Source organism: Cellulosimicrobium sp. AB352, from assembly GCF_049538415.1.
GTDB lineage: Bacteria > Actinomycetota > Actinomycetes > Actinomycetales > Cellulomonadaceae > Cellulosimicrobium > Cellulosimicrobium funkei.
On record NZ_JBMVFX010000016.1, the window covers coordinates 56,822 to 107,235 of the forward strand.

General features: G+C 75.1%; 47 protein-coding genes and 1 pseudogene (1 of these 48 cut by a window edge). 24 read left to right on the forward strand and 24 right to left on the reverse strand.

What is annotated here, in order from left to right; translation table 11 throughout:
* The 5 genes from ACPCUX_RS12685 to ACPCUX_RS12705 form a co-directional block, all read right to left on the reverse strand.
* A protein-coding gene (locus ACPCUX_RS12685) for an STAS domain-containing protein (protein ID WP_021483854.1) crosses the window boundary here: on the reverse strand, nucleotides 1–6 show its start. The gene continues 369 nt to the left of window position 1, outside the view; the window shows 6 of its 375 coding nt (coding positions 1–6); the start codon lies at nucleotides 4–6; its stop codon lies off the left edge, out of view.
* Nucleotides 7–343: 337 nt separating this feature from the next.
* Entirely contained in the window at nucleotides 344–877 is a 534-nt protein-coding gene (locus ACPCUX_RS12690; protein WP_034650291.1) for an aminoacyl-tRNA deacylase, read from the reverse strand.
* Nucleotides 878–937: 60 nt separating this feature from the next.
* Nucleotides 938–1,471, reverse strand: a complete 534-nt coding sequence (locus ACPCUX_RS12695; protein WP_255438033.1) for a DUF2087 domain-containing protein — start codon at nucleotides 1,469–1,471, stop codon at nucleotides 938–940.
* 126 nt (nucleotides 1,472–1,597) lie between these two features.
* The gene (locus ACPCUX_RS12700; RefSeq protein WP_423388894.1) at nucleotides 1,598–3,337 is read right to left on the reverse strand and encodes an ABC-F family ATP-binding cassette domain-containing protein; all 1,740 of its coding nucleotides are present in this window, start codon (nucleotides 3,335–3,337) and stop codon (nucleotides 1,598–1,600) included.
* Nucleotides 3,338–3,557: 220 nt separating this feature from the next.
* Entirely contained in the window at nucleotides 3,558–5,621 is a 2,064-nt protein-coding gene (locus ACPCUX_RS12705) for a D-alanyl-D-alanine carboxypeptidase family protein (protein ID WP_423388895.1), read from the reverse strand.
* A gap of 197 nt (nucleotides 5,622–5,818) precedes the next feature.
* On the opposite strand from ACPCUX_RS12705, the gene ACPCUX_RS12710 reads away from it, so the two are divergent.
* Complete coding sequence (locus ACPCUX_RS12710) at nucleotides 5,819–6,337, forward strand: hypothetical protein (RefSeq protein WP_423388896.1); 519 nt, start codon at nucleotides 5,819–5,821, stop codon at nucleotides 6,335–6,337.
* Nucleotides 6,338–6,512: 175 nt separating this feature from the next.
* A complete protein-coding gene (locus ACPCUX_RS12715) occupies nucleotides 6,513–7,085 on the forward strand; it encodes a hypothetical protein (RefSeq protein WP_021482147.1) in 573 nt (190 codons plus the stop codon).
* Nucleotides 7,086–7,328: 243 nt separating this feature from the next.
* Here the strand turns inward: ACPCUX_RS12715 and ACPCUX_RS12720 are convergent, their stop codons facing one another.
* Nucleotides 7,329–8,138 (reverse strand): tetratricopeptide repeat protein, encoded by an 810-nt coding sequence (locus ACPCUX_RS12720; protein WP_423388897.1) that lies wholly within the window; start codon nucleotides 8,136–8,138, stop codon nucleotides 7,329–7,331.
* Between the two features lie 198 nt (nucleotides 8,139–8,336).
* On the opposite strand from ACPCUX_RS12720, the gene ACPCUX_RS12725 reads away from it, so the two are divergent.
* A complete protein-coding gene (locus ACPCUX_RS12725) occupies nucleotides 8,337–9,512 on the forward strand; it encodes a GAF domain-containing sensor histidine kinase (protein WP_322785372.1) in 1,176 nt (391 codons plus the stop codon).
* Between the two features lie 21 nt (nucleotides 9,513–9,533).
* Here ACPCUX_RS12725 and ACPCUX_RS12730 read toward each other — a convergent pair whose 3' ends face one another.
* The 3 genes from ACPCUX_RS12730 to ACPCUX_RS12740 all read right to left on the reverse strand — a co-directional run bounded on the left by ACPCUX_RS12730 (nucleotide 9,534) and on the right by ACPCUX_RS12740 (nucleotide 11,422).
* Nucleotides 9,534–10,046 (reverse strand): GNAT family N-acetyltransferase, encoded by a 513-nt coding sequence (locus ACPCUX_RS12730; protein ID WP_061267929.1) that lies wholly within the window; start codon nucleotides 10,044–10,046, stop codon nucleotides 9,534–9,536.
* A gap of 28 nt (nucleotides 10,047–10,074) precedes the next feature.
* The gene (locus ACPCUX_RS12735; protein WP_415297436.1) at nucleotides 10,075–10,548 is read right to left on the reverse strand and encodes a pyridoxamine 5'-phosphate oxidase family protein; all 474 of its coding nucleotides are present in this window, start codon (nucleotides 10,546–10,548) and stop codon (nucleotides 10,075–10,077) included.
* Nucleotides 10,549–10,693: 145 nt separating this feature from the next.
* Nucleotides 10,694–11,422, reverse strand: coding sequence for a response regulator transcription factor (locus ACPCUX_RS12740; RefSeq protein WP_194226515.1), 729 nt, complete (start codon nucleotides 11,420–11,422; stop codon nucleotides 10,694–10,696).
* A gap of 212 nt (nucleotides 11,423–11,634) precedes the next feature.
* Between ACPCUX_RS12740 and ACPCUX_RS12745 the strand changes: the two genes are divergently transcribed.
* Entirely contained in the window at nucleotides 11,635–12,534 is a 900-nt protein-coding gene (locus ACPCUX_RS12745) for a universal stress protein (RefSeq protein ID WP_170982150.1), read from the forward strand.
* 51 nt (nucleotides 12,535–12,585) lie between these two features.
* Nucleotides 12,586–13,596 carry an arginase family protein gene (locus ACPCUX_RS12750; protein ID WP_423388898.1) on the forward strand — a complete coding sequence of 337 codons (1,011 nt, stop codon included), beginning with the start codon at nucleotides 12,586–12,588 and terminating at the stop codon, nucleotides 13,594–13,596.
* A gap of 117 nt (nucleotides 13,597–13,713) precedes the next feature.
* Here the strand turns inward: ACPCUX_RS12750 and hutI are convergent, their stop codons facing one another.
* The 6 genes and pseudogenes from hutI to ACPCUX_RS12780 form a co-directional block, all read right to left on the reverse strand.
* A complete protein-coding gene (gene hutI, locus ACPCUX_RS12755; RefSeq protein ID WP_423388899.1) occupies nucleotides 13,714–15,009 on the reverse strand; it encodes an imidazolonepropionase in 1,296 nt (431 codons plus the stop codon).
* On the reverse strand, nucleotides 15,006–16,712 hold the full coding sequence (locus ACPCUX_RS12760; RefSeq protein ID WP_423388900.1) for a urocanate hydratase: 1,707 nt from the start codon (nucleotides 16,710–16,712) through the stop codon (nucleotides 15,006–15,008). Before ACPCUX_RS12760 ends, hutI begins: the two co-directional genes overlap by 4 nt.
* Nucleotides 16,713–16,743: 31 nt before the next feature.
* A complete protein-coding gene (hutH, locus tag ACPCUX_RS12765) occupies nucleotides 16,744–18,357 on the reverse strand; it encodes a histidine ammonia-lyase (RefSeq protein ID WP_423388901.1) in 1,614 nt (537 codons plus the stop codon).
* A 278-nt stretch (nucleotides 18,358–18,635) separates the two neighbouring features.
* A complete protein-coding gene (locus ACPCUX_RS12770; RefSeq protein ID WP_423388902.1) occupies nucleotides 18,636–21,020 on the reverse strand; it encodes an ATP-binding cassette domain-containing protein in 2,385 nt (794 codons plus the stop codon).
* A 238-nt stretch (nucleotides 21,021–21,258) separates the two neighbouring features.
* Nucleotides 21,259–21,669, reverse strand: coding sequence for a VOC family protein (locus tag ACPCUX_RS12775; protein ID WP_031316030.1), 411 nt, complete (start codon nucleotides 21,667–21,669; stop codon nucleotides 21,259–21,261).
* Nucleotides 21,670–21,901: 232 nt separating this feature from the next.
* Nucleotides 21,902–22,288 (reverse strand): annotated as a pseudogene (locus tag ACPCUX_RS12780) (helix-turn-helix transcriptional regulator); the annotation flags it as partial.
* Between ACPCUX_RS12780 and ACPCUX_RS12785 the strand changes: the two are divergent.
* The 8 genes from ACPCUX_RS12785 to ACPCUX_RS12820 all read left to right on the forward strand — a co-directional run bounded on the left by ACPCUX_RS12785 (nucleotide 22,287) and on the right by ACPCUX_RS12820 (nucleotide 30,032).
* Nucleotides 22,287–23,105, forward strand: coding sequence for an IclR family transcriptional regulator (locus tag ACPCUX_RS12785; protein WP_423388903.1), 819 nt, complete (start codon nucleotides 22,287–22,289; stop codon nucleotides 23,103–23,105). The pseudogene ACPCUX_RS12780 and the gene ACPCUX_RS12785 sit on opposite strands and share 2 nt — an antisense overlap.
* Nucleotides 23,106–23,309: 204 nt before the next feature.
* On the forward strand, nucleotides 23,310–24,278 hold the full coding sequence (locus ACPCUX_RS12790; protein WP_423388904.1) for a metal ABC transporter substrate-binding protein: 969 nt from the start codon (nucleotides 23,310–23,312) through the stop codon (nucleotides 24,276–24,278).
* Nucleotides 24,275–25,039, forward strand: a complete 765-nt coding sequence (locus ACPCUX_RS12795) for a metal ABC transporter ATP-binding protein (RefSeq protein WP_021482568.1) — start codon at nucleotides 24,275–24,277, stop codon at nucleotides 25,037–25,039. The genes ACPCUX_RS12790 and ACPCUX_RS12795 overlap by 4 nt, the downstream gene beginning before the upstream one ends.
* Nucleotides 25,036–25,908: a metal ABC transporter permease gene (locus tag ACPCUX_RS12800; RefSeq protein WP_061267940.1), complete on the forward strand. Its 873-nt coding sequence runs from the start codon at nucleotides 25,036–25,038 to the stop codon at nucleotides 25,906–25,908. The genes ACPCUX_RS12795 and ACPCUX_RS12800 overlap by 4 nt, the downstream gene beginning before the upstream one ends.
* Before the next feature lie 134 nt (nucleotides 25,909–26,042).
* A complete protein-coding gene (locus ACPCUX_RS12805; protein WP_043658772.1) occupies nucleotides 26,043–26,543 on the forward strand; it encodes a hypothetical protein in 501 nt (166 codons plus the stop codon).
* A 75-nt stretch (nucleotides 26,544–26,618) separates the two neighbouring features.
* The gene (locus ACPCUX_RS12810) at nucleotides 26,619–28,277 is read left to right on the forward strand and encodes a bifunctional phosphatase PAP2/diacylglycerol kinase family protein (protein WP_423388905.1); all 1,659 of its coding nucleotides are present in this window, start codon (nucleotides 26,619–26,621) and stop codon (nucleotides 28,275–28,277) included.
* A gap of 170 nt (nucleotides 28,278–28,447) precedes the next feature.
* The gene (locus ACPCUX_RS12815; RefSeq protein ID WP_085387084.1) at nucleotides 28,448–28,747 is read left to right on the forward strand and encodes a hypothetical protein; all 300 of its coding nucleotides are present in this window, start codon (nucleotides 28,448–28,450) and stop codon (nucleotides 28,745–28,747) included.
* A gap of 193 nt (nucleotides 28,748–28,940) precedes the next feature.
* The gene (locus tag ACPCUX_RS12820; protein ID WP_114553215.1) at nucleotides 28,941–30,032 is read left to right on the forward strand and encodes an LLM class flavin-dependent oxidoreductase; all 1,092 of its coding nucleotides are present in this window, start codon (nucleotides 28,941–28,943) and stop codon (nucleotides 30,030–30,032) included.
* A gap of 205 nt (nucleotides 30,033–30,237) precedes the next feature.
* Here ACPCUX_RS12820 and ACPCUX_RS12825 read toward each other — a convergent pair whose 3' ends face one another.
* The gene (locus ACPCUX_RS12825; RefSeq protein ID WP_423388906.1) at nucleotides 30,238–31,293 is read right to left on the reverse strand and encodes an NAD-dependent epimerase/dehydratase family protein; all 1,056 of its coding nucleotides are present in this window, start codon (nucleotides 31,291–31,293) and stop codon (nucleotides 30,238–30,240) included.
* 146 nt (nucleotides 31,294–31,439) lie between these two features.
* Here ACPCUX_RS12825 and ACPCUX_RS12830 point away from each other — a divergent pair, with 146 nt between their 5' ends.
* Together ACPCUX_RS12830 and ACPCUX_RS12835 are read left to right on the forward strand one after the other, a co-directional pair.
* On the forward strand, nucleotides 31,440–31,694 hold the full coding sequence (locus ACPCUX_RS12830) for a type II toxin-antitoxin system Phd/YefM family antitoxin (RefSeq protein ID WP_034651325.1): 255 nt from the start codon (nucleotides 31,440–31,442) through the stop codon (nucleotides 31,692–31,694).
* Nucleotides 31,691–32,083: a type II toxin-antitoxin system VapC family toxin gene (locus tag ACPCUX_RS12835; RefSeq protein ID WP_423388907.1), complete on the forward strand. Its 393-nt coding sequence runs from the start codon at nucleotides 31,691–31,693 to the stop codon at nucleotides 32,081–32,083. The genes ACPCUX_RS12830 and ACPCUX_RS12835 overlap by 4 nt, the downstream gene beginning before the upstream one ends.
* A gap of 23 nt (nucleotides 32,084–32,106) precedes the next feature.
* Here the strand turns inward: ACPCUX_RS12835 and ACPCUX_RS12840 are convergent, their stop codons facing one another.
* Both ACPCUX_RS12840 and ACPCUX_RS12845 read right to left on the reverse strand, forming a co-directional pair.
* Nucleotides 32,107–32,970: a siderophore-interacting protein gene (locus ACPCUX_RS12840; RefSeq protein WP_423388908.1), complete on the reverse strand. Its 864-nt coding sequence runs from the start codon at nucleotides 32,968–32,970 to the stop codon at nucleotides 32,107–32,109.
* Nucleotides 32,971–33,075: 105 nt separating this feature from the next.
* Nucleotides 33,076–34,215, reverse strand: coding sequence for an epoxide hydrolase family protein (locus tag ACPCUX_RS12845; RefSeq protein ID WP_423388909.1), 1,140 nt, complete (start codon nucleotides 34,213–34,215; stop codon nucleotides 33,076–33,078).
* Between the two features lie 140 nt (nucleotides 34,216–34,355).
* On the opposite strand from ACPCUX_RS12845, the gene ACPCUX_RS12850 reads away from it, so the two are divergent.
* Complete coding sequence (locus ACPCUX_RS12850) at nucleotides 34,356–35,306, forward strand: helix-turn-helix transcriptional regulator (protein WP_423388910.1); 951 nt, start codon at nucleotides 34,356–34,358, stop codon at nucleotides 35,304–35,306.
* 29 nt (nucleotides 35,307–35,335) lie between these two features.
* Here ACPCUX_RS12850 and ACPCUX_RS12855 read toward each other — a convergent pair whose 3' ends face one another.
* The gene (locus tag ACPCUX_RS12855) at nucleotides 35,336–35,764 is read right to left on the reverse strand and encodes a type II toxin-antitoxin system VapC family toxin (protein WP_114553057.1); all 429 of its coding nucleotides are present in this window, start codon (nucleotides 35,762–35,764) and stop codon (nucleotides 35,336–35,338) included.
* Nucleotides 35,761–36,048 (reverse strand): FitA-like ribbon-helix-helix domain-containing protein, encoded by a 288-nt coding sequence (locus tag ACPCUX_RS12860; protein WP_423388911.1) that lies wholly within the window; start codon nucleotides 36,046–36,048, stop codon nucleotides 35,761–35,763. Before ACPCUX_RS12860 ends, ACPCUX_RS12855 begins: the two co-directional genes overlap by 4 nt.
* Nucleotides 36,049–36,363: 315 nt before the next feature.
* Between ACPCUX_RS12860 and hrpA the strand changes: the two genes are divergently transcribed.
* From hrpA to ACPCUX_RS12885, 5 genes are all read left to right on the forward strand, one after another.
* Nucleotides 36,364–41,028 (forward strand): ATP-dependent RNA helicase HrpA, encoded by a 4,665-nt coding sequence (gene hrpA / locus ACPCUX_RS12865; RefSeq protein WP_423388912.1) that lies wholly within the window; start codon nucleotides 36,364–36,366, stop codon nucleotides 41,026–41,028.
* Between the two features lie 226 nt (nucleotides 41,029–41,254).
* The gene (locus ACPCUX_RS12870; protein ID WP_051028239.1) at nucleotides 41,255–41,545 is read left to right on the forward strand and encodes a hypothetical protein; all 291 of its coding nucleotides are present in this window, start codon (nucleotides 41,255–41,257) and stop codon (nucleotides 41,543–41,545) included.
* The gene (locus ACPCUX_RS12875; protein WP_423388913.1) at nucleotides 41,542–42,237 is read left to right on the forward strand and encodes an ABC transporter ATP-binding protein; all 696 of its coding nucleotides are present in this window, start codon (nucleotides 41,542–41,544) and stop codon (nucleotides 42,235–42,237) included. Before ACPCUX_RS12870 ends, ACPCUX_RS12875 begins: the two co-directional genes overlap by 4 nt.
* Nucleotides 42,238–43,511: 1,274 nt before the next feature.
* On the forward strand, nucleotides 43,512–44,537 hold the full coding sequence (locus ACPCUX_RS12880; RefSeq protein ID WP_137280951.1) for a hypothetical protein: 1,026 nt from the start codon (nucleotides 43,512–43,514) through the stop codon (nucleotides 44,535–44,537).
* An 11-nt stretch (nucleotides 44,538–44,548) separates the two neighbouring features.
* Nucleotides 44,549–44,650, forward strand: coding sequence for a DUF3418 domain-containing protein (locus ACPCUX_RS12885; RefSeq protein ID WP_114553055.1), 102 nt, complete (start codon nucleotides 44,549–44,551; stop codon nucleotides 44,648–44,650).
* A 46-nt stretch (nucleotides 44,651–44,696) separates the two neighbouring features.
* Here the strand turns inward: ACPCUX_RS12885 and ACPCUX_RS12890 are convergent, their stop codons facing one another.
* Both ACPCUX_RS12890 and ACPCUX_RS12895 read right to left on the reverse strand, forming a co-directional pair.
* Complete coding sequence (locus ACPCUX_RS12890; protein ID WP_423388914.1) at nucleotides 44,697–45,173, reverse strand: hypothetical protein; 477 nt, start codon at nucleotides 45,171–45,173, stop codon at nucleotides 44,697–44,699.
* A 92-nt stretch (nucleotides 45,174–45,265) separates the two neighbouring features.
* Entirely contained in the window at nucleotides 45,266–46,114 is an 849-nt protein-coding gene (locus ACPCUX_RS12895) for an endo alpha-1,4 polygalactosaminidase (protein ID WP_423388915.1), read from the reverse strand.
* Nucleotides 46,115–46,396: 282 nt separating this feature from the next.
* On the opposite strand from ACPCUX_RS12895, the gene ACPCUX_RS12900 reads away from it, so the two are divergent.
* The 3 genes from ACPCUX_RS12900 (at nucleotide 46,397) to ACPCUX_RS12910 (ending at nucleotide 48,594) form a co-directional block, all read left to right on the forward strand.
* Nucleotides 46,397–47,602 (forward strand): beta-ketoacyl-[acyl-carrier-protein] synthase family protein, encoded by a 1,206-nt coding sequence (locus ACPCUX_RS12900; protein ID WP_423388916.1) that lies wholly within the window; start codon nucleotides 46,397–46,399, stop codon nucleotides 47,600–47,602.
* A 101-nt stretch (nucleotides 47,603–47,703) separates the two neighbouring features.
* On the forward strand, nucleotides 47,704–48,282 hold the full coding sequence (locus tag ACPCUX_RS12905; RefSeq protein WP_423388917.1) for an O-acetyl-ADP-ribose deacetylase: 579 nt from the start codon (nucleotides 47,704–47,706) through the stop codon (nucleotides 48,280–48,282).
* A gap of 93 nt (nucleotides 48,283–48,375) precedes the next feature.
* Complete coding sequence (locus tag ACPCUX_RS12910; protein WP_211932630.1) at nucleotides 48,376–48,594, forward strand: PspC domain-containing protein; 219 nt, start codon at nucleotides 48,376–48,378, stop codon at nucleotides 48,592–48,594.
* Between the two features lie 64 nt (nucleotides 48,595–48,658).
* Here the strand turns inward: ACPCUX_RS12910 and ACPCUX_RS12915 are convergent, their stop codons facing one another.
* Nucleotides 48,659–49,507 (reverse strand): ABC transporter permease, encoded by an 849-nt coding sequence (locus tag ACPCUX_RS12915; protein ID WP_423388918.1) that lies wholly within the window; start codon nucleotides 49,505–49,507, stop codon nucleotides 48,659–48,661.
* The coding region (locus ACPCUX_RS12920) for an ATP-binding cassette domain-containing protein (protein WP_423388919.1) at nucleotides 49,504–50,414 on the reverse strand (911 nt) is incomplete at its 5' end. The genes ACPCUX_RS12920 and ACPCUX_RS12915, both read right to left, overlap by 4 nt.

Below are 50,414 nucleotides of genomic sequence, written 5' to 3' on the forward strand. Positions count from 1 at the left end.
GTCCACGGTTCCCGCTTCTCTCGAGTCGTCCTGCTGCTGTCGGCCGCCCCTCCGGACAACGTCCGGCGGTGGTGGCCTGTTCCCTGCGCCTGCCTCACGGCTCCGTCCGGTTGCTCGCCGTGACCGTCGGGCGGCGGGTCGGACGAGGCGACCGTGACCGGAGCACCCCAGAGTCTGCACCCGGCGCGGGGCGCACACCAGCCCGCGCGACGGTCGACCGCGACCTTCCTCCGAACCCTCACAACCCGGACCGCGCCGGTGCCTGCGCGCGCCTCCTGGAGCCCCGTGACCGCCACGCTGAGGCGCAGACCGGGCGGCGCCGCAGGGCTCGTTCCCGGACCCGCTACAGGGGCTCGGTGACGTCGGCGACCTGGGCGCCGAGGGCCGCCACGAGGGCCTGCCCGTCGACCGTCGCGGCCACGCCGTGCTCGCCGGCGCCGATCGAGACGAGGTGGTCGCCGTCGCCCGGGGTCTCCGGCGTGGCCGCCTCGCCCGCGACGTCCACCTCGTCCTCGCCGCGCACGGCGACCACGCGCACGTCCGCCACGACGGGCCACGCGTGCGTGGCGCCGAACGGCGTGATCGTGCCGCGCTCGTACCCCGTGACGTCGCGCGCGACCTCCTTGTCCGGCATGGACAGGCGCGACACCCCGAGCAGCGCGCGCAGCTTGGGCCACGAGATCTGCCGGTCGCCCGGGACGAGCACGAACAGGTAGTCGTCCTCCGCGCGCCGCACGACGATCGTCTTGAGGACGCGCGCCGGGTGCACGCCGCGCGCGGCGGCGGCCTCCTCCAGCGACCCCACCCGGCCGTGCCGGGTGAGGGTGAAGTCGATGCCCGACGCCTCCAGCGCCGCCACGGCGCGCTCGCTGCTCATGAGAACCGACCCTAGCCCTCGCCCCCGACGCACGGGCTGCCGTAGCGAGGCCGCCGCCCGTCAGACGTCGTCGAACTCCGTCACGACGGTGCGCCAGTACTCGGCGCCGTCGCGCGTGCGGTGCACGAGGCCCGCGTCGACCATCGCGCGCCGCAGCGACACGGGGTCCGCCGCGCGCGCCGCGAGCCGCCTGGTCAGCGTGAGCTCGGTGACGGGCTCCTCCAGCGGGAGCACCTGCGCCGCGAGGTACCGCACGACGAGCTCGCGGTCGCGCCACCGCTTCGGCATGCGCAGCAGGCGTCCGTCCGTGAGGAAGCGGTCGGGGCCCGTGGGGCGCGGCGTGGGCACGGTCGCGAGCAGGGCCGCGAACCGCTCGGGCGCCGCCCGCAGGAAGCCCGTCTCCTCGCGCACCACGACGCCCGCGGCGAGGAGCGGCGCGAGCCGACGGCGCTCGTCGGCCGACAGCACCGCCTCCGCGGGCCCTTCGGTCACGACGCGCGCGAGCACCTCGAGCCGTCCCGCGTCGGCGAGCGACGCGACCACCTGCTTCCACGCGTTGTCGGGCACCGAGGCGCCCGTCCGGTCGTCGTCCACCGCCCGACCCTACGCACGCCGCGCCGCGCACGGCCACCGCGTTCCCGGACCCCGCACCCCGTGCTCCACCTCCCGGGCCCGCCCGCGCCCCACCCCGCGGCCGGACCGACGAGCGCGGCGTGGCCGTCAGGCGAGGTGCACGGCGTCGCCCTGCCAACGACGCCGCAGCCACCGGTCGTGCGACGCCACGACCACAGCGCCCGGCCACTCCTCCACGGCCTCCATGAGCTCGCCCGCGAGCGTGAGCGACACGTGGTTCGTCGGCTCGTCGAGGAGCAGCACGTCGGGCGCCTGCGTGACGAGCATCGCGAGCACCACGCGCCGGCGCTGCCCCACGGAGAGCTCCGCGAGCCGTCGGCCCAGGTCGCGCGGCGCGAGGAGGCCGTGCGCGTCCACGGCCGCGTCGCGCGCGTCCGCCGCGTCCACGCCCTGCGCGAGGGCGAGCAGCTCGCGCGGGGTGCGGTCGTCGTCGTGCAGGTGCACGTCCTGCTCGAGCAGCCCCACCCGGACCCCGCGCGCCCGGCCCACGGTGCCGGCGTCGGGCACCAGGTCGCCCGCGAGCACGTGCAGCAGCGTGGACTTCCCGGCGCCGTTGGCGCCGGTGACGAGCAGCCGGCTCCCCCGGGCGACCTCGATCGACGGGACGCCCGACGCCGCCATGTCGAGCCGGTCCGGCCGCTCGCCCGGGGCGGCCCCGGGCCCTCCGCGCCCCGGCCGGTGCACGACGACGCCCCGCGCCCACGCGACCACGTCGCCACCGCCCGGGGCGAGACGGGTCCCCCCGCTCGGCGGTGCGAAGCGCAGGGGCGGGGGCGGCTTGCGGACCTGGTCGCGCTCGAGCGCGTCGAGCCGCTGCTGCGCGTTGCGCACGCGCCGCGCGACCTGGCCCTGCACGCGCTCGCCCTTGAAGTCGTAGAGGATCTTCGCCTGGTTGCCCCGCTCACGGTTCTTCGCGACGTCCCGGGCTGTCACCGCGACGCCGCGCCGCAGCTCCGCGAGCTCGGCCTGCTCCGCCTCGAAGCGCTGCTCCCAGCGCTCGCGCTCGACGCGCTTGGCCTCGAGGTAGTCGCCGTACGTGCCGCCGTAGAGGGTCCCCGCTCCCCCGCCGCGTGCCGCGTCCCCGCCGCCCGCGCCGCGGAGCGGCTCCGCGACCGGGTCGAGGTCGAGGATCTCGGTGCACACCTCGTCGAGGAACACGCGGTCGTGGCTCGCGAGCACCACGGCGCCCGGGAGCGCGCGCAGCGCCACGGCGAGGAACTCCGCCGCGGCGTCGTCGAGGTGGTTCGTCGGCTCGTCGAGCAGCATCGCGCCGGGCTGGCGCACGAGCAGCGCGGCGAGGCCGAGCCGCGTGCGCTGGCCACCGGACAGCGCCCCGACCTCGCGGCCGGCGACCCCGTCGACGTCGAGCCCGAGACCCGCGAGCGTGCGTGCGGCCCGCGCGTCGGCGTCCCAGACGTCGGCGAGCTCGGCGCGCGCGAGGGCGCGCGCGTACGCCTCCTCGGCACCGGGGACGGGGTCGCCGCCCGGGTCGCCGGCGAGGGCGAGCGCCGCCTCCTCGAGCTCGCGCTCGATCCCGCGGACGCGCGCGAGCGCGTCGTCGACGACCGCGCGGACCGTCGTCGTCGGCGGGTACGGGAACTCCTGGTGCAGGAACCCGAGGTCGGCGGGCCGGCTCACCGTGCCGTCGTCGGGCGCGAGCGTGCCCGCGAGCACCCGCAGGAGCGTGGACTTGCCGACGCCGTTCTCGCCGACGAGGCCCGTGCGGTGGCCGGGGTCGACGGCGAGGTCGACGCCGCGCAGGACCGCGCGGCCCGCGAAGGACACGCGGACGTCGGACGCGCGCAGGACAGGGGTGGGACGTGCCATGGGTGATCACCTACCAGGTGCCCGGGTGGCGCGCGCACGCCGCGGAGGGCGGCGGGGGCCACGGCGACGGGCTCGACGGGACGGAGCGGCCGGGGCGGGTGAGGATCACATCGCGCCCGACGCTACGCCGTCGGTTCGGGAGGCGCACGGCATTTTCCCGGCGCTGCCCTCGCGCCGGGCGCGCGCACGGTTCCACCGAGGCCCGACGACGCCCCTCGGCTCAGGGGGTGGTCGGCTCTGTCCCGGGGGCCGTCGGGGCCTGGGTCGGCGCGACCGTGGGCTCGGGTGCCGGGTCCGTCGGCTCGGGTGACGGCTCGGGCTCGGGCTCGGGCGGCGGCCCGGACGAGACGACGATCGCGACCGTGCTTCCCGGCGCGACCTGGGTGCCGGAGCCCGGCGCGACGGACAGCACGGTCCCGGGCGCGGCCTCGTCGACCTTCGTCGTGACGCTGACCTTCAGCCCGGCGCCCTGGAGCGCTGCCTCCACGGCGGCCTGCTGCTTGCCGACGAGGTTCGCCGGGACGGCGACGGTCGTGGGCGGCGGCGGGTCCGTGGGCTTCGTCGGCGGAGGTTCCGTCGGCGTCGGCGTCGGCGTGGGCGTCGGTGCCGGGGGCTGCGGCGCGGGCGGGGTCGTCGGCTTCGGCGCGGGCGCGCTCGGCCCCGTCGGCTTCTGCGGCGTGGACGGCGCGCTGCTCTCGGCAGGCGTGTACCGCGTCGGCATCTTGCCCGCCGCGAAGAACTCGAAGTGCCACGGCTCCGGCTTGGAGCCGTTGGGCCGCGCCCACGCGGGGTTGTCCCAGCCGTAGTCCGGGCCGTGCGTGCGGAGCCAGACGTACTCGAGCGACGTCCCCGACGGCACGTTCCCGCCGACGTCGATCGCGAGCCCCCACCCGTGCTGCGACGTGCCGGGCACGGCCGCGAGGTAGGGCTTGACCGCCTTGAGGCGCACCTGCTCGTCGTACGGGCGGTACGCGTCGGTGATCTTCAGCGCGTACCCGAACTCCTTCTCGAACTCGGCGGCGAGGGCCTCGAGCTGCTCCGCGGCGTCGCAGCGCAGGGTCTTGCCCGGCGCGAAGTCGAGAGCGCACAGCGCCTCCGGCGGGATGCGGCCGTTCTGGTACTGCGCCGTCGAGCCCGCGTACCGCTCGACGACCTCGGCGAGCCGCTCCGCGAGGGTCGTGCCCGCGAGCGCCGTCGCCCCGGCGGCCGGGACGACCCCGACCGGCACGAGGTCGGTGCCGAGCAGCTCGGCGAGCGTCGTCGCGGAGGCGAGGACGTCCTCCAGCGTCACGTCGCCGTGCACGTGGTCGTCGCCCTCGGCGTGGTCGCCGTCACCGCTGTCAGCCGAGCCGTCGGCCGGGTCCTGGGAACCGTCGATCTCGCCGGGTGCCACCCCGTCGGGCGCGGGCACCTCGTCCTCGGGCAGCGTCCGGTCGCCCGGGGACCCCGGGCCTCCCGGGGATCCCGTGCCGCCGGGGGCGGACGGGTCCAGGGGCGTGCTCGTGCCGGGCGCCGGGCTCGGCGCGCCGCCGGGGCTCGGGGTGACGCTCGGCGAGGGGTCGGTGGACGCGCCGGGGGACGGGCTGCTCGTCGGGCTCGGCGAGGGCGCGGTGGGCGTCGCCGCGGTGCGGACCGCATCCGCCGCCGCGTCCCCGGCGGCGTCGACCGTCGCGGGCTGCTGCGCCGGGCGGTCGGTCGCGGGGTCCGCGGTCTCGCCGTCCGTGCCCGTCGTGGTGTCGTCGTCACCAGCGCCGGCGCCTGCGCCCGTACCCGGGCCGAGCGGCTCCGGCAGCTCGGGGACCTGCGCGCCGTCGAGCGACTCGTCCAGGTCGAGGTCGCCGGCGGGCACGAGGGGCGCGGGGACGCGGCGGGCCGCGTCCTGCTGCGCGAGGTAGGTGGCCAGGAGCATGCCGAGCTCGGCGCGGGCCTGCTCGACGGGCGGGGAGACGTGGCCGTCGTCGAGCGCGTTGGCCGTCGCGAGGACCTCGATGGCGCCGTCGAGCTGCTGGCCCTCGTCGAGGCCGGCCCCGAGCGTGCTCGATAGCGCCGCGACCTGGGTCGCCGTGGTCGCCTCCTGCGCGAAGAACGACGCGCCCGGGCGGGGTTGGGCGCTGCCGGCGAGGGCCGCGGCGAGCGTGATGGCGAGCGCCGACGAGATGAGGACGTGCGACACGGCCCGCGCGCGCCGTCCGAACGACTCCGGACCCACCGCGGCGGCGGCGGGCGCGGGCTCGAGCGTCACGGGCGCGTCGTCCGCGCCCTCGTGCTCCGCCGTGGTGCTCACCGCTCACTCCCGTGCTTCGTGCCCTGCCACGGACCTGCGGTCCCGCACGCCGGATGTGCGCGTCGTCGCGCCCGACGTCACGGCTGCGCGCGCACACGATCGGTGTGCTGCACGCCACAGTGCCCTCGTCCGCCTACCGTACACCGCCTCCACGAGGCTCTCACCCCCGTCTCATGTTCGCGGTGGACAATCGCTCCGTGAGTTCACCGACACGTCACCGCAGGTCAACGTCCCGCGCGCTCGCGCTCGGGGCAGCCGTCGCCGCGACCGTCGCGCTGGGCGGGTGCGCCGAGGACGGCTCGGTGAGCGTGCCGGAATTCACCCTGACGGGCGACGGGGTCCAGCAGTTCCTCGACGACGCGCGCTCCCAGGTCGAGACGATCGGCGAGGACGTCCGGTCGCTCGCGGACGACCTGGGCACCCTCCCGGACGACACGCGCACCCGCGCCGAGGAGGCTGTCGCGTCCGCGCAGGAGGCCGCCGACGAGGCCCGCGCCGCGGCGGACGAGGCGGCGTCCGCCACGGACGAGACGCGCGCCCAGGCCGAGGAGCGCCTGGCCGACGCCGAGGCCGCGCTCGAGGACGCGTCCGCCGAACTGGGCGACGTCGCGGGCTCGCTCTCCGGTGCCGACGCCGCGGTGCGCGACGCGATCGAGAGCCTGCGCACCCGGGTCGACGAGCTCCGCGCGGACCTCGAGGACGCGTCGGGCTCCTGACCGCACGGGCCGCGCGCGATCGGCCCGTGCCCGGTATCGCCGGACCCTCGTCCGCGCCGGGGACCTAGGTCCCCGGGCCCGGCGACTTTTGCCTGACGTCCACCCTTCCTTCACAGGGGTTTGCTTGGTCTCAGGAGCCCGACCGCACCGGACGGGTCGATGAGAGGGGACAGTGATGAAGGGGACGATCGAGCGGAACGCCAACGCGCCGCTCCCCACGGTCGAAGGCACCGAGCCGGAGACCCTCAGCCTCGCGGAGCGCGCCACGCGACCCACCCAGGTGGTGCTCGGCGTCCTGCGGATCACGATCGGGTTCTACTTCCTCTGGGCCTTCCTCGACAAGACGTTCGGGCTCGGGTTCGCCACCCCCGCCGAGCGGTCGTGGATCAACGGGAACAGCCCGACCACCGGCTTCCTGTCGAACCTCGAGGGCACGTTCTCGGGCTTCTTCAGCGGCCTCGCGGGGAACGCGTTCATCGACGTGCTCTTCATGGTCGGCCTGCTCGGCATCGGGCTCGCCCTGATCCTGGGCATCGGGATGCGCATCGCCGCGGTGAGCGGCACGCTCCTGCTCCTGCTCATGTACCTGGCCGAGCTCCCGCTCGTGACCAACCCGATCATCGACGACCACATCACGATGTCGCTCACGATCATCGCTCTCACGCTCCTCGGGGCGGGCAGCGTGCTCGGGCTCGGCAAGACGTGGAAGAGGATCCCGTTCGTCCAGCGCAACGCCTGGCTGGTCTGACGGTTCGACCGCCCGCCGTGTGCGGCGGGCCACGGGGCGACCGATACCGCGCGACGATCTGAGGCCGTCGCTGCAGGGAGTCGCTCCCGGGGGAAGAGGGGCGTGCGGGCGGTGGGGAGACCACCCGCACGTCCCGCCCTCCGCGCCCGGCAGGGCGACCGACAGCTCGACGGAGCCGGTCGCCCGCCGGGCGCCTTTCTGCGTGCCCGGCCCGCGGCCGCCCGGACCGGTGCGACCCCGGCGTCAGCCGAAGCGGGCCAGCAGCTCCGCCGCCTGGGGATCGCCCTGGGCGGCCGCCTCGTGCCACAGGGCCATCGCCTCGGCGACGCGGCCCGCCCGGAGGCGGAGCACCCCGAGGCTCGTGCGCGCCGTCGGCTCGCCGGCGAGCGCCGCCTGCTCGAGCAGGTCCTCGGCGTCCGGCCCGCGACGCGCGCGCACGTAGAGGTCCGCGAGGGCCGCCGCGACGCGCGCCTCGCCCGCCCCGGCCCACCCCTCGAGCAGCGCGACGGCGGCGTCCGGGGCGAGCGCGCCGCTGCGCACGAGCTCGACCGCCGCCTCCCAGCTCTCGCCCGACGTCGCCGCGAGGACGTCGTCGGCCGCGTCGCGCTCCCCCAGCTCGGCGAGCACCTGCGCGAGCCGCACGGCCGCGCCCTCGACACCCTGCGCGAGCTCGTACCAGCGGCGGGCCGCGTGCAGGTCGCCGCGCTCCGCCGCGACCTGCGCGGCCATGAACGCCCCCAGCGCGTCGCCCGCCAGACCGGCGAGCTCGAAGCAGCGGAACGCCTCCGCGGCGTCGCCCGCCTCGTGGTGCGCGACGCCCAGCCGGTACACGGCCCCGGGCACGCCCTGCTCGACGGCCGCCTCGTAGAACGGGACCGCGGCGGCCGGGCTGCCGAGCGCGCGCAGGTCGTCGGCGATCGCGACGAGCTCGGCCGGGTCGTCGGGGTGCAGGTGCCCGACGGCGGACCGCAGGTCCGCGAGGGCGCTCGCCGCGGCCTCGGCGGGCGCCCCGGAGTGCGGGGCGACGTCCGCGCCCTGGTCGGTGGTCGGCATGCGGCACCGCGTCCCTTCGGCCCCCTGCGTCGACGGCCCGGTGGTCCGGGACCTGCACGACGGCGACGTGCGGCCGGCGGCAGGACGGCGTCGGACGTCCCGAGATGTGGACGCACGATAGCGCGGCGGTGTCGCCCACGTCACACCCCGGGCGAGACGGGTGCCGCCCGACCGCCGGGGTCTGGGAGACTGCATCGGGTGAGCGGAACGACCGACCTGCCGGCCAGCGCCGGGCAACGCGTGCTGGACGCCGTCGTGGCGGTGACGAGCGACCTCGACCTGCCGCAGGTGCTGCGGCGCATCGTCGACGCGGCGATGGAGCTCACGGGCGCCCGGTACGGCGCGCTCGGGGTGCTCGACGCCTCGGGGCGCGAGCGCCTCGCGCAGTTCATCCCCCTGGGCCTCTCGGACGACGAGGTCGCCGAGATCGACCACTGGCCGCACGGCGAGGGTCTGCTGGGCGAGCTCATCGACCACCCGGCGCCCATCCGCGTCCCGGAGATCGCCGACGACGTGCGCTCGGCCGGCTTCCCCGAGGGCCACCCGCCCATGCACACGTTCCTCGGCGTGCCGGTGCGGGTGCGCGACACGGTGTTCGGCAACCTCTACCTCACCGACAAGCAGGTCCCCGGGGGCGGGTGCGAGGAGTTCACCGCGGAGGACGAGGCGGCCGTGGTCGCGCTCGCCGCCGCCGCGGGCGTCGCCATCGAGAACGCGCGGCTCTACGGCCGGGCGAAGCAGGTCGGCGTCCTGGAGGACCGCGACCGGATCGCGCGCGACCTGCACGACGTCGTCATCCAGCGCCTCTTCGCGTCGGCGATGACGCTCATGAGCGTGCAGCCGCTCGTCAGCGACCCGGACGCGCGCACGCGCATCGAGGAGACCGTCTCCGACCTCGACGAGACGATCCGGCAGATCCGGTCCACGATCTTCGCGCTGCACACGGCCACGGACCCGGACGCGCCCTCGATCGAGGACCGGTTCCGCGCGCAGGCCGAGGCCGCGACGACCGTGCTCGGGTTCGCGCCCGAGGTCGACGTCGAGGTCGCGGCCGAGGGGTCGGGCGCGGGCGTCACCGACGGCGGCCCGAGCCTGCCGGCCGAGGTCGCGGACCAGCTCGTCGTCGTGCTGGGCGAGGCCCTGACCAACGTGGCCCGGCACGCGCAGGCGAGCCGCGTCGTCGTGCACCTGGCCGTGACCGCGCACGAGGCGCGCCTCACCGTCACCGACGACGGCGTGGGCATCCAGCCCGGCGGACGGCGCTCCGGCCTGCGGAACATGCAGGCGCGCGCCGCCGCGCTCGGCGGGTCGAGCACCGCCACCGCCCGGCCCGACGGCGGCACGCGCCTCGAGTGGTGGGTGCCGCTCGGCTGACGCGCCCGCGGGGACGGGTGCTCAGAGCGTCCGGTGCATGACGTGCAGGCCGACGAGCCCGTGCACCGGGTGGTCGAACGCCTCGGGGACGGTGGCGAGGATCGTGAACCCCAGCGACTCCCAGAGCCGGACCGCGCGCTCGTTCGTCTCCACGACCGCGTTGAACTGCATCGCCCGGTAGCCGTCGGCGCGCGCACCGTCGAGCACGGCGCGCGCGAGCGCCCGCCCGACGCCACGCCCGGCGCCGTCGGGCCCGACGACGAAGCTCGCGTTCGCGACGTGCGCCCCGGCACCGGGGTGGTTGGGCAGGTACTTCGCCGTGCCGAGCACGGTGCCGCGGGCGCCGTCCTCCGCCGGGACCGCCACGAGGACGCGCGCGCCCGGGGCGTCGAGCCACGCGGCCCGGGCGTCGGCCTCGGTGATGTCGCGCGGGTACGTGTACGTCTCGCCCGCGCGGAAGACCGGCTCGAGCGCCCGCCAGATGCCGGGCCAGTCCGCGGGCGTCCCGGCACGCACCTCGATCGTCGCAGTCACCGGGCGAGCGTAGTGCGCGGGCCGCCGGTCAGCGCAGGATCCTCCGGCCGGTCACGATGCGCGGCACGACCTTGATGACGCGGTCGCGCGCGCCGGGCACGAAGGTGACGAGCGGCAGCGCGAGCAGCCGCGCGCGCTCCACCGGCTCCGTGACCTCGAACGTGCGGCCGACGAGCACGACGGACCACCCGGAGCGGGCGTCGGCGTCGAACGAGTCGACCTCGAACGCCACGACGGCGCGGCTGGCGGCCACCGCGAGCTTCGAGCCCTCCGCGGTCCGGAACACGACGTCCGGGCCGTCGAGCACGAAGTTCACCGGCTGGATCGCCGGCAGCGCGTGGTCGGTGTAGACGATCCTGCCCACGGGGACGGTCGCGAGGAGCGCGTAGCTCTCCTCCGGCGTGAGCTCCGCGAGCCCTGCCGAGGCGCGCGGGCGCTCGGCCGTCGCGAGCCCCCCGCTCCCCACCGGTGCCCCTGTCCCGGTCCGCTCGACTGTGTCCATCTCCACATCGTCGCGCCGCGGTGTCAGATCCGGGAGTGCCGAAGGTCCCGACGCCGCGCGGTCGCCCGGTCCGCGGGCGTCGGCCCCCGGACCGTGCGCGGGCGAGCCCTCGGGCCCCGTCCCGCCCTGCGGGTCGGGCCCGCCGTCAGGGACGCTGCGCCGGGCCACCGTGCTGCCGGTCCCCGGTGGGACCGCCCGCGCCCGGAGCGCCCTGGCGGGACGCCTCCTCCTGGCGCATCTCGGTCGCGAGGACCGCGACCTGGGTGCGGCGCTGCAGGCCGAGCGTCGCGAGGACGTGGGAGACGTAGTTCTTGACCGTCTTCTCCGCGAGGTAGAGGCGCTTGCCGATCTCGCGGTTCGTCAGGCCCTCGCCGATGAGCGCGACGATCTGGCGCTCCTGCTGGGACAGGCCCTCGAGGCGGTCCGGCGTCTCGTCCGCGGCGTGGCGCAGGCGCTCCAGCACGCGCGCGGTGCTCGCCGGGTCGAGCAGCGACCCGCCCCCCGCGACCGTGCGGACCGCGCCGACGAGGTCGGACCCGTGGATCTGCTTGAGCACGTACCCCGACGCCCCGGCGAGGACGGCCTGGAACAGCGCCTCGTCGTCGGCGAAGGACGTGAGCATGAGGCAGCCGACCTCGGGCAGCTCGGAGCGCACCTCGCGGCACACCTCGACGCCCGAGCCGTCGGGCAGGCGCACGTCGAGGATCGCGACGTCGGGGCGCGTCGCCTTGATGCGGGCGAGCGCGGAGGCGGCGGTGCCGGCCTCGCCGACGACGGTGATGTCACCGGCGGCCTCGAGCAGAGCGGCGACGCCGCGGCGGACCACCTCGTGGTCGTCGAGCAGGAACACGCGGATCGGGTGGGGAGAGCCCATGCCCTCAACGTAGCCGGTCGGAGGGGGATTCTCGCGCGCGCCCGCCCGTGGCGCCGCGGGTGCGGGACCTTCGTCCCGGTGGGTCGTGCCGAGCGTCCCGCGCGTCGGGGGCGGTCGCCGGGTGCGGCGGACCGCCCGCGCGGGGTATCCAGGAGGTGTGGCAGGTGGCGGGACGACCGCCACGAAGGGGACGACGGACCGAGGTGGTCATGGTGAGCGGATCGACGCAGCAGGTCGTGCTGGTCGGTGTGGACGGCAGCACGACGAGCGGCAAGGCCCTGGACTGGGCGGTGCACGAGGCGGCACGTCGGGGCGCGGAGCTGCGCGTGCTGCACGTCGCGTACGTGCCCGTCGTCGCGACGCCGTTCGTCGGCGGCGCCTACTACCCGAGCGTCGAGGAGCTCGGCGAGATCGCCGGCCCCATCCTCTCGGCCGCCGCCGAGCGCGCGGCGCGTGTGGACGCGTCGGTGCCTGTGCGGACGCTGCTGCGCTCCGGCCCGCCCTCGGAGGCGCTGCTCGACGAGGCCAAGGACGCCGACCTCGTCGTCGTGGGGTCGCGCGGGCTCGGGTCCGTCGGGTCGATGTTCTTCGGGTCCGTCGGGACCCGGCTGGCCGCCCGCGCGCCGGTGCCGGTCGTCGTGGTGCCGCCGTCCGTGGACCACGTGGAGCGAACCACCGACGTCGTGGTCGGCGTCGACGGGTCCGTGCACGGTGACGCCGCGCTCCGGTTCGCGCTCGACGAGGCCGCGCGCACGCGCTCCCGCGTCGTCGCGGTGTGCGCCTGGCGGCTGCCCGCCGGGCCGCTGTGGGAGGAGAACCCCGCGTTCTACACCGCCGCCGAGCGGGACGCGCGCGCCGAGGCGTCGCGCACCGTGGAGGCCGCGCTCGCGCGCGTGCGCACCGCGGAGCACGACGACGTCCTCGTGGAGACGTTCGTCGTCGACCGCGAGCCGTCGGTCGCCCTCCGGGAGGCCGCGGCGGGAGCCGCGCTGACCGTCGTCGGGTCGCGCGGCCGCGGCGACCTGCGCGGCATGCTCCTCGGCTCCGTGAGCCAGGAGGTGCTGCACCACGCGACGCACCCCGTCGCCGTCGTGCACGCGGCGCGCGACTAGGGTGCCGTCCGCGCGGGGCGGGGCCGCCGTCGGGCCGCTAGCGTCGAGACCGTGAGCGACGACGCGCAGGCCCTCCCGCACGACCCCTCGTGGCCCCGGGCGGGCGACTGGCCCGGGCCGACGGGGGACGCCGTCGACGTCGCGCTGCTCGGCGTCCCGGCCTGGCGCACGTCGCTCTCGCCGACCGGCGCGCACGCGACGCCCGCCGCCGTCCGCGCCGCGCTGCGGAGGTTCAGCCCCGCGCTCGTCCCCGACCGCCCGCTGCCCGACGGCGGCCCCTTCGCCCGCGTGCGACCCGTCGCCTCGGGCGGTCCCGCGGAGCGGACCGGCCCCGTCGACCTCGCCGAGCTCACGTTCGCCGACCTCGGCGACGTCGACGAGCCCGACGGCGCGGAGGGCGAGGCCCGGACGCGCGCGGCGGTCCGCGCCGCGCTGGGGCACGCACGTCTCCTCGTCGCGCTGGGCGGCGACAACTCCGTGACCGTCGCGACCGCGCTCGGCGCGTGGGGCGACGACGTCGCCACCGCGGGCCTCGTCACGCTCGACGCCCACCACGACCTGCGCGACGGCGTGTCCAACGGGTCGCCGGTGCGGCGTCTGGTCGAGGCGGGGCTCGACCCGCGGCGGGTCGTGCAGGTCGGCATCGCGGACTTCGCGAACTCCGCCGAGTACGCGCGCCGCGCCGTCGAGCTGGGGATCACCGTCGTGCACGTCGACGAGCTGCGCCGGCGCGGGCCCCAGGACGTGATGCGGGCGGCCATGGAGGTCGCGGGCGCCGCGGGCGGGCCGGTGCACCTCGACGTGGACGTCGACGTGTGCGACTGCTCCGTCGCCCCGGGCTGCCCCGCGAGCGTCCCGGGCGGGATCGCGGCGTGGGAGCTGCGCGCCCTCGTCCGGGCCGCGGCGCTCGACGACCGGCTCCGCTCCGCCGACGTCGTCGAGGTCGACGCGACGGCCGACGCCCCCGACGGCCGCACGGTCCGCCTCGCCGCCCTCTGCGTCCTGGAGCTCGCGGCCGGCCTCACCCTTCATCCGCCGACCCCGGAGCCGCTGCGGACGTAGGCGCCTCCGCCGAACAGGCGGTTCCGGCGGGTCCACCAGGTGGTCCTGGCACGACACGCGACCCGGACGCACCCGGACCACCTGTTCGACGCCGGGTGGGTCAGGGGTGGGGGTGGGTCAGGGGTGGGGGTGGCCAGACCTCCACGTCTTCGCTATCAGCGGGACGCCGGGGCGGTAGGCGAGGTGGGTGCGGCTCGGGGCGTCGAGCAGCACGACGTCGGCCCGGGCGCCGGGGGCGAGGTGGCCGACGTCGTCCCGCCGCAGCGCGAGCGCGCCGCCCGCCGTCGCGGACCACACGGCCTCGGCGACGGTCATCCGCATCTCGCGGACCGCGAGTGCCACGCACAGCGGCATCGACGACGTGAAGCTCGACCCGGGGTTGCAGTCGCTCGCGAGCGCGACGACGGCCCCCGCGTCGAGGAGGCGTCGCGCGTCGGGGTAGGGCTGGCGCGTGGAGAACTCGACGCCCGGGAGCAGGGTCGCGACGGTCCCGGCGACCGCTCCCGACGTCCCGTCCGGCCGCGTCCCGCCGTCGGTCCACGAGCCGGCGAGCGCCGCGACGTCGTCGTCGGTGAGGTACGTGCAGTGGTCCACCGCGGCGGCGCCCAGCCCGACGGCGAGGCGCACCCCCTCCCCCGGGGCGAGCTGGTTCGCGTGCACGCGCACGCCGAGCCCGGCGGCGGCCCCGGCCTCGAGCACGCGGCGCGACTGCTCGGGCGTGAACGCGCCGGTCTCGCAGAACACGTCGACCCACCGGGCGTGCGGCGCGCACATGGCGAGCATCTCCCCGCACACGAGGTCGACGTACGCGTCGGCCCGGCCCGCGAACTCCACCGGCACGACGTGCGCCCCGAGGAACGTCACCTCGGGCGTCACCTCGCGCGCGAGCCGCACGGACCGCTCCTCGTCCGCGACGGTGAGGCCGTAGCCGCCCTTCACCTCGACCGTGGTCGTGCCCTGGCGGGCCGCCTCGTCGAGGTGCCGGGCCAGCCCGGCGCGGAGCACGTCGTCGGACGCGGCGCGCGTCGCGGCGACGGTCGACCGGATGCCGCCCGCCTCGTACGGGCGCCCGGCCATGCGCGCCTCGAACTCGGCGGCGCGGTCGCCCGCGAACACGAGGTGGGTGTGCGAGTCGACGAACCCGGGGAGCACCGCGCGCCCGCCCGCGTCGACGGTCACGTCCGGCTCCCGTCCGTCCAGCGCGTGCCCGACGGCGTCCCGCGCCTCCCGGGCCGGGCCCGCCCAGGCGACCCGGCCGCCGTCGAGCAGCACGACGGCGTCCGTCACCAGGCCGGTCGGGTCGCCGTCGCGCGTGCCGGGGCCGCCCGGGGCGTTGGTCGTCAGCTCGCCGATGCCGGTGACGAGCGTCGACCCGGGCCCCGAGGACGTGCCCGCCGCGCGGCGTCCTGTCACGGCGTCTCCCGCGCGGGGATGCGGAGGCCGCCGCGCTCGGCGGCGGCGACCGCGTCGTCGTACCCGGCGTCGACGTGGCGCAGCACCCCGAGGCCCGGGTCGTTCGAGAGCACGCGCGCGAGCTTGGCCGCGGCGAGCGGCGTACCGTCCGCGACGGACACCTGGCCCGCGTGGATCGAGCGGCCCATGCCGACGCCGCCGCCCTGGTGGATCGAGACCCACGTCGCGCCCGACGACGCGGCCGTGAGCGCGTTGAGCAGGGGCCAGTCGGCGATCGCGTCGGAGCCGTCGGCCATGGCCTCCGTCTCGCGGTACGGGGACGCGACCGACCCGGCGTCGAGGTGGTCGCGGCCGATGACGACCGGCGCGCGCACCGCGCCCGACGCGACGAGGTCGTTGAACGCCAGTCCGGCGCGGTCGCGCTCGCCGTGCCCGAGCCAGCAGATGCGCGCGGGCAGGCCCTGGAACGCGACGCGCTCCTGGGCGGCGCGGATCCAGCGGTGGAGGTGGTCGTCGTCGAACAGGTCGAGCACGGCGGCGTCGGTCGCGGCGATGTCGCGCGGGTCGCCCGAGAGCGCGGCCCACCGGAAGGGGCCCTTGCCCTGCGCGAACAGCGGCCGGATGTACGCGGGCACGAACCCCGGGAAGTCGAACGCCCGGTCGTACCCGCCGCGGCGCGCCTCGTCGCGGATCGAGTTGCCGTAGTCGAACACCTCGGCGCCCGCGTCGAGGAACCCGACCATCCCTTCCACGTGCCGGGCCATGGACTCGCGCGCGCGGTCGGTGAGCTCGTCGGGCTTCGCGGCGGCATAGTCGGACCAGTCCGCGAGGTCCACCCCGACCGGCAGGTACGACAACGGGTCGTGCGCCGACGTCTGGTCCGTGACGACGTCGACCTCGACCCCGCGTCGCAGCAGCTCCGGCACGACCGTCGCGCTGTTCCCCTCGACCCCCACCGACAGCGCCCGGCGCTCGCGCCGCGCGTCCTCGACGAGCCGGACCGCGGCGTCGAGGTCGTCGGCGACGACGTCGAGGTACCGCTCGCGCACGCGCCGGTGGAGGCGCGACCGGTCGACGTCGACCACGAGGCACGCGCCGCCGTTGAGCGTCACCGCGAGCGGCTGCGCGCCGCCCATCCCGCCGCACCCGCCGGTGAGCGTGAGCGTCCCGGCGAGGGTCCCGCCACTGAGCCCCTGCCCGCCCTGGCGGGCGGCGAGCTTCGCGGCGACCGCGGCGAGCGTCTCGTACGTGCCCTGGAGGATGCCCTGCGCGCCGATGTAGATCCACGACCCCGCCGTCATCTGCCCGTACATCGTCAGGCCCGTCGCCTCGAGCCGGCGGAACTCGGGCCACGTCGCCCAGTCCCCCACGAGGTTGCTGTTCGCGAGCAGCACGCGCGGCGCCCACTCGTGCGTCCGCAGCACCCCGACCGGCTTGCCCGACTGCACGAGGAGCGTCTCGTCGTCCGCGAGCGTCGTGAGCGTGCGGACGATCGCGTGGTAGCTCGGCCAGTCGCGTGCCGCCCGGCCGGTGCCGCCGTAGACGACGAGGTCGTCGGGCCGCTCCGCGACCTCGGGGTCGAGGTTGTTCATGAGCATCCGCAGCGGCGCCTCGGTCTGCCACGACCGCGCGGTGAGGGTCGTGCCGCGCGGGGCGCGGACGGGGACGGGCGTGCCGAGGCGGTGGGTCGGCTCGTGGGCCATGGTCGTCTCGCTCCTTCGGGTCGGGTGGGTCTCAGGCCAGGTGCCCGACGGCGGCGCTCGCCGCCGCGGTCACGGCACCCGTCGCGACGAGGTGGGTCACGGCCTCGATCTCGGGCGCGAGGTAGCGGTCCGGTCCGGGTCCCGCGGCGGCCGTGCGCACGAGGTCGCGGACGGCGCCGGTCCCCCGCGCGGGGTGCAGGGACCCGGCGTCGCAGCGGAGGTCGAGGGCGCGCGTCGCGGCGAGCAGCTCGATCGCGAGGACGCGGCCCAGCCCGTCGACGGCACGGCGGAGCTTGCGCGCCCCGGCCCAGCCCATGGACACGTGGTCCTCCTGCATGGCCGACGACGGGATCGAGTCGACGCTCGACGGCACCGCGAGCCGCTTGAGCTCCGAGACGATCCCCGCCGCCGTGTACTGCGCGATCATCAGGCCGGAGTCGACGCCCGGGTCGTCGGCGAGGAACGGCGGCAGGCCCTCGTTGCGGGCCTTGTCGAGGAACCGGTCCGTGCGGCGCTCGCTCATGCTCGCGACGTCGGCCGCCGCGATCGCGAGGAAGTCGAGCACGTACGCGACCGGGGCCCCGTGGAAGTTGCCGTTCGACTCGACGCGCCCGTCCACCGTGACGACCGGGTTGTCGATCGCCGCCGCGAGCTCCCGGCGCGCGACGGCGGTCGCGTGGTCGAGCGTGTCGCGCGCGGCGCCGTGCACCTGGGGCGCGCACCGCAGCGAGTAGGCGTCCTGCACGCGCGTGCACTCGGGCCGGCCGTCGGCGTCGAGCGTGCGGTGGCTCGCCACGACGGGCGAGCCGTCGAGCAGCGCGCGCAGGTTCGCGGCCGACGCCGCCTGGCCGGGGTGCGGCCGCATCGCCACGAGGTCGGCCGCGAACGGCGCGTCCGAGCCGAGCAGCGCCTCGACGCTCGCCGCGGCCGCGACGTCGGCCGTCGTGAGCAGGGACCGCAGGTCGTGCAGCGCGAGCGCGAGCATCCCGAGCATGCCGTCGGTGCCGTTGATGAGCGCGAGGCCCTCCTTCTCGCGCAGCGCGAGCGGCGCGATCCCGGCCGCGGCGAGCGCGTCCGCGGCGGGCACGACGGCTCCCGTCGCGTCCCGGACCTCGCCCTCGCCGAGCGCCGCGAGCGCCACGTGCGCGAGGGGTGCGAGGTCGCCCGAGCAGCCGAGCGAGCCGAACTCCCGCACCACGGGCGTGATCCCGGCGTCGAGCATCGCGGCGTACGTCTGCGCGACGACGGGGCGCGCCCCGGTGCGCCCGGTCGCCAGGGTCGCGAGCCGCAGGAGCTGGAGCGCCCGCACGACCTCGCGCTCGACCTCCGGCCCCGACCCCGCCGCGTGCGACCGCACGAGGCTCAGCTGGAGCTGCGCGCGCCGCTCGACCGGGATGTGGCGCCGCGCGAGCGCCCCGAACCCGGTCGAGACGCCGTAGTGCGGGCGGTCGTCGTCCGCGAGCCCCTCGACGACGGCGCGGCTCGCCGCCATCGCCTCGACCGCCGCGTCCGCGAGCCGGACGCGCGCGCCGTGCCGCGCGACGTCGACCACGTCGTCGATCGTCAGCGGGCCGTCGCCCACGACGACGACGCGCGCGGCGCGGGCCGGGTCGGAGACGGCCGGGGAGTGCGTCGTCGCTGCCATGCCCCCAGGACACACCGCGCCTCGACGCGCCGGGAGCCCGCTGCGACAGGTTCAGTCTGGGATGCCAGACAGGCCCCCTGTTCCCTCCCCGACCGCAGCAGCCAGCCCTCTACCGCAGCTACCGACGCCGCCGCCGACGCCGCCGCTGACCAGGCCATCCCGGCGAGCCGAGCAGGCGGTCGTGGCGCGTCAGCTGCCCGGGACGCGCCACGATCACCTGTTCGGCACCGGGCGGGGGGTGTGGAGGGGCGGGCGGCGGAGAGGCCGGGGGCAGCGGGTCAGGCGTTCACGTAGGCCGCGAGGTGCTCGCCCGTCAGGGTGGAGCGGGCCGCCACGAGGTCGGCCGGGGTGCCCTCGAAGACGACGCGACCGCCGTCGTGCCCGGCGCCGGGGCCGAGGTCGATGATCCAGTCCGCGTGCGCCATGACGGCCTGGTGGTGCTCGATGACGATGACGGACTTGCCCGCGTCGACGATCCGGTCGAGGAGCCCTAGGAGGTTCTGCACGTCGGCGAGGTGGAGGCCGGTCGTCGGCTCGTCGAGCACGATCACGCCGCCCTTGTCACCGAGGTGGGTCGCGAGCTTGAGGCGCTGGCGCTCGCCGCCGGACAGCGTCGTGAGGGGCTGGCCGAGGCTCACGTACCCGAGGCCGACGTCGTCGAGGCGCTCGAGGATCGCCGCGGCGGCCGGCACCTTGCCCTCGCCGGACGAGAAGAACGCGCGCGCCTTCGCGACCGGGAGGTCCAGCACGTCGGCGATGTTCAGCCCGCCGAGCGTGTAGTCGAGCACCGCGGCCTGGAACCGGCGGCCCCCGCAGTCCTCGCACGGGGTCGAGACGGTCTCCATGAAGCCGAGCTCGGTGTAGATGACGCCCGCGCCCTTGCACTCGGGGCACGCGCCCTCGGAGTTCGCGCTGAACAGGGCGGGCTTGACGCCGTTCGCCTTGGCGAAGGCCTTGCGGATCGGCTCCAGCAGGCCCGTGTAGGTCGCGGGGTTGCTCCGGCGCGACCCCCGCACCGCGCTCTGGTCGATCGTCACGACGCCCTCGCGCCGCGACACCGACCCCTCGACGAGCGAGCTCTTGCCCGACCCGGCCACCCCGGTCAGCACGACGAGCACCCCGAGCGGGATGTCGACGTCTACGTCCTGCAGGTTGTGCGCGTCCGCGCCGCGGATCTCCAGCGCGCCCGACGGCGAGCGCACCTCCTCCTTGAGCGTCGCGCGGTCGTCGAGGTGGCGCCCGGTGACGGTGTCGCTCTCGCGCAGCCCCTCGACCGTGCCCTCGAACGTCACCCGGCCGCCGGCCGTGCCCGCACCGGGGCCGAGGTCGACGACGTGGTCCGCGACGACGATCGTCTCCGGCTTGTGCTCGACGACGAGGACCGTGTTGCCCTTGTCGCGCAGCTGGAGCAGGAGGCCGTTCATGCGGTCGATGTCGTGCGGGTGCAGGCCGATGGTCGGCTCGTCGAAGACGTAGGTGACGTCGGTGAGCGACGACCCGAGGTGGCGCAGCATCTTGATGCGCTGCGACTCGCCGCCCGACAGCGTGCCCGACGGCCGGTCGAGGCTGAGGTAGCCCAGCCCGAGCTCGACGAACGACGCGAGGTTCTCGCCGAGGGCGTTGACGACGGGCGCCATGTGCGGGTCGTCGAGGTCGCGGATCCACGCGGCGAGGTCGGTGATCTGCATCGCGCACAGGTCCGCGATGTTGACCCCGCGGATCTTCGACGAGCGCGCCGACTCGGACAGGCGCGTGCCACCGCAGTCGGGGCACGGCGCGAACGTCGCCGCGCGCTCGACGAACGCGCGGACGTGCGGCTGGAGCGAGTCGACGTCCTTGGAGAACATCGACTTCTGGATCTTGGGGATGAGGCCCTCGTAGGTGACGTTGATCCCCATCGCCTTGATCTTGGTGGGCTCCTTGTAGAGGAAGTCCTGCATCTGCTGGTCGGTGAACTCGCGGATGGGCCGGTCGCCCGGGAAGAACCCCGACTCGGCGAACCCGCGCACCATCCACCCGTCGGCGGTGTACCCCGGGACCTTGATCGCGCCGTCGCGCAGCGACTTGGAGTCGTCGAAGATCTCCGTGAGGTCGAGGTCCGAGACCGCGCCGCGACCCTCGCACCGCGGGCACATGCCGCCGTGGTAGATCGCGTTGCGGACGATCGTCTTCTCGCCGGTGGCCGACGTCATGATGCCGCTCGCCTTGCGCGCGGGGATGTTGAAGGAGAACGCCGTGGGCGGGCCGACCTGCGGCTCGCCGAACCGGCTGAACAGCACCCGCAGGATCGCGTTCGCGTCGGTCACCGTGCCCACCGTGGAGCGCGGGTTGGCGCCCAGCCGCTCCTGGTCCACGACGATCGCCGTCGTGAGCCCTTCGAGCACGTCGACGTCGGGGCGGTCCAGCGTGGGCATGAAGCCCTGGAGGAACGCCGGGTAGGTCTCGTTGATGAGGCGCTGCGACTCGGCCGCGACGGTGTCGAACACGAGCGAGCTCTTGCCCGACCCGGAGACGCCCGTGAACACCGTGAGACGCCGCTTGGGGATCTCGACGCTCACGTCCTGCAGGTTGTTCGCCCGCGCCCCCTGGACCCGGATGACGTCGTGCGCGTCGGGGTCCTGGCGCTCCGAGGTCGGGGTTCCCGTCGTCGTGGCCGTGCTCATGCGTGTCTCCTCGTCGTCGAGCCTCGTCGCGCGGTCGGAGGACCGGTCGACGGCACCGACCGCCCGCTCCCGGCAGCCCGGGGAGAGTCTGCCGGAGAGCCGGTCGGTCGGCGCGTGGATGGGTGCGGTGCGTGGACGTCCCGGGGTGAGGACCGGCCGGGCGGTCGGAACTCATCGCGCCGTCCGCGACGGCGGCGCGCAACCGGGGCGCCTGGACGGGACCGCGGCGGTGCGGAGGTCAGGAGCGCTGCTGGATGCGGATCTCGTTGCCCGCCGGGTCGCGGAAGGCGCAGTCGCGCACGCCGTACGGCTGGTCGATCGGCTCCTGCACGACCTCCGCCCCCGCGGCCTCGATCCGGGCGAACGTCTCGTCGACGTCGGGCGTCGCGAGGTTGACGCCGAAGTACGCGCCCTTGGCCACGATCTCCAGGAGGGCGCGCTTGTCGTCGTCGTTGAGGCCCGGGGTCGCGGCCGGCGGGTGCAGCACGATCGCGGTGTCCGGCTGGTCGGCGGGGCCCACGGTGATCCACCGCATCCCCTCGTAGCCGACGTCGTTGCGCACCTCGAAGCCGAGCACGTCGCGGTAGAACGCGAGCGACGCGTCGGGGTCGGTCTGGGGCAGGAAGCTGGAGTTGATGGTGAGGTTCATGAGAACGACGCTAGGACCGCCGCCCGGCCTGCGCTTCTCGATTCCTGACCGGTCGCGTGACGCGTCGCGCGACGCACGCCGGCAGCCCGTCCAGCCGCTCCGCGCCGGGGACGGCGCCCGCCTCGGCGGCGGACGCCGTGCCCGACAGCGCGCCCGGTGCAGCGCCGTGCGCGGTGCCCGCCGCCGCGGCCGTCCGCGACTCCGCGGGAGCCGGTGACCCGGCGTCGGACGCGGCCGCACGCCGTCGGTACACGCTCGGCGGCACGCCGACGAGCTCGGTGAAGCGCGTGCTGAACGTCCCCAGGGACGAGCACCCCACCGCGAAGCACACGTCCGTGACGCTCAGGTCGCCGCGACGCAGCAGGGCCTTGGCGCGCTCGATCCGCCGCGTCATGAGGTACGCGTACACCGACTCCCCGTACGCCGCCTTGAACTCGCGGCTCAGGTGCCCGGCCGACACGTGCACGCCGGCCGCGAGCGCCGTGACGTCGAGCGGCTGCGCGTACTCGCGGTCGATCCGGTCGCGCACGCGCCGCAGGCGCGCGAGGTCGCGCAGGCGCTGGTCGTCGGGCGTCGTCGTCACGCCTCGATCGTGCCACGGGCCTACCGTGGCCTCCATGCCGAGCGACGTCCCCGCCGCGCGCCAGGCCGTGCGCGTGCTCGCGTTCCTCGCCGCGCAGGCGGGCCCGTCGCCCGCGGCCGCCGTCGCGCAGGGTCTCGGGCTGCCCCGCTCGACCGTCTACCACCTGCTGTCCGTCCTCGTCGACGAGGGGTTCGTGACCCACCTGCCCGAAGAGCACCGCTACGGGCTCGGGACGGCGTCGCTCGCGCTCGGGTCGGCGTACGCGCGGCAGGCGCCCCTCGCGCGGCTCGCGCGGCCCGTCGTCGCGCGCCTCGTCGAGTCGACCGGCGAGAGCGCGCACCTCGCCGTCCTCAACGGGCGCGAGGTCCTCTACCTCGTCGAGCAGCGCGCGCCGCGCCGCCCCACGCTCGTGACCGACGTCGACGTGCGCCTCCCCGCGCACCTCACCGCGAGCGGGCGCGCCGTCCTCGCCGGCCTCCCCGCGGCCCAGGTCCGCGCCCTCTTCCCCGGGGCCGCCGCGTTCGCCGACCGCACCGGCGTCGGGCCGCAGACCCTCGGCGCCCTGCGCGAGGTGCTGCGCGGCGTCCGACGGCGCGGCTGGGCCGAGGAGGACGGCGAGGTCACCCCGGGCCTCGCGTCCGTCGCGCACGCGGCCGTCGACCACACCGGGCTCCCCGTCGCCGGTATCGCCCTCACCTTCTGGGCCGACGACGCCCCGCCCGCCCGCCGCGCGGAGCTCGCCGCCGCCGTCGGGCGCGCCGCCGCCGAGGTGAGCCGCCGCCTCGGCGCCCGCCCCACCCCGACCCGCCCGGCGGGCCCGACCGCCCCGACCGCCCCGTCCGCACCGAGGTAGAGCTCTGGTCTGCCGAGGTAGAGCTCCGGTCTGCCGAGGTAGAGCCCTGGTCTCTTCCCTCGCTGAACCAGGGCTCTACCTCGCGGGACCAGGGCTCTACCTCGCGGGACCAGGGCTCTACCTCGCGGGACCTGGGCTCTACCTCGGCGGACCGGGGTGGCAGCGGCGTTGCGTGCGGCCGACGTGCCGACTAGATTTTTCGGTATGCCGAACTTTTCGACGCGGAGGTCCGCATCCCGCGCTGCCGCAGCCGTCGCGCTCCTCGCCGCGGCGACGCTGAGCGGCTGCTCGAGCGCCACGGACGCGGGGGCGACCCCGCCCGACGACGGCCGGCCCGTCGTGCTCACGACGTTCACCGTGCTCGCCGACATGGCGGAGAACGTGGCGGGCGACCACCTGCGCGTCGAGTCGATCACGAAGGTCGGGGCGGAGATCCACGGCTACGAGCCGACGCCCGGCGACGTCCGCAAGGCGGCGGACGCCGACCTCATCCTCGACAACGGCATGGGGCTCGAGGCGTGGTTCGGGCGGTTCGTCGACGGGCTCGACGTGCCGCACGTCGTCGTGAGCGAGGGCGTCGAGCCCATCGCGCTCGGCGACGACACCGCCGAGGAGTACCAGGGCAAGGAGAACCCGCACGCCTGGATGTCGCCCGTGAACGCGCAGGTCTACGTGCAGAACATGGCCGACGCCTTCGCGGAGCTCGACCCGGCCCACGCCGACGACTACGCGGCGAACGCCGCGGCCTACTCCGCCGAGCTCGCCGCCGTGCACGACGAGCTCACGACGGCGCTCGACGCACTGCCCGAGGGCCACCGCGCGCTGGTCACGTGCGAGGGCGCGTTCCCGTACCTCGCGCGCGACGCCGGGCTCGCTGAGAAGTACCTGTGGGCGGTCAACGCCGAGCAGCAGGCGACGCCGCAGTCGGTCGTCGGCGCGATCGAGTTCGTCGAGCAGCACGACGTCCCCGCCGTGTTCTGCGAGTCCACCGTCTCCGACGACGCGATGCAGCAGGTCGCGCGCGAGTCCGGCGCGGCGTTCGGCGGGACGCTCTACGTCGACTCCCTCTCCGCGCCCGACGGCCCCGTGCCGACCTACCTCGACCTCCTGCGCCACGACACCGAGACCATCGTCGCGGGCCTCACGGGCACCACCGCGGGCGGTGACGCGTGAGCGCGGGCGGGCGGGCGCCGTCGGGCACGCCCGCGATCGACGTGCGCGACCTCACCGTCCACTACGGCGACGTCCTCGCGCTCGACGGCGCGACCCTCGCCCTGGGGTCCTCGCACGGGCCGGGGACGGTATGCGGGCTCGTCGGCATGAACGGCTCGGGCAAGTCGACGCTGTTCAAGGCGGTCATGGGCATGGTCCGGCCGGACCGCGGCACCGTCCTGGTCGACGGCGCACCCCCCGCGCGCGCCCGGCGCGCCCAGGCGGTGGGGTACGTGCCGCAGAGCGAGGACGTCGACTGGGCCTTCCCGCTGAGCGTGCGCGACGTCGTCATGACGGGCCGCTACGGCTACCAGGGCTTCACGCGGCGCACGCGGCCCGCGGACCGGGAGGCGGTCGAGCACGCGCTCGCGCGCGTCGAGCTCACCGACCTCGCCGACCGGCAGATCGGCGCGCTCTCGGGCGGGCAGCGCAAGCGCGCGTTCGTCGCCCGGGGGCTCGCGCAGGGCGCGACGATCCTCCTGCTCGACGAGCCGTTCGCCGGCGTGGACAAGCGCACGGAGGCGACGATCACCACGCTGCTGCGCGAGCTCGCGGCCGGCGGGGCGACCGTCCTCGTCTCGACGCACGACCTGCACGCGCTGCCCGAGCTCGCCGACGAGGCGGTGCTGCTCCACCGCCGCGTCCTGCTGCACTCGACGCCCGCGGAGGTCCTGCGGCCCGAGAACCTCGCGCTCGCGTTCGGCGTGGAGGTGGCCCCGTGACCGACCTCCTCGCCACCCTCCTGGAGCCCCTGTCGTTCGAGTTCCTGCGCACCGCGCTCGCCGTCACGGTGACCGCCGGGATCGTGTGCGGCGTGCTGTCGTGCTGGCTCGTGCTCGTGGGCTGGTCCCTCATGGGCGACGCCGTCTCGCACGCCGTGCTGCCCGGCGTCGTGCTCGCGTACGTGGTGGGGGCGCCGTTCGCGCTCGGCGCGCTCGTCTTCGGGCTGCTCGCGGTGCTGCTCATCGGCGCGGTGCGCGACACGTCGCGCGTCAAGGAGGACGCCGCGATCGGGGTCGTGTTCACGACGCTCTTCGCGCTCGGGCTCGTCCTCATCTCCGTGACGCCGAGCCAGACGGACCTCAACCACATCCTCTTCGGCAACCTGCTCGGGGTGTCGCGTGCGGACCTGCTCCAGGTGCTCGCGCTCGGCGCGGTGACGCTCGCGGTCGTCGTGCTCAAGCGGCGCGACCTCACGCTCTACGCGTTCGACCCGACGCACGCGCACGCGATCGGGCTCTCGCCCCGACGGCTCGGCGCGCTGCTGCTCGGCCTGCTCGCGCTGACGGTCGTCGTCGCGCTCCAGGCCGTCGGCGTGGTCCTCGTCGTCGCGCTGCTCATCACGCCCGGCGCGACGGCGTACCTCCTCACCGACCGCTTCTCGCGGATGCTGTGGATCTCGCCGCTCGTCGCGGCGGTGTGCGGGGTCGTGGGCATCTACGTCAGCTACTACCTCGACACGGCGTCGGGCGGGACGGTCGTCGTCGCGCTGGGCGTGGCGTTCGCGCTCGCGTACCTGTTCAGCCCGCGGCACGGGCTCGTCGGGACGCGGGTCGCGGCGGCCCGACGCCGTCGGCTCGCGCGCGTCTGACCGTCCGCTCCGGCGGCCCGCAACCCGGTCCGGGCCGCCGGACGACGCCTCCTGCGTGCGCTGTGTGCGAAATCTCCATGAATTCGCCCTCGATTCCCTGGTGCTTCTCAGGTTCGCCCGGGAGACTTGTCGCCATGTCAGCGAGGACGAGCGAGCCCACGACGCCGCAGCGCACGCGCACGTCTGCCCGGTTCGCCGCGGCGAGCCTGCTCGCGCTGTCCATGATGCTGCCGATGTGCTCGACGGCGAGCGCCGCCGAGGTCCAGCAGCTCATCGCCGACGCGCAGGTCCAGACGGAGACCATCGGGAACGACCTCGACCGCGTGCACGCCCAGCTCCCCGCCCTGCACCCCGTGCTCCGCAACGACGTGCTCGACGCCGTCGAGTCGGTCGAGGCGGCGACGGACGAGGCCCGCTCCGCGCTCGAGCGCGCGACCGACGACGACGAGGCGGCCGACGGTCGCGCCGCCGTCGCGCTCGCCGACGCGCAGGTCGCGCTCGACGCGGCGTCCGCCCAGCTCCGCTACGTGACGGACCTCGCACACGACGCGGGCGAGGGCGTGGCCGTCGCGCTGGAGCGCCTGCAGGCGCACATCGACACGCTCCGCGGCGAGACGAGCCGCGCGGGGGCCTGAGCCGACCACCTGGCCCACGCGGGCCCGGAGCGCCGTCGCCGCGCGGTCCTCGACCGCCCTTCCTACGATGGCGAGATGCCTCGTGTCACCGGGATCGTCAAGCCGCACGAGGCGCTCCCCGGCGTCGCCCGCCTCGACCGCGCGGTGAACCGCTGGACGAACCGCCGCGCGCTGGGGGCCGCGGCCGACACCGCGCTCTCCCGGCTCTCGACGTGGGCCGACCACAGCGTGCTGTGGGCCGGGGCCGCCGTCGGGATCGCCGCCACCGGGCGGCGCGGGCGCGACGCCGCCCTGCGCGGCTACGGCTCGCTGCTCGTGTCGAGCGTCCTCGCGAACGTCGTCGGCAAGACCGTGTTCGGGGGCGTGCGCCCGTCGCTCGACGGCCTCCCGCTGTGGCGGCGCGTGGCGGACCCCCCGACGTCGCCCTCGTTCCCGTCGGGCCACTCGGCGTCGGCCGCCGCGTTCGTCACGGGCGTCGCGATCGAGTGGCCGACGGTCGGGCTGGCGCTCACGCCGCTCGCCGGGGCCGTCCTGTACTCGCGTCTGCACACGGGCTCGCACTGGTTCTCGGACGTCGCCGCGGGGGCGGCGCTGGGCGTCGGGGTCGCGCTCGCGAGTCGGGTGCTCGTCCCCGGCCGTGCCGAGCAGCGCCCCGACGTCCCGGCGGGGCCGCCCGCGGACGTCCCCGCGCTCGACGACGGCGCGGGCCTCTTCGTCGTCGTCAACCCGGCGGCGGGCTCGGGCCGGCTGCTCAAGGAGGACCCGCTCGCGGCGGTCCGCGACGGGCTCCCCCGCGCCGACGTCCACGTGCTCGCCGAGGGCGACGACCTGCGCCGTCTGTACGACGACGCCGTCGCGCGGGGCGCCCGCGCGCTCGGCATCAGCGGTGGCGACGGCACGGTGTCGACCGCGGCCGCGGCGGCGCGCGCGCACGACCTCCCGCTCGCCGTGCTCCCCGGCGGCACCCTCAACCACTTCGCGCGCGCGGCCGACCTCACGTCGATGCGCGCGACGATCGAGGCGGTGCGGACGGGCTCGGGCGTGACGATCGACGTCGCGGACCTCGAGGTCGACGGGGTCGACGGACCGCCCCGCACCGTGCTCAACACCTTCTCGGCCGGTGTCTACCCGGAGCTCGTCACCGAGCGCGAGAAGCACGAGCACCGGCTCGGCAAGTGGCCGGCGGCCGTCCTCGCGGCGGCGCGCGTGCTGCGGCGCGCGCACCGGGTGCGCATGGAGGTGGACGGGCACGAGGGCGAGTACTGGTCGCTGTTCGCGGGAGTCAACCGCTACTACCCGCAGAGCCTCGCACCGGTCGAGCGGCACCGCCTCGACGACGGCGTCCTCGACGTCCGCACGGCCCGGGCCGAGCGGCGCGCGAGCCGGCTGCGCACGTTCCTCGAGGTCGCGGCGGGCGACGCGGGGACGCGCGTCGCGCGGCGCGTGCCCGGGGTGCGGGGGCACCTCGTGGTCGACGCGACGTCCGTCCCGGCCCTGGAGCTCCGCTTCCCCGCGCGCGGCGCGGTCGTCGGGCCCGACGGCGAGGCCGTCACGACGGGCCGCTCCCCCGACGCCGAGCCCGGGCACCCCGGGTCGCCGCCCGTGGTGCTCGCGCACGACGGCGAGACGCTCTCGCTCGACGACGTCGCCCCCACCGGGCCGGTCACCGTCCGTCTCACCATGCGGCGCGGAGCGCTGCGTCTCTACGCCCCGAGCGACCCGACGGCGGGCTGATCCGCCCGGCCTGTCCTGTATGTCCTGTGTTCACGTCACCCGGGGAGAACTCCCCCTGTTCACGCACAGGCGTCATGCCCCACAATGAGCCCCGCAGTCGCGCGGACGGCACCCCGTCCGCGCCCCGTCCGGACTCGACCACGTCGGCCCCACCAGAAAGCAGAAGAACCATGGCCCAGCAGTACCCCGCCGCTCCGCAGGCCCCCGCCGGCTACTCGGCCCCGATCGAGGACCCGGGCAAGACCCTCGGCATCGTCGGCTTCGTCCTCGCGTTCGTCTTCGCGATCGCGGGCATCGTCGTCAGCGCGATCGCGCGCAAGAAGAGCAAGGAGGCGGGCTTCGACAACCAGCTCGCCAAGTGGGGCCTCATCCTCAGCATCGTCTTCACCGTGCTCGGCGCCATCGGCTTCATCATCTACATCGTCGCCATCGCGGCGCTCGTCGCGAGCGGCGACGTCGCGACGTACTGACGTCCCCGCCGGTCCGCCGGCGCGGCACCGACGGCCGCCGTCCCACCCGGGGCGGCGGCCGTCGTCGTCCCTGCCGGCCGCCCGCGGACGGGTCGCGGAAGATCCGCGGGCCGGGCACGGTTGAGACGCGCACGACCGCGCCACCGGTGAGAGCACCGGCCCCCCGACGGTCGCCCGACCGCAGGAGCAGATCATGACCGACGAGACGACCTCCCCGATCCCCGCCGAGAGCGCGACGGCCGCACCGGACCCCGCGACGGTCGAGCTCGGGCTCGACACCTTCGGCGACGTGACCGCCGGGGCGGACGGCGTGCTCCTCAGCGGCGCTCGCACCATCCGCGACGTCGTCGAGGAGGCGGAGCTCGCGGACCAGGTCGGCGTCGACTTCTTCGGCGTCGGGGAGCACCACCGCGCGGACTTCGCCATCAGCGCGCCCGAGGTGGTGCTCGCCGGGATCGCGACGCGGACGTCGCGCATCCGCCTCGGCTCCGCAGTGACCGTGCTCAGCTCCGACGACCCGGTGCGCGTCTTCGAGCGGTTCTCGACGCTCGACGCGCTGTCCGGCGGGCGCGCGGAGGTCATCCTGGGGCGTGGGTCGTTCATCGAGTCGTTCCCGCTGTTCGGCTACGACCTCGCCGACTACGAGGTGCTGTTCGAGGAGAAGCTCGACCTGTTCGTCCATCTGCTCGACGAGGGTCCGGTCACGTGGTCGGGCACGACGCGCGCCGGGCTCGCCGACCAGGAGGTCTGGCCCAAGACCGAGAGCGGGCGCCTGCGCACGTGGGTCGGTGTCGGCGGCTCGCCCGAGTCGGTCGTGCGGACCGCGCGGCACGGGCTGGGGCTCATGCTCGCGATCATCGGCGGCGAGCCCGAGCGGTTCCGTCCCTACGTGGACCTCTACCACCGCGCCGTCGAGGAGCTCGGCACGCCCGTGCTGCCGATCGGCGTGCACTCGCCGGGCCACGTCGCCGAGACCGACGAGCAGGCGCAGGAGGAGGTCTACGAGCACTTCGCGGCGATGAACAACCGCATCGGGCGCGAGCGCGGCTGGCCCGCCTACCATCGCGGACGGTTCGCCCACGACGTGCGCGACGGCTCGCTCTACGTCGGCTCGCCCGAGACCGTGGCCCGCAAGATCGCCCGCACCGTCCGCCTGCTCGGCGCGGGCCGGTTCGACCTCAAGTACTCGACCGGCACGCTCCCCCACTCGACGATGCTGCGCAGCATCGAGCTCTACGGCACGCAGGTGATCCCGCGCGTCCGCGAGCTCCTCGCGGAGCACTGACACCCACCGAACCGACCCAACCCCCTCGCCGAACACGACGTTGCTGTCGCCATCGGGGCGAGAACGACAGCAACGTCGTGTTCGGCTGCGGGCAGGCTCGTGCTCGACGGCGGCTGGTCGGCGGGTCGGCGGGTCGGCGGGTCGGCGGGTCAGCGGGTCAGCGGGTCAGCGGGTCAGCGGGTCAGCGGGTCAGCGCGTCGGCGGGTCAGCCGCGGCCGGCGGCGCGGAGCGCGGCGGCCTCGAGGTCCGGCGGGAGGCCGACGGCGGGGCGGTCCGTGCGTTGCGGCGTCGCGTCTCCCGCGGCATCGAGGGCGCGGAGCCACGCCCACGTGTCGCGCACCGTCTCGCGCACGTCGCGCGTGCGCAGGCCGAGCGCCGCCGCGCGCGACGTGTCGGAGCCGTGCAGCGCGTCGTGCAGCTCGCCCGGCGGCAGCCAGACCGGGAGCTGGGTCCACGGCTCGATCCCGGCCGCGAGGACGGCCTCCGGCTCGACCCACACGAGCTCGGCGGGCGGGTCGTCCGCCGCTGCCGCGTCGTCGGCGGTCGCCTCGACGCACGCGGCGAGCAGCTCGCCCATGGTCGTGTGCCCGGGCGCGCTGACGACGTCGACCGGCCCGGACACGCCCGCGAGCGCCACGTCGAGCGCGAACGCGGCGAGGTCGCGCGCGTCGACGTACTGCAGCGGCAGGTCGGCGGGCCCGGGGGCGAGCACCGGACCGCCGCGCGCGACGCGACGCAGCCACCACGGCAGGCGGCCGACGTTCTCCCGCGGCCCGAGGATGAGGCCCGCGCGCAGCAGGATCGCCCGGTCGCCGAGCGCGTCGGTCACGGCGATCTCCGCGCCGCGCTTCGCGCGGGCGTAGTCGTCGGAGGTCGTGTCGTCCGGGTCGCCGTCGACGATCTCCGACGTCTCGTCGGCCCCGCGCGGCCGCGGGAACGGGTACACCGAGCGCGACGACACGTAGACGTACCGGTCGTCGCCCGGCACGCGGCCGGCGAGGAGCCGGGCGGCGTCGCGCGCCGCCGCGGGCGCCCAGGACCACGTGTCGACGACGACGTCCCACTTCTGCGGGACGTCGTCCGCGCGCAGCGCGTCCAGGCCGTCGGGCCGGGTGCGGTCGCCCACGAGCTGCCGGACGCCGTCGGGCACGGGCGTGGTGCCCCGGTTGAGGACGGTGACGTCCCAGCCGCGGGCGAGGGCGTCGTCGACGACGGCGCGCCCCACGAAGTCGGAACCGCCGAGCACGAGGAGTCGGGTCATGGGCCCACTGTGGCGCGCCGTCGGTCCGCTTGCAGCCCGTTACGCCGCCCGCAGACGGCCGTGGGGGGCCTCACGACCCCCGCGAGCCTTTCGCGGAGCATACTGGCCAGGTATCCTGGCCAGGACACCCCACCCGAGGAGCGGCGATGCAGGTCAACGTGCTCGAGGCCAAGAACAACCTCTCCCAGCTCGTCAGCCGTGCCGCGGCCGGCGAGGACGTGGTCATCGCGCGCCGTGGTGTCCCGCTCGTGCGGCTCGTGCCGGTCCGGGCCGACCTCGCGCACGGGACCGGGGCGGCGATCGTCGAGTGGCTCGACGACCACCCGCCGTCGCGACGGACCGCCCGCTCGGCGAGCCAGATCGACGCCGACATCGAGGCCGCGCGCGAGGGCTGGGAGTGATCTACCTCGACACGTGCCTCGTCATCTACCTGGTCGAGGACACCGAGCGTGGCCCGCACGTGCGCGAGCTGCTGGCCCGGCACGGGCACGAGGAGTTTGCGATCAGCCCGCTCGTCCGGCTGGAGTGCCTCGTGGGACCGCTGCGGTCCGGGGACCCGGAGCTCGAGGACCGGTACCGGGGCGTGCTCGACCTGTTCGTCGAGCTTCCCCTCGATGCCACGGCCTTCGAGCGGGCGGCACGCCTGCGCGCCTCCTCGTCGCTCCGGACGCCCGACGCGCTGCACCTCGCCGCCGCGCAGGTCCACGAGTGCTCCGCCCTGTGGACGAACGACTCGCGGCTCGCCGTCGCCGGGCGCGGGCTCGCCGTCGACGTCCTGCACGGCGGCTGACCCGGGCGAGCGGTCAGGCGGGGTCAGTCCGGGTCGGTCGGGTCCAGGGGAGCCTCGGGGTCGAGGTTGACGACGCCGCGACGCCAGTAGCCGTGGACGGCGAGCTGGTCGGGCCGCGCGCCGGAGCGGCGCAGCGCCCGGCGGACCGCGACGAGGTCGGTCGCCTCGCCCGCGGCGAACACGTACTCGTCGGCGTCGAGCGGGCCGAGCGCGCGGACGGCCTCGGCGAGCTGTCCCGGCCCGTCGGTGCGGTAGAGGAGCTCGGTCGTCGCGCGCCCGAGCTCGTCCTCGACGAACGCCTCGTCGACGTCGTCGCCGATCTCCACGATCGCGGTCACGGGCACGTCGGCCCCGACCGCCTCGACCCAGCGCGCGAGCGCAGACAAGCCCGTCTCGTCCCCGACGAGCAGGAGCCGCCCGACGCCGTCCGGCACGGCGCGGCTCGTCGTCGGGCCGGCGAGGACGACCTCGTCACCCACCGCCGCCCGCGCGGCCCACGCCGACGCCGGGCCGCCCTCGCCGGTGGGCGGCGCACCCGGGTCGGTGCCGCCGTGGAGCACCCAGTCGACGTCGACCTCGGGAACCCCGTCGACGGTCCGCGTCGCCCGGACGGTCAGCTCGCGCGAGATCGACACGACGCCCGTCGGGCGCTGGAGGGCGCCGTCGTCGGTCAGCGTCGGGGCGTGCAGGACGCCGGTGGCCGGGTCCGGGAGGAACACCTTGAGGTGGTCGTCGGGGCCGGGCACGCGCAGCGTCGCGAGCGAGGCCTCGCCCGGGGCGGCGTCCCGGAAGGTGAGGCGGCGCAGCGCGCCGGACGTCTCCCGGACGGCGTGCACGCGGACGCGGCGCGGGACGAGGTCGAGGCGGGTCACGGGTCGGGAGAACACCGCCCCATTCTGCGCCGAGCACGACGACGCCGTCGTCATCCGGCCGATGACGACGGCCACGTCGTGGTCGAGCGCGCGGTACCCCGTTCTCGACGGTCGCGGGCGTCAGGCGAAGAAGACCCGGAGGTCGGCGACGACGTCGAGCGGGACCTCGAGCGCCGCGTAGTGACCACCGCGCGGGTGCTCGGACCAGTGCTCGATCCGGGCGTTGTCGCGCTCGGCGAACGCGCGGATCGTCTGGAAGTCGTCGGCGAAGACGGCCACGCCGATCCGGCCCCGGCTCACGACCGGCTCGGCGCCCGAGCGCTGCTCCGCGTAGTGGTAGCGGGCGGCGGTCGCGTAGGAGTTGGTCAGCCAGTAGAGCGTCGCCTGGGCGAGCACCTGGTCGGCGCTCACGAGGCTCGTCCCGTTACCGAAGCTCTCGAACAGCTCGTGGTAGGCGAGGACGGCGACGGGCGAGTCGGCGAGGCCCGCGGCCATCGTCTGCGGCCGCGACGCGTTCATCGTGTTGTAGGCGCCCACGGACTGGAACCACTGGAGGTGCCCGAGCGCGGCGAGCTCCTTCGCGCCGAAGCCGTCCATCTCGCCGGGAGCGCCCGACGGGAAGGAGAAGAGCTGGAGCACGTGGGCGCCGAGGAAACCCTTGGGGTCGAGGACCGCGAGCTCGCGGCCGACCATCGCGCCGCCGTCGCTGCCGTGGATCCCGTAGGAGTCGTACCCGAGGTCGCGCATGAGGACGTCGTAGGCGCGGGCGACGCGCGCCATCGTCCAGTCCGTGTCCCCGACCACCGGGGTGGAGAACCCGAAGCCCGGCATGGAGGGGATGACGAGGTGGAACGCATCCTCGGGGCGGCCGCCGTGCGCGACGGGGTCGACGAGCGGGTCGATCATGTCGAGGAAGTCGAGGAACGAGCCCGGGTAGGTGTGCGCGAGCAGCAGGGGCGTCGCGGCGTCGTGCCGGGAGCGCACGTGGAGGTAGTGGATCGGCTGGCCGTCGATCTCGGTGCGGAAGCCCGGGTACGTGTTGGCCCGGTCCTCGACGGCCCTCCAGTCGAACGCCGTCCAGCGCCCGACCATGTCGCGCAGGTAGGACTCGGGCGTCCCGTAGTCCCAGGAGTCCCCGGGGGCGGCGGGCGCGAACCGGGTCCGTTCGAGGCGCGACCGGAGGTCGTCGAGGTCGGCCTGCGGGACGGCGACGGAGAACGGGTGGTGCTCGAGGGACGGGGAGAGGTGCGACGCGGTCATGGTGGTCTCCTCGGTCGGGCGGGGCCTCGTGCCCTGCTCTGCTCCCGACTCTAGGAAGGGTTCAGGAACGCTTCCTTCCGTTATTCTGGCGGCGCTCTGAGGAGTTCTCCCGCGTCGTCCGTCGACCCCAGGAGGGACCCGTGGCCTCCACCTCGGCCCGCATGCTCATGCTGCTCGGCCTGCTCCAGTCGCGCCCCGACTGGTCGGGCGCCGAGCTCGCCGAGCGCCTCGACGTCAGCGACCGCACGGTCCGCAACGACGTCGCCCGCCTGCGCGAGCTCGGCTACCCCGTCGACGCGGTGCGCGGCCCGGGCGGCCGGTACCGGCTCGGCGCCGGAGCGCGGCTGCCCCCGCTCCTGCTCGACGACGCCGAGGCCGTCGCGGTCGCCGTCGGGCTGCGGGCCGCGACCGGCACGGCGGGCTTCGAGGAGTCCGGGGCGTTCGCGCTCGCCAAGCTGGAGCAGGTCATGCCGGACCGCCTGCGCCGTCGTCTCGCCGCGCTCCGGTCCGCGAGCGCCGCCGGCCCCGCGAACACGGACTCGAACGTCGAGGACCCGGTCGTCGACCCGGACACCCTGACCGCCCTGGCCGACGCCGTGCGTGACCACCAGGGCCTGCGCTGCTTCTACCGCGACGAGCCGCTCGAGCTCGAGCCCTACCGCCTCGTCGCATGGCAGCGCCGCTGGTTCCTCGTGGCCCGCGACCCGGTGACGGGCGCGTGGGCTCCCTACCGCGTCGACTGGCTCGTGCTGCGCGTGCCGGGCGGGCGGCGGTTCGCGCCGGTGGACTTCCCCGGCGACCTGACCGACCTCGTCGTGCGCGAGGTCGCGCGCGCCGGCTGGGCCGTGCACGCCCGGATCGTCGTCGACGCGCCCGCCGACGAGGTCCTGCGACGCATCAACCCGACGGTCGGCACGGTCGAGCCGCTCGCCGACGACCGCTGCGTCCTCGTCACCGGCGGCGACAGCGTCGAGGTCGTCGCGGTGTGGGTCGGGATGCTCGGCCTGGACTTCCACGTGACGGAGCCGCCGGCCCTCGTCGACCACGTGCGCACCCTGGCGACCCGCTACGCCCGCGCGACCCCGCCGTGACCCGAACCGGTCGCGGGCTCCCGCGTCAGTCAGGTCGTGCCGGGGTCCCACGGGTCGACGACGTCCACCCGGGTAGCGGCGAAGTCGCGGACGTTGCGCGTCGCGAGCGTCGCGTCGTGCACGCGGCAGATCGCAGCGATCTGCGCGTCGGCCAGGCTCATCGGCCGCCCCGCTCGCTCGCGGAGCGCGAGGAGCGTGCCCCCGACGCGCGCGGCGTCGGCGTCGTACGGGAGCACCCGGCCCGCGAAGGTCGTGGTGACGTGCTCCTCGACGAGCGCGGCGAGGCGGTCGCGGCGCCGCCCTTCGGGCAGCCGCGCCACCCCGTGGACGATCTCGCCGACGGTGACCGCCGTGATCGACAGCGCCTGCGGAGCCTGCGCGTCGAGCCAGCGGAGCACGCGCGCCTCGGGCACCGGGCGGATCACCTCGGACACCACGTTCGTGTCGAGGACGATCACGTGTCCGCGGTCTCCCGGTACGGCGTGCCCGGTTCGTCGGAGAGGTCGACGACCCGGCCGTGCTCCGAGCGCGCGGGGAGGTCGAGCTCGACCGCCAGACCGGCGTCGGCGAACGACCTGTGGATGAAGGTGCCCAGCCCCTGTTCCAGCCCGCTGGGGGCTGTCACCGCGGAGGTGAGGATCTCGCGCACCTCCGCCTCCATGGACCGCCCGTGCTCCGCCGCCCGCGCCCGCAGCCGTTCGCGCACGTCGTCGTCGAGCCCTCGGATCGTCAGCGTCGCCACCTGGACCACCTCCCACGTACGACGCTAGCAAAATGACAGCACGATGCGCCAGGGTCGGCCCCTCCTCGAGAGCAATGAAGTTGCGAGAGGTTGAGAGAATGGACCGTCGTGAGTACCGAGCCCGCAGCGAACCAACCTGACGCGCGCCCTCCCCAGCGGGACGGCGCCGCCGAGGGCACCCCGCGCGAGGGTCGCCGACGCCGCGGGAACCGCCGCGGGCGCGGGCGAGGCGAGCGGACGACGTCGGGCACCTCGACGACCACGGAGCCGACGCGTCGCGGGCGGGGCGAGCGGACGACGTCGGGCCCGCGGCAGGTGAGCCGCGCGCAGCTCGACCGGGCCGCGCAGGCGCGCGCTAACGTGACGGTCCCGCCCATCACGTACCCCGAGCAGCTTCCGGTCAGCGCCCGACGCGCGGACATCGCCGCCGCGATCCGCGACCACCAGGTCGTCATCGTGGCGGGCGAGACGGGCTCCGGGAAGACGACGCAGCTCCCCAAGATCGCGCTCGAGCTCGGCCGAGGCCGCTCGGGTCAGGTCGGGCACACCCAGCCCCGCCGCATCGCCGCGCGCACGGTCGCCGAGCGCATCGCGGAGGAGCTCGGCACGGAGCTGGGCGGCGTCGTCGGGTACCAGGTGCGGTTCACCGACACCTCCAGCGAGGACACTCTCGTCAAGGTCATGACGGACGGCATCCTGCTCGCGCAGATCCAGCGCGACCCGGAGCTGCTCGCCTACGACACGATCATCGTCGACGAGGCGCACGAGCGGTCCCTCAACATCGACTTCCTGCTCGGCTACCTCGCGCGGCTCCTGCCGCGCCGCCCCGACCTCAAGCTGATCATCACGTCGGCGACGATCGACTCCGAGCGCTTCGCGCAGCACTTCTCCCCCGCGCACCTCGCCCAGCTCGGCGGCGCGCCGGAGTACGTGGTCGACGCCCTGCCCGACGCCGCGCCCGTCGTCGAGGTGTCCGGCCGCACCTACCCGGTCGAGATCCGGTACCGGCCGCTGTCCCCCGACGTCGACCTCGGCGCCTCCACTGGCAGCGGCACGAAGGCGAAGGGCCGCGCGGGCGCCGAGGAGAAGGACCTCGTGACCGGCATCGTCGACGCGTGCGACGAGCTCATGCGCGAGGGACCGGGCGACATCCTCGTGTTCCTCTCGGGCGAGCGCGAGATCCACGACGCCGCCGACGCGCTCACCGGCCACCTCAAGGACCGCGTCACCGACCCGAAGCACCCGCAGCGCGTCGAGATCCTGCCGCTGTACGCGCGGCTGTCGTCGGCCGAGCAGCACCGCGTGTTCCAGGCGCACTCCTCGCGACGCATCGTGCTCGCGACGAACGTCGCCGAGACGTCGCTCACCGTGCCCGGGATCCACTACGTCGTCGACCCTGGCACGGCCCGCATCTCGCGCTACTCCAAGGCGACGAAGGTCCAGCGCCTGCCCATCGAGCCCGTCTCGCAGGCGAGCGCGAACCAGCGCTCCGGCCGCTCCGGCCGCGTCGCCGACGGCATCGCGGTGCGCCTCTACTCCGAGGACGACTTCCTCTCCCGGCCCGAGTTCACCGAGCCGGAGATCCTGCGCACCTCCCTCGCGTCGGTGCTGCTCCAGATGATCTCCGTCGGCGTCGTCGAGACCCCGGACGAGGTCGCGCGCTTCCCGTTCGTCGAGCCCCCGGACACGCGCGCCGTGCGCGACGGCGTCCAGCTCCTCACCGAGCTCGGCGCCCTCGCCACGTCCGACGGCGTCACGCGCCTCACCGAGGTCGGGCGCGTCCTCGCCCAGCTCCCCATGGACCCGCGCCTCGCCCGCATGATCTGGGAGGGCTCGAGGCTCGGCGTCGCGCGCGAGGTCGCGATCATCGCCGCCGTCATGTCGATCCAGGACCCGCGCGAGCGCCCCGCCGAGGTCCGCGCCCAGGCCGACCAGGCGCACGCGCGCTTCACCGACCCGCACTCCGACTTCCTCACCTACCTCAACGTCTGGGAGTACGTCCGCGAGCAGCAGCACGAGCTCTCGTCCTCGGCCTTCCGCCGCCTGTGCAAGACCGAGTACCTCAACTTCCTGCGCATCCGCGAGTGGCAGGACGTCGTCGCCCAGCTCCGCGAGATGGCCAAGCCCCTCGGCATCGACATGTCGTACAAGCCGCGCGCACGCGGCGCGGCCGGTGACGACGCGCGGCGAGGTCCAGGACGAGCGGCGGCTGCGCCCGAGGATGCGAAGGGCGTGGCGGGCCTGGCGGGAGCGACGCGAGGAACGAGCGGCGCGGATGGTAGCCCGAGCACCTCGGGGGCAGCCGCCGCGGACCCGACCACCGCCCCCGACGCAACCCCCGACACCCAGGCCTACAAGCGCGCCTGGGACGGGGACACGATCCACAAGGCGCTCCTGTCCGGCCTGCTGTCGCAGATCGGGATGCAGGACACGGGCGAGGTGAAGGCGTCGTCGGTCGCGCACCTCAAGGGCGAGGCCCGCGCCAAGGCGCTGCGGCGCGCGCAGAAGCAGGCCCGCAACGAGTACACCGGCGCGCGCGGCGCGCGGTTCGCGATCTTCCCCGGCTCGCCGCTGAGCAAGAAGCCGCCGGCCTGGATCATGGCGGGCGAGCTCGTCGAGACGTCGCGGCTGTGGGCGCGCGACGTCGCCCGGATCCAGCCCGAGTGGGCCGAGGGCCTCGCGGGCAACCTCGCGCGGCGCACGTACTCCGAGCCGCACTGGTCGACCAAGCGCGGCGCGGCGATCGCGACCGAGAAGGTGCTGCTGTACGGCGTGCCGATCGTCGCGGACCGCAAGGTCCTCTACGCGAAGGTCGACCCCGAGGCCGCGCGCGAGATGTTCGTGCGGCACGCGCTCGTGCAGGGCGAGTGGACGACCCACCACCGGTTCTTCCACGACAACCGCAAGCTCCTGGCCGAGGCGGAGGAGCTCGAGGCGCGCTCGCGCCAGCGCGGGCTCGTCGTCGACGACGACGTGCTGTTCGACTTCTACGACGAGCGCGTGCCCGACGACGTCGTGTCCGCCGCGCACTTCGACCGCTGGTGGAAGACGGCGCAGCGCCGCGACCCCGACCTGCTCACCTTCACGCTCGAACAGCTCGTGCCCGACGCCGAGCAGGTCGACACGTCGCAGTTCCCCGAGACCTGGCCGCAGGGCGAGCTGACGCTCCCGCTCACGTACCAGTTCCAGCCCGGGACCGAGGCCGACGGCGTGACCGTGCACGTCCCGATCTCCGTGCTCAACCGCGTCGTCCCCGACGGCTTCGACTGGATGGTGCCGGGCCTGCTCGACGAGCTCGCCACGGCGACGATCCGCTCGCTGCCCAAGCCGGTCCGCGTCCAGCTCGTGCCGGCACCGGACGTCGCGCGCGACGTCGTCGCCTGGCTCCGCGAGCACACGCCCGCCTGGGAGGACATGGCCCGCGCGGGCGACATGGCCGAGCCGTTCCACGTCGCGTTCACGCGCGCCGTCCGGGCGCTGCGCGACGTCGTCATCCCCGACGACGCGTGGGGCCCCGAGCAGGAGGCGCGCCTGCCCGCGCACCTACGCATGACGTTCCGGGTCGAGGACACCCGCGGGCGCGGCTCCGTCGTGCTCGACGAGTCGAAGGACCTTCTTGCGCTCCAGCGCCGTCTCGCCGCGCAGAACCAGGCCGCGGTCCGCGCGGCGGTCAAGGGAGCGGTGGGTGCTGCTCTTCGTGAGGCCGCTTCGGGATCGGTTCCCGGGTCGGGTGCGTCGGTCTCGGGGTCGGGTGCGTGGGTCCCGGGGTCGGGTCCGGCGGCGGAGGGGGCGTCGGCGCTCGGGCTACCATCCGCGCCGCTCGTTCCTCACGGCGCTCCCGCCAGGCCCGCCACGCCCTTCGCATCCGACGCCCCCTCCCCCGCCTCCGCGTCCGGCTCACCCGGGCGAGGTGTAGGACGAGCGGGCGGCGCGTCGTCGGGCGCGACGGGCGTCGAGGCCGCGCGCGGACATGGACGGCCGACCGCACCAAGTCACGGCGCGGCCGGCCCGAGCACCGACGGCACACCGCCCGCGGGCTCGACCACGAGCCTGGTGAGCGAGCGCACCGACCTGACCACCTGGCCCGACGACCTCACCGACGGGCGGCTGCCCGCGACGGTGTCGACCGACCTCGGGGGTGGGGTCGTGGTGCGCGGGTACCCGGCGGTCGTCGAGGAGCAGGACGCGAAGGGGAAGCCGGTCGTCGCGCTGCGCGTGCTGGCCGACGCGACCGCGCAGGCGCGGGAGCACGCGCGGGGTGTGCGGCGGCTGCTGCTGACCGAGACGGCGCTGCAGACCGGGCGCATCACGAGCCGGTGGAACGGCACGCAGTCGCTCACGTTGGCGGCCAGCCCGTACCGGAACACGGACGCGCTCGTCGCGGACCTGCAGCTCGCCGCGGTGATCGCGCTGACGAGCGGCGGCAGCGGGCAGCCCGACGCGGCGACGGTCCGCGACGCCGAGGCCTACGCGGCCGCGCGCACGTTCGTCCGCGCGCACCTGGAGGAGCACGTGCACCAGGTGGTCGGGCACGTGGTCGCCGCGCTCACCGCGTCGCGGAACCTCGACGCGGAGATCCGCGCGTCGAACAGCCTCGCGCTGCTCAACACGCTCACCGACCTGCGCGACCAGGCGGCGGGCCTCATCCACGACGGCTTCGTCTCGCAGACCCCGCCCCGACGCCTGCCGCACCTGACGCGCTACCTGCGGGCGGCGTCGTACCGGCTGGAGAAGGCGCAGTCGAACCCGAACCGCGACGCCGAGCTCGCGTGGCGCGTGCACGACGTCGAGGACGCCTACCAGCGCGCCCGTGCCGCGTACGTGCAGGGCCCGGCCGACCCGGCCCGGGCCGCCGACCTGGCCGAGGTGCGGTGGCTGATCGAGGAGCTGCGCGTGTCGCTGTTCGCGCAGCAGCTCGGCACCGACGGCCCGGTGAGCGAGAAGCGCATCCGCAAGCTCCTCACGCCCGACGGCTGGTGACGCGCGGCGCGAACGCGATCCACGACGCGCCTCGTCCTTGACGCCACGGACGAGGTTCGTTAGCGTCCCGATCGAATCGCCCAATGTGGGGCGCATCTCGCCAGGGGGAAAGATGAAGGGACTTCGTTCACGGTTGGCCGGCGCAGGATTGGCAGTAGCGCTCGGCCTCATCGGCGCAGGGTCTGCCCATGCCGCCGCATTTACTCACAGCACCACTGGTGTGTCGATGAACGGCTCGTACGTGTTCGAGCCGCAGTCCGTCAGGCAGGGGGCCTTCCACTTTTGGGGAACCCTGAACGACACGCTCAACGACGGGCACGCGGGCAAGCAGCAGGTGCGCATCGAGGGCTACGGGTACAACACCTACTACGCACCGGTCGACGCCGACAAGTACTTGAACCAGTACATCTGGGCGGCTCCTCAGCTGTACGTGACGAAGGCGCGCGCCAAGGTGTGCCGAGACCGCGGCACGCTCCTCCCGGACAACTGCTCGGCGGAGAAGACCTACACCCGGTGACCGAGCGCACGGTCGCCGTCGAGGCGCGCGCGATCTCTTTCGCCTTTCCCCTCGAGCAGCCGATTCTCGACCACGTCGATCTGACCGTCGGCCGTGAGGCCGTCGCGTTGACGGGCACGAGCGGCACCGGCAAGACGACGCTCCTGCACTGCCTGTCCGGAATCCTCGTCCCGTCCTCCGGGGCGGTGGCCGTGACCGGGCACGTCATCACGGGAATGACCACGGAGGAGCGGAGCGCGATCCGCAGGCGGCACGTGGGAATGGTCTTTCAGTTCTCGGAGCTCATCGCCGAGCTCACGCTCCTGGAGAACGCCTCGCTCCCGCTCGAGCTGCTCGGGTCACCGCGGCGAGTCGCGACACGCACGGCGCGTGATCTGCTGGGCGAGCTGGGCATATCCCAGCTCGCCCAGCGGTACCCGGCTCAGGTCTCGGGCGGGCAGGCCCAGAGGGCTGCCGTTGCCCGAGCGCTGATCCATGAACCCTCGGTCGTGCTCGCCGACGAACCCACCGGGGCCCTCGATGCAGCGACCGGAGGGCGCGTCCTGGAGCTCTTGCTCGACGCGGCACGGAGCCGCGGCGCTGCGGTCGTCCTCGCCACGCACGACGCGGCCGTCGCGGCCCTGGCGGACCGGGTCGTCGACATGGCCGAGATCGGGGCGCTACACGGCGCACGCCCGCACCCGGTCGCATGAACCGTCGTAGCGCGACGCTCCTCGGGCTTCGTCTTCTCCGATCGAGCGGGCACCGCCGGTGGTGGTCGCGAGCGCTCGTCGTCGGCGGCGTGTGCATGGCCATGGTCGGCACACTCCTCTGCATCGCTGCCGCGACCGTCGTCTCGGCGCAGGCGGACCGCACGTGGGAACGCTCCTTCACGTCGGCGGTCGACGACGCGCACTCCCAGGCTCGCGTGACGGTGTCACGCATCGCCTACGGGGAGCGGATGCTGCTTCGCGTGGACGTCGATCCGCTCGACGGCGAGCTCCCGTTGCCCCCGGGCCTCGGCCGATGGCCCGCCTCCGGCGAGGTCATCCTGTCCCCGGCTGCGGAAGAGCTACGTTGGACCGCGGCGTTCCGGGCCTTGGCCCCGGGGAGGGTCGCCGGGACCGTCGGGGACGCCGGGCTCCGCAGCCCGGACGAGCTCGTCATCTACCGGGGGGTGCCGGCGTCAGAGCAACCTCGTGGTGGTGAGGGTGTCGTCGCGCCGGGGGCGACGGGCGCGGGCGCGCACGACCGAGACACCCCGGACATCCCTCCTGGACAGGTCGCCGCGCTCGTCACCGTCCTCGCGGTTCTCGTGGGACTACCGGTCGCGGCGTTCCTCGGGGTTGCGACCAGGCTCTCCGCGGCGACCCGAGCACGGCGGCTCGCAGTCCTCCAGTTCCTCGGTGCGTCGACCTCGACGATCCGTAGCGTCAACATGCTCGAGGTGACGACGCTCTCGTTCATCGGGTGGCTCGGTGGAGTCGCAGTCTTTCCCGTCGTCAACCGGGTCGTCGCTCGGTCCGGGCTGCTGGGCACGACCTGGTTCGCCTCCGACACAGAGCTCACGGCGGCGACGGCGATCCTCCCCGGGGTCCTGCTTCTCACGCTGGCGGTCGTCATCGGTCGACGGATCGAGACCGGGACGGGAACACGGGCGGAGATCCGGCAGGCGGACCCCGCGCGCACCGTCTCCGCGTGGAGACTGGTTCCTCTCGCGTGCGGCCTGACGTCTCTCTCCGCTCAGGTCGTCACGGGGGCGCTTCGCCCCCCCGGGGTGACGCCCGTGCGCCTCGACCTCCTCATGTCCACGGCCGTCGTCGTGACGGCGGCCGGGCTCGCCGTCGCGATGCCCTCCGTCATCCGTTGGTCGGGCCGTGTCCTCGCGGTCCACGGGAAGACGGTCTCGGCACGGCTCGGCGGAGCGCGAGCCGCCTTCGACCCACGTGACGGCGCACGTCTGGTCGTCGCGCTCGCGCTCCTCGTCATGGCCGCAGGCGTGACCATCGGTCAGACACGGGACGCCCGTGCCGTGAGCGTCCCCACCGCCGCGGTCGTCCCGGTCGCCGTCGACGTCTCCGAGCTTCCGGACGGCGGAGCGGCCACGCTGCTCGACGAGCTGCCCACCGCGGCGATCGGGTTGGCGGCGAGCGATCCCGCGTCGCCGGAGATGCGCCTGGCCGCCATCGCGCCGTGCGATCGCGTGGACGCCTTCCTCCGCGCCGTCGGTGGGGCGTCGGTTCCCGGCTGCGTCGACGGCGCGGTGCTGACCTCGTCGATCGACGAGGACCCGTCGTCCGTCCGGGTCGACGACGTCCCGGCGATCGCGTCGCTCGCGGAGAACCTCCCGCATCGCGGAGTGCTCCCCGAGAACGTCGCCGGTCTCCTCGCCGAGTCAGGTGTCGATCTGCTCGTCACCATCGATCCGGCTGCCGTCCTCGATGCCGTGGCTCGTGGCCCCGTCGTCACCGAGGCCGGTGGGACCGCATACGCGACGAACGTCCAGCTCGTGACGGCTGTTCCGTCGGCCGACGTCGCCGCGACGCTCGCCAGCATCTACCGGACGGCCCCATACAGTCAGCCCACCGCGACAGGACTCGACCCTGACAGTGGACGCAACATCGCGATGATCAACGGGTTCGTCCGGCTCGGCCTCCTCCTGGGGACGGTGATGACGGTGCTCGCCCTCGCTGTCGCGTTGGCGGATCGTGCGACGACGCGACGCCGCCCCGACATGAGTCTGCTGGCCGCAGGTGTCGACGCATCCACCCTGCGAGCGGCTCACCGCTGGGAGTCGCTGACGACCCTCGGGACAGGAGCGTCGCTCGCCCTGCTCTGCGGGGTCCTCGGCGGCCTGGCCTGGCAGTACGCGGGCGGTCTCGTCCGGGAACCGGACTGGGCGTCGATCGCCGTCCTTGCGGCTCTCACCGTCGCCGCCGTGGTCGGCGTGGCCGTGACCACCGCAGCCATGGCACCGCGTGACGTCGACATCGAGTCCCTGCGTACGACGTGAAGGGCTGAGCAGTGCCTGAGCTGCGCGTGTCGCTGTTCGCGCAGCAGCGCGGCACCGACGGCCCGGTGAGCGAGAAGCGCATCCGCACGCTCCTCACGCCCGACGGCTGGTGACGGCTCGATCGCCGGCACGGCCTCGACGAGCAGACGGAGGGGCAGGCTAGAGCCTGGGGAAGTCGCGTACCTCTCGCCGAAGTCGGCGCCGTCGCACGCGCCAGAGAATCTCGGCGGTCTGCCGCTCCATCCAGATGCCGTCGCTGCGCTCGTCGGGCGAGTCGGGGGCGAGCACGAGCTGGCTCCGTGTCTGCGTCGAGCCGGCAAAGGTCAGGACGAGGCGGCTGGGTCCGCGGACCGCGGCGACCGCGGTGGCCAGCCGATCACGAAGCTCATCCGGCTTCTCGTCCTGCTCGTACTCGAACGTCACCCCGAAGTGGGAATCGAGCTGCAGCGCGAAGACCTCCTCGCCGCGGTGGACGAGCACGCGCGCGACACGCTCAGGCGCTCTGACCAGCCTCATCACGACGCAGAGGGCGTCGGACACGTCGTCGTCGAACTGCCACACGATGTCGTCGTAGCCGGCCATCAGCTCCGGGACGAGTGCCCGGAGAGCCGCCCCGGTCGGGGTCTGTGCGCTCACACCGGACAGTGCACCAGAGTGCCGGGGCGACCGCCACGGCTCGTCGGCCGCCTGCAGCCGACGCTGCCGGCCGACACTCGTCGACACCGCGGTCAGCACGACGCGTAGACGTAGCCCGGCTCGTCCGGGCCGACGAGATCGCGGTCGCGCAGGACGGTGAGCGGGGCGCGGTCGTCGCGGGCGCAGACGTCGTCGAAGGTCAGGCCGGCGTCGGCGAGCGCGTCGGGGTACTCGACCTGGAGCACGTGGTCGCCGTAGACGTCGGTGTACGCAGCGCACTCGTCGAAGACCGCGCACTCCTCGGTGACGGCGAGGTCGAAGCCGAGGTCGTCGTGCGCGACGGACGCGATCTCCGCCGCGTTCTTCTGCGCGACGGCGAGCCCGGCGTCGTGCGCGAGGTCGACGTACGCGCGGGCGAGGGCGTGGGCGCCGTCCTCGTCGACGGCGTCGAACCGCGTCCAGGTGTCGAGGTTGTCGAGCTCGACGGCGTCGAAGCCGGCGTCGGCGCAGCCCGTGACGACGGGCCCGAGGATCGCGAGGATGCCGTCGCGCTGCTCGGGCGTGGAGGGGTCGAGGACGTGCTCGTCCGGCCAGTCGGGGTCGACGACGAGCGTCCCGTCGGCGTCGTGCAGGAGCAGGTCCTCGTGGCCGTCGAGCCACCGGTCGGTCTCTCCCGGCTGGGTCTGGAAGCCGTTGACGTAGCAGACCGAGTACACGCCCGGCAGCGGTGCGGCGGTCGCGTCCCGCACGACGACGTCCGGCCGCACGGGCCCGTCCCCCGCGTCGACCTCGTCGTACGCGGCGCCGAGCTGGTAGTCGAGCACGCCGTCCGTGGGCGGCAGGGCGGGTGTCTCCGCCCGGGCAGAGGCCGCGGGCGCCGGGGACGCGGGGGCGGTGCACGACCCGGTCCCGAGCACGACGACGCCCACGGCGACCGCCACCACGGCCCGGTGGGCGCGCCGTCGGGCAGCAGGCCCTCGCGTCCCCGCACGGTGCACCGCGGCTCCCCCGCCCTCGTCCAGCGGCCTCCCCGACGGCGGCCGCTGTGCCGACCGTACGCGGCCGGCGGGCGCTCGCGGCAGTCGTCCGCCGCTCCTGCCGGGATGCGGGCGTGCGCACCGTCACACCTGCGAGGGCGACAAAGGCCGCCGCGATGACTTGGAATAAGACCCATCGACCACACCCGTCGCCGTTCTCGGCGGCTCGGCTGCAAGGGGCACACCATGACACGAGTCGTCGTCAGCGGGTACGGGGCGGTGACCCCGGTCGGGCGCACCGCCCCCGACACGTGGGAGGCGCTGCTGCGCGGGGAGCCGGGCGTGCGGGCGATCGACGACGACTGGGCGGCCGAGCTGCCCGTGCGCATCGCCGCGCGCGTCGACGACGCCTTCGCCGAGGCGCTCTCCGTCCGGGAGCGGCGCCGCACCGACCGGGCGGAGCAGCTCACGCTCGTCGCGGGCCGGGAGGCGTGGGCGTCCGCCGGGTCGCCCGACGTCGACCCGACGCGTCTCGCCGTCGTCGTCGGCTCCGCGAACGGCGGGATCGCGACGACGCTCGACCAGTCGCGCGTCCTGCACGAGCAGGGCCACCGCCGCGTTTCCCCGCACACCGTGACCATGCTCATGGCCAACGGCCCGGCCGCGTGGTTGTCGATCGACCTCGGCGCCAAGGCCGGAGCGCGCGCCCCGATCAGCGCGTGCGCGGCGGGCTCGGAGGCGATCACGATGGGCCGCGAGATGATCCTCGCCGGCTCGGCGGACGTCGTCGTGTGCGGGGGCGTCGAGGCGGGCGTCCAGCCGTTCTCGCTCGCGGCCTTCGCCGCGGCCCGCGCGATGTCGACCCGCAACGACGAGCCGGAGCGCGCGTCCCGGCCCTTCGACGTGGACCGGGACGGGTTCGTCATGGGCGAGGGCTCGACGCTCCTCGTGCTCGAGCGCGAGGACCACGCCCGGGCCCGCGGGGCGGTCGTGCACGGCGTCGTCTCGGGTGCGGCCCTGACGTCGGACGCGTTCGACATCGTCGGCGGCGACCCCGAGAACCAGGCCCGCACGATCACGATGGCGCTGCGCTCGGCGGGCCTCGCCCCCGAGGACGTCGGGCTCGTCCACGCGCACGCGACGGCGACCCCCGTCGGGGACGTCAACGAGGCGGACGCGCTGCGCGCCGCCCTCGGGATGCCGCCGCCCGTCACGAGCACGAAGGGCGCGACGGGCCACCTCCTCGGCGCGTCGGGCGCGCTGGGCGTCCTCGTCGCGCTCCTCGCCCTGCGCGACGGCCGCGTGCCGCCCACGCTCAACGTCGACACGCTCGATCCCGCGATCGACCTCGACGTCGTGCGGGAGGCGGCCACGACGTCGGCCCGGCACGCGCTCGTCGACGCGTTCGGGTTCGGCGGGCACAGCTCGAGCGTCGTGGTCTCGCGCGACTGACCGGGGTCGCCGAGCACGAGGTCGCCGTCGGGGAGGCGGCCAGAACGCCACGGACCCCGTGGTCGACGGCGAGCAACCCCGTCCCCGGGCACGATGGAGCGATGGACCTCGACGCACGCCTCGCCGACATCACGACGCTCGACGTCGACGCGATCGTCAACGCCGCGAACTCGTCGCTGCTGGGCGGCGGCGGGGTGGACGGCGCGATCCACGCCGCGGCCGGGCCGCGGCTCCTGGAGGAGTGCCGTCGGCTCCGGCGCACGACCCTCCCCGACGGCCTGCCCGTGGGCGACGCCGTCGCCACCGACGCCTACGACCTCCCCGCCCGCTGGGTCGTGCACACCGTCGGGCCGAACCGCTACCGCGGCGAGACGGACCCCGCGCTCCTCGCGTCGTGCTTCGCCCGCTCGCTCGACGTCGCGGACGAGCTCGGCGCCGCGACCGTCGCCTTCCCCGCGATCAGCGCGGGCGCGTACGGCTGGGACGTCGAGGAGGTCGCCCGCGTGGCGGGGGACGCCGTCCGCGGCTGGTCCGCACCCGACCTCTTCGACGAGCGCGCCCGCCCGACGGCGGCCCAGGACCCGGACGGGTCGCGCCCCGGGCCGGGCGTCGCGGCCGTGACGTTCGCCCTCGCGACGCCGCGGGCGCTCGCGGCGTTCCAGGCCGCCCTCGCCCGCTGAGCCCCGACCCTCGGGGTCGCCGCCCTGAGGATCAGGGTCGGGTCGGGGGACCTCCGGATACCGGGGCGCCCGGGTCGCTCGTACCGTCGAGGCATGAGCACCTCAGACGCCTCCACCGCCGCGTACCGCCCGACGCTGTCCCGCCCGCGCCACGGCCGGATGATCGCCGGCGTGTGCGCCGGGATCGCCCGCCGGTTCGGCTGGGACCCGACCGTCGTCCGCATCGTCGCCGCGGTCTCGATCCTGCTCCCCGGCCCCCAGGTCATCGCGTACCTGATCCTGTGGGCCCTCATGCCGAACGACCGCGACTGACCCCGGCCGACGCCGGGCGGACGCGACGCCGGGCGGACGCGACGCCGGGCGGACGCGACGCCGGTCAGACGTCGCGACGTCGCAGGAGCAGGGCCGCCACGGCGAGCGGCACCACGGTCCAGACCCCCAGGGCGAGGGCCGCGGCACCGGGCGTCAGGACCTCGACCCGGCCGGCGTCCGCCGCGGTGACGGCCATCATGGCGGTGCCGAGGTTCATGGGCAGGAACCGGACGACGTCCTGGACCCCGTCGTGGGGCACGAACTCCGTGATCATCGGCACCACGAAGAGCAGCGTGGCGAGCGTGAAGATGGTGCCCGCCGGGTGCCGCAGGATCGCCCCGACCGCGACGGCCAGGACCGCGACGCACGTGAGGTAGCCCGCGCACGCGAGCAGCACCCGCTGCACGACCCGGTCGCCGAGGTCGGGCACGAGGTCGTTGCCCGCCAGCAGGGGCGCGGTCACCAGGTAGGACGCCGCCAGCCCGACGACCGCCACGACGAGCGACGCCGCCGCCACGACGACGACCTTGGCCCAGAACGCCGGGAGCCGTGCGGGGACGGCACTGAAGGTCGACCGGATCATGCCCGTGGAGTACTCGGTGGTCATGCTCAGCGCACCCAGCACCGCGAGCGCGAGCTGCGCGAAGATGTAGCCGAGCACGAGCGTCTGCACCGTCGAGACGCTGCCGAGCGCGCCCGCCTCCTCGGGCCGGGTGGCGGCGAAGTTCAGGGACGCGGCCATGACGACGCCGAACAGCATCATGACGACCACGGTCGAGCCCATCGTCCACCAGGTGGAGCGCACGGAGCGGAACTTGACCCACTCCGACCGCAGCACGCGGCCGAACGAGAGGCGGGCCGTCGTGCGGAGGGTCGTCGCGGGAGCCGGGGCGGAGAACGTGGCCGTGGTCATCGTCGGGCTCCTTCGAGAGCGGTGGGACGAACCGTGTCGTCGGGGTCGGCCGCGGCGGCCGCGGGCTCGGTGCGGTACTCGACCGCGTCGGCGGTGAGCCGCATGTACGCCTCCTCGAGCGTGGACGTCTCCGGCGTGAGCTCGTGGAGCACGACGCCCGACGCCGCGGCGAGCTCTCCGATCCCCGGCGCCTCGGCACCCTCCACCTGGAGCAGGCCGGGCTCGTCCGAGGTGACCGTCGCGCCGTCCTGCGTCAACAGCTCGGCCAGCCGCGTGGCGTGCGGGGTGCGGACCCGGACGCCGCGCCGGGTGCCGCCGTCGACGATGTCCTCGACGGCGGCGTCGGCCAGGATGCGGCCCTTGCCGATGACGATGATGTGGTCGGCGGTGAGGGCGACCTCGCTCATGAGGTGGCTCGACAGGAAGACGGTGCGGCCCTCGGAGGCGAGGTGGCGCGCGAGGTTGCGCACCCACAGCACGCCCTCGGGGTCCAGGCCGTTGACGGGCTCGTCCAGGATGAGGGTCTTGGGGTCGCCCAGCAGCGCGGACGCGATGCCCAGGCGCTGGCCCATGCCGAGGGAGAAGCCGCCCACGCGCTTCTTGGCGACCGGCTGCAGGCCGGTCATCTCGATGACCTCGTCCACGCGCTTGGTCGGGATGCCGTGGGTGGCGGCCATCGCGAGCAGGTGGTTGTAGGCCGAGCGGCCGGTGTGCACGGCCTTGGCGTCCAGCAGCGCGCCGACCTCGGTCAGCGGTGAGCGGTGCTGGGCGTAGGGGCGCCCGTTGACGGTGACGGTCCCGGCGGTGGGGCGGTCCAGGCCCATGATCATGCGCATGGTCGTGGACTTGCCCGCGCCGTTGGGGCCCAGGAAGCCGGTCACGGTCCCGGGACGCACGGTGAACGAGA

Bases quoted from the DNA above. Each gene is read 5' to 3' on its own strand.
- ACPCUX_RS12870 (WP_051028239.1), top strand. From the start codon at position 41,255: ATGAACGGCTCGTACGTGTTCGAGCCGCAGTCCGTCAGGCAGGGGGCC.
- ACPCUX_RS12700 (WP_423388894.1), bottom strand. From the start codon at position 3,337: ATGGCACGTCCCACCCCTGTCCTGCGCGCGTCCGACGTCCGCGTGTCC.
- ACPCUX_RS12785 (WP_423388903.1), top strand. From the start codon at position 22,287: ATGCCGAGCGACGTCCCCGCCGCGCGCCAGGCCGTGCGCGTGCTCGCG.
- ACPCUX_RS12690 (WP_034650291.1), bottom strand. From the start codon at position 877: ATGAGCAGCGAGCGCGCCGTGGCGGCGCTGGAGGCGTCGGGCATCGAC.
- ACPCUX_RS12810 (WP_423388905.1), top strand. From the start codon at position 26,619: ATGCCTCGTGTCACCGGGATCGTCAAGCCGCACGAGGCGCTCCCCGGC.
- ACPCUX_RS12720 (WP_423388897.1), bottom strand. From the start codon at position 8,138: ATGCCGACCACCGACCAGGGCGCGGACGTCGCCCCGCACTCCGGGGCG.
- ACPCUX_RS12735 (WP_415297436.1), bottom strand. From the start codon at position 10,548: ATGGACACAGTCGAGCGGACCGGGACAGGGGCACCGGTGGGGAGCGGG.
- ACPCUX_RS12910 (WP_211932630.1), top strand. From the start codon at position 48,376: ATGAGCACCTCAGACGCCTCCACCGCCGCGTACCGCCCGACGCTGTCC.
- ACPCUX_RS12830 (WP_034651325.1), top strand. From the start codon at position 31,440: ATGCAGGTCAACGTGCTCGAGGCCAAGAACAACCTCTCCCAGCTCGTC.
- ACPCUX_RS12915 (WP_423388918.1), bottom strand. From the start codon at position 49,507: ATGACCACGGCCACGTTCTCCGCCCCGGCTCCCGCGACGACCCTCCGC.
- ACPCUX_RS12775 (WP_031316030.1), bottom strand. From the start codon at position 21,669: ATGAACCTCACCATCAACTCCAGCTTCCTGCCCCAGACCGACCCCGAC.
- ACPCUX_RS12880 (WP_137280951.1), top strand. From the start codon at position 43,512: ATGGCCGCAGGCGTGACCATCGGTCAGACACGGGACGCCCGTGCCGTG.
- ACPCUX_RS12815 (WP_085387084.1), top strand. From the start codon at position 28,448: ATGGCCCAGCAGTACCCCGCCGCTCCGCAGGCCCCCGCCGGCTACTCG.
- ACPCUX_RS12825 (WP_423388906.1), bottom strand. From the start codon at position 31,293: ATGACCCGACTCCTCGTGCTCGGCGGTTCCGACTTCGTGGGGCGCGCC.
- ACPCUX_RS12715 (WP_021482147.1), top strand. From the start codon at position 6,513: ATGAAGGGGACGATCGAGCGGAACGCCAACGCGCCGCTCCCCACGGTC.
- ACPCUX_RS12740 (WP_194226515.1), bottom strand. From the start codon at position 11,422: ATGGGCTCTCCCCACCCGATCCGCGTGTTCCTGCTCGACGACCACGAG.
- ACPCUX_RS12845 (WP_423388909.1), bottom strand. From the start codon at position 34,215: ATGACCGCGTCGCACCTCTCCCCGTCCCTCGAGCACCACCCGTTCTCC.
- ACPCUX_RS12790 (WP_423388904.1), top strand. From the start codon at position 23,310: ATGCCGAACTTTTCGACGCGGAGGTCCGCATCCCGCGCTGCCGCAGCC.
- ACPCUX_RS12905 (WP_423388917.1), top strand. From the start codon at position 47,704: ATGGACCTCGACGCACGCCTCGCCGACATCACGACGCTCGACGTCGAC.
- ACPCUX_RS12900 (WP_423388916.1), top strand. From the start codon at position 46,397: ATGACACGAGTCGTCGTCAGCGGGTACGGGGCGGTGACCCCGGTCGGG.
- ACPCUX_RS12820 (WP_114553215.1), top strand. From the start codon at position 28,941: ATGACCGACGAGACGACCTCCCCGATCCCCGCCGAGAGCGCGACGGCC.
- hutH (WP_423388901.1), bottom strand. From the start codon at position 18,357: ATGGCAGCGACGACGCACTCCCCGGCCGTCTCCGACCCGGCCCGCGCC.
- ACPCUX_RS12760 (WP_423388900.1), bottom strand. From the start codon at position 16,712: ATGGCCCACGAGCCGACCCACCGCCTCGGCACGCCCGTCCCCGTCCGC.
- ACPCUX_RS12805 (WP_043658772.1), top strand. From the start codon at position 26,043: ATGTCAGCGAGGACGAGCGAGCCCACGACGCCGCAGCGCACGCGCACG.
- ACPCUX_RS12770 (WP_423388902.1), bottom strand. From the start codon at position 21,020: ATGAGCACGGCCACGACGACGGGAACCCCGACCTCGGAGCGCCAGGAC.